This is a genomic window from Micromonospora sp. NPDC093244 (genome assembly GCF_040683695.1).
Lineage (GTDB): Bacteria > Actinomycetota > Actinomycetes > Mycobacteriales > Micromonosporaceae > Micromonospora.
The window spans coordinates 1,106,539-1,164,209 of record NZ_JBFBEO010000001.1; the positions used below are offsets into that span (position 1 = coordinate 1,106,539).

Below are 57,671 nucleotides of genomic sequence, written 5' to 3' on the forward strand. Positions count from 1 at the left end.
AACCTCGCCCAGGTGTTCGCACTCGGAGTCGACCTGGCGTAGCTCCAGGTCGCCGCTGAGCTGGTCGAGCACGCCGGGAGCGTGCTCGAGCAGGAACATCTCCCGGCACCGCCCCTGCCAACGCTCGTAGTAGACGTCGTAGACACTGCCGACGAGGTTCGTCTCCTCGAAGCCGACGACGTGCCGGTACTCGTAGTACTGCTTCCTCACTGGCCGCCTCCGTCCGAGTCGTTCCTGCGGGTCTCGGCTCGCCGCAGGTTTCCTGCCACTGACCTGTGATCACGATGCGGGACTGAGGTACGCCGCTCCATCTCGGATCTTGCTCACGCAAACAGCAATCTGCGATCACTGGGAGTTGCGGCATACCGCCGGCCCCTATGGCAGCCAGCCCGAGTCGTAGGCCAACTTGACCGCCTCGACGCGGTTGCGGGCGTGCAGCTTGGTCACGACGGTCGTGAGGTAGTTGCGGACGGTCCCGACCGACAGGTGCAGCGCCGAGGCGATCTCGCCGGGATCGGCGCCCCCGGCGGTCAGCCGCAGCACCTCGTGCTCCCGGGCGGACAGCGGGTTCTGGCCGCAGTCCCACGCGGACAGGGCCAGCTGCGGGTCGATCACCCGGCGGCCCCCGGCGACGGCGCGGATCGCGTTCGCCAGGTCCTCCGGTGGGGAGTCCTTGAGCAGGAAGCCGGACACCCGGGCGGCGAGCGCCCGGCTGACCGTCCCGGACCGCCCCAGGTTCGTGAGGATGAGGGTACGACAACACGGCAGCGTGGTCCGGAGCTGCGCCGCCGCCGACAGGCCGTCCAGGCCCGGGAGGTCGACGTCGAGGACCGCGACGTCGGGTCGGTAGCTCAGCGCCGTGGAGACGATGTCCGTGCCGTTGTCGACGGCCGCCACCACCCGTAGGTCCTCCTCCAGTTCGATGAGGGCGATCAGCGCCCCGCGGACCATGGCGACATCCTCGGCGAGCAGGATCCGCAACATGCGCAACTCCCCTCAATGGACATCGTCGGCGTACGCCCGACGGACGACGAGGTGCGATCGATCCGGGGTGACCGGGCGCCGACGACCGCGTCAGCGTCGACGGCGATCTCCGCGAGCACGTGGAACCGCCCGTCGTCCCCTACCGATGCGCTCAACGTGCCGCCGACCGCCTGGAGGCGGAAGGCGAGATTCTCCAGCCCGCCGCCGTCGCGGTAGGTGGACGCGGTCCGTGGCACTCCGTCGTTGACCACGGACAGCGTGATGTGCTGGTCGGTCTGGTCGACGGCGATCCAGCAGTTCCGCGCGCTGCTGTGCCGCAGGATGTTCGTGGTCAGTTCGCGCAGGAGCATGGCCAGCACGGAGTCGACCTTGTCCGGCAGGACCGCGCAGTTCACCTCGACCTGGGCTCTCACGTTGGCGCTGGCGAACAGTGAGGCGACGGCCGCCACCTCCCGGGCCAGCGAGATGTTGCGGTAGCCGTCGGCCACCTGCCGTACCTCGGCGACAGCCTGCCGTGCCATGGCGGCAACGTCCCGCAGTTCGCCGCCCGCCGTGACCGGGTCGCTCTTCATGAGCCGCCCGGCCAACTCGGCCCGCAGCGTGATCGCGGCCAGGCTGTAGCCGAGCAGGTCGTGCAGGTCCCTGGCGAAACGCATCCTTTCTCTGATCACGGCGAGCTGTATCGCCTCGGTGTGCATGCCCTGCACGTGCCGGACCATGCGGGTGAGGCGACACGTGGCGAACATGGTCAGGCCGATGGCCAGGCTGGCGATCGTGGTGTTCTCGGCGAGCCAGAATCCCGACCCGGCAGTCATCGCGACCGCGAAAACGCTCACGATGACCGCGGTGAACAGCGCCCATGCTGCGCGCCCGGGGACCACGAGCAGCACCGACGCCGCGAGGAATCCCCCCGCTCCGGGCCAGGCCGCGCCGACGGTGAGCATCGGCAGGTAGGTGGCGAGACCCTCGACCGCCAGCATGCCCAGTCGCAGCCACGGCGGGCTCGGCGCGGTCACCGCGAGGTGACGGGCCTGGAGTACGGCAAGGACGGCGACCGCGCCCAGGCTGACGGCCACCCGCTGCGGCGGCATGGGCACTGCCAGGATGGCACTGATCTGCACCGCGAGCAGGACGCCCAGGATCACCAGCCGTAGGCGCGCCACTCCCGGCGCCACTTCTTCGCGTTGAGCCTCCTCGGCCGACGGTATGGAAATGATCGGCTTCATGGCATCTGTGATGTCATTCGGAAACCCCCGAAACCAGGTCTTCGTGGAAGGTCAGCGGCCCTTTCTGCAATTCCTTGACGACCCGCTGTTCGGCCGGCAACCTACCCGGCCGAACAGCTCGATCCGTCGTGGTGAAGGCGCTGCGGGCGTACGACGAGGTGCCCGGACCGGTGGCGTACCGGACCGGCGCCCCGGGTGCCGGAGGAGGTCGCGTCGCCGCGGCGCGCTCCGGGTGCCCCTCGGCCCTTCCGGAACGGCGGACGTGACGGCAGGGCCGTCACGCGCGCGCGGGCAGGCGCCTCGTTCCGTCGGAGCCCGACAGTCGAGTGCGTCGCCGTCAGCAGACGATGCGCGTCCACCCCAGGTCGTCGGGGATGCGGCCGTACTGGATACCGAGCAGCTCGTCACGGAGGCGCAGCGTCACCGGCCCGGGTCGACCGTCGCCGATCGTCCACTCGTCGTTCGCCCCGCGAACGTGCCCGACCGGCGCGATGACCGCCGCCGTACCGCAGGCGAAGACCTCGGTGATCACACCGGCCTCGCACTGCTTGCGCCACTGCTCGACGTTGATGCGCCCCTCGCTGCGGCCCAGGCCGAGCCGCCCGGCCAGCTGGAGCAGCGAGTCCCGGGTCACCCCCGGCAGGAGCGTGCCGGTCAGCTCGGGCGTCATGAGGGTCGGGGATCCGCCGTCGGTCGACTGTTGGACGAAGCAGAGGTTCATCCCGCCCATCTCCTCGACCCAGCTGTGCTCGACCGCGTCCAGCCAGACCACCTGGTCGCAGCCCTGCTCCACAGCCTCCCGCTGGGCGAGGAAGGCGGCGGCGTAGTTGCCGCCGGCCTTCGCGGCGCCGGTCCCCCCGGGCGCGGCGCGGGCGTACTCCTCGGACAGCCACACGGTCAGTGCCGGCGGGCCGGTGCGGGTGCTGAAGTAGGCGGATGCCGGGCAGGCGATCACGCCGAACAGGTAGCTGCGCGACGGGAGCGTGAACCCCAGCGTGGGCTCCGTCGCGATCATGAACGGGCGAAGGTACAGGCTGGTGCCGTCACCGCCGGGTACCCAGTGTCGTTCCTGCTGGACGAGCAGCTCGACGGCGCGTACGAAGGTCTCCACCGGGAGCTCCGGCATCGCCAGCCGTCGGGCGGAGGCGTTGAACCGGGCGGCGTTGCGCTCGGGACGGAAGAGCGCGATCGACCCGCCCCGCTGGCGGTACGCCTTCATGCCCTCGAAGATCTCCTGCCCGTAGTGGAAGACGGACGCGGACGGCGGCAGGGCGATGTCGTGGAAAGCCTCGAGTCGCCCATCGTGCCACCCCTGCTCTGCGTCCCATCGCAGGGTGATCATGTGGTCGGTGAACACCTTGCCGAAGACCGGTGCGGCGAGTATCGCCCTTCGGTCCACTTCGGACACGGGATTACTGCTTGGACGCACGTCAAAATCTATTATGGCTACTGCCCTCCCCCTCAGACCATATGTTGCGTGCGACCGGCGGCTCTCGTGGAAGCGACCGGTCACCAATAATTTATTCTGCGCAAATAGTTCCTGTCGTTCAGGAAACCGAAGGTTGGCTGGCAAACCAGCGCTGAACCTGACAATTTTCCTTCGGTTGGTTGGCTACGTATGGTGACGCACATTGCGACCGGATGGTCCGTTTTACACTGATCGCCTCCCTTTCTGGCCCCCCGGGTCGTATCGAACTCTCTCTACATCCATCCTAGATCGAGTGGCGTTCTTGCGTCGAGTCCCCGTGATCACCTTCCGGCCGGCCTCCACCTCCTGATCCTAGGGAAAAGGCCAGGTCAGAGCGGCGACAAGATTTTCTTGGGATCACCTCGGTGGGCGATCGACGACCGGTTCGGCGCGGAGCCGTTTCGGCGTCGCCGCAGGCCAGGGCCCCGCCCGCAGGCTTGAAACGTACGCTGACTTCCCCCATTGGCCGCCGTGTGGCGGTGTCGGGAAAATGTGGCGTCAAATAGGCACCTGTCGCTACTGTTGTGCCCATTTCTGGTCCTCTCGATATCATCGATCGGGGCCGCATCAATCCCCGCTGCCGTCCCGGCGAAGGCGTGCATCCGGTGCCGAGGTTCCCCCGATTGCCGGGTATTCGCAAAGATTCGGCAGGGCGGCGGTGAGGCCGAAAGAGGCCGCAATGGCCGGCCGTTCCGATCGTCGTCCCGGTTCGTCTCGGGCAGCTTTGTGCTCCGGTCCGACCACGATGGATCGAACGGCCCCTCTCCGGACGGCGGGGATGTCGTCAGGCCTCGCCGCCGCGGTGCGATCAGTCGGTATTTGATCACTGGATGGATGTGTTCTTCGAGGAAGCGGGTGGCTGTGGGCTCCGTGCGTGTGACGTCGCTGGACGACCCCGCTGCGGGTCGACGTCAACGCGTTGGGAAAGCTCACGACGGGTCAGGTTGTGGTGATGGTTGAGGGACCATACGGATGGCGGACACGCGTTCGGTCCGCGCGTTAGCGGGACGGTCGGAAGCCGTTGTCGCGATCGCGGCCCGCCACGCTGTGATAGCGCCAAGTGGTGACCGGTGTACCGACATAGCTGCCTGTGCCGCGCGATGAGCGCTGGGTAATGCGAGTCGGTGGCGCAGGCAGGTGATGGCGAAACGGGGCACATGGCCGACGCCAGTTGCAGGTAATGTCTACTCAGTCCGCTGACCGCCGGCACCTTCGTCGTTGCGGCCGGTGGGTCCGGCTGCCGAAGCCCTCCCCCCAGGGCTGCGGCGTCAGCCAGGCGCGGATCGTGGCCGTGCCTGGCGTTTGAGCACTGTGGACGCTGGGTCGTGACCTTCGCGCACCTCAGGCGGATGCTGCCGCGACGGGTCGGCGCGACGGCCCACCCGGGTCGTGTCCGGCGGTCGGGAGGCCCCGCCCGGCGTCCAGGCGCACGACCTGTTCGCTTCGCGGGTCGGCACCGACGTCGCCGACCACGCCGGTCACGGCGGGCGGTGGCCGTGAACCGCGTCGCGACCTGGCCTACGTGGCCACCTCGGGCCGTGCGGGTGCATGGTGGGCACGTGCGAGCCGGGCACCTCGGCGGCGACCGAATGCCTCCCTCAATCACGGCGACGCCGTCATGAAAGTTGCTGACGGATCGTTCGGGTCTTTTGGCGAAGGTCTTCAGCGGATGGGTTCCGGATAAGCTCGCCGGCAGCTCCGCCAGTCGCATCTCGCGGCGCCGTGACGATCTCGCGGGTCGGCGTGCCGGTGGTGCCCGCGACGCCGTACCAGCCGGCCATCTCGCTACTGTCTCAGGCCGTCGAGTCGGATGAGATCTCGCGCGAGAGCGACGACGTTCGTCGCCGTGTCCGAAACACACACCGGTACGACGCCGTGACCGAACTTGACCAACGCTAATGAGGCAGCGGAGAGCGTGCTCGGCCGGACTGCGAACGGCGGATCGCCGCCTGTCGCCGGTGCCGGGCAGTCATGTTCGAACAGGAACTTCCACGAGAGCATTTCACGTCCTGCACTGTCGCGGGTCGGCTCCCAATCAGGAGCGAACGACCCCGGGGATTGCCGATCCGTGCAGCAGAGTTGATCTGTTCCGACGATGACCGTCACCCATGCGATGTCCAGGGCGGCGACTTCCACCATCGGGACACGACGACCGTTTGCCACAGCGCGGGTTCGTCATGTGGCGTTCCGTAGAGGAATGGACGCGCCGGGCACCGGACGCGGTGGCGACTGACCCCATCGCGTACCTGGTGGTGGCGTCGACGGCGCTCGGCGCGGTGAGCCAGCGGGCCGCTCAGCGCAGTGCCTCCGCCACGAGGCGCGCGACGGTGGGATCGGCGAGCAGCGTCGCGCGCGGCACCCGGAGACGATGGTCCGCGACGCCGAACCCGGCGGGCAGGTCGTGGCGTTCGGACACGATGACCGTCTCCGCGCCACCCCGGGCCGCGCCCGCGCGTCCGGCGGTGACCAGGTAGCCGAGGAACGCGGAGAACCGCTCCGAAAACTCCCGGCCCACCTCGTCGTCGGCGTCCAACATCCTGCACACGGTGTGGACGACCTCGTCGTACACGGCCTGGAGGCCGCGCATCGCCTCGGCCAGCGCCGTGGGCGACTGCCTGCCGATGTCCGGCCCGAGGGTGCCGGTGAAACCCTCGGCGGCGGCGAGGGCGTCCCGGATCTCGTCGTCCGACAGCAGACCCGCGTAACCCTCCACGGACGTGGCGAAGAGGTCCTGGATCAGTGCGCCGTCGACGTCGTTGGGATCGAGCAGCACGACCGGAGGCTCGGGCAGACCGCGCGTACGCAGCAGGCCGGCCGCTTGGCGGGCCAACGTGCCGCCGGCGCAGTAGCCGAGCACCCCGCTCACCTCCAGCCCGGCGTCGGCGACGTCGTCGAGCCAGCGGTTCAGGCAGCGGTCGGGATCCGTGCCGGCGACCAGGTCACCGGTCTGCGCGGCGAACACCGTCTCCCACACCACGGGTTCCGGTGCGAGGTTGGCGACCAGGTCGCCGAAACCGGCCTCGCGTCGTCCCGGGCCGAAGTCCACGGCGAGGAGCACGCGATCGCTGGGTCCCGGGGCGAGAACCCGCCACGTGGTGTTCATCGTCATCTCGATCCGTTCGTCCGGGCAGCGGGCACGCGGGGCCCGGCGGGCACCACGTAGGCCAGCAGTTGGGTGTTACCGGACCCGTCGTCGCGGGTCACGACCACGGCGTCCTTCACGCGGGGGTGCCGGCGCAGCAGGCTGGCGATCTCGTCCACCTCGATCCGGTGACCCCGGATCTTGACCTGCGAGTCGGCCCGACCGAGGAACTCGAAGTCGCCGTCGGGGCGCAGGCGCACCAGGTCGCCGGTCCGGTAGAGGCGTTCGGCGCCGGTCTCCGGCGGTCCCTCGACGAAGCGCTGGTCCGTCAGCCCCGGACGGCCCCGGTAGCCGAGCGCCACGCCACTCCCGCCCAGGTGCAGCTCACCCACCACACCTGCCGGCAGCACCGCGCCGTCGGCGTTGAGCACCCACGCGGAGGTGTTCTGGATCGGGCGGCCGATCGGCACGACCTCGTCCTCGGGCCCCGGACGTACCCGGGCGATCAGCGACCACACAGTCGTCTCCGTCGGGCCGTACATGTTCCACACCTCGTCGGCGACCGCGCAGAGCCGGTTGGCCAGCGGGCGGGTGAGCGCCTCGCCGCCGCAGAGCGCCAGGCGCAGGCGCAGGTCCGAAGGGGCCAGCGCCAGGACGGCGTCCCAGGTCACCGGCGTCGCCTGTGCCACTGTCACCCGTTCCTCGGTGAGCAGGTCCAGCAGGCGTTGCGGGTCGCGCGCGTCGTCGGTCGACGCGAGCGCGATCCGAGCGCCGACCGTCAGGGGCAGGAACAGCTCCAACACGGAGATGTCGAAGGACGGGCTGGTCAGGGCGAGCATCACGTCGTCCTCGGTCAGGCCCGGCCGGCGCGCCATCGAGGTCAGGAAGTTCACCACCGCGCGATGCGGCACGTTGACGCCCTTGGGCTGCCCGGTGGAACCGGAGGTGTAGATGACGTACGCCGGGTCCTCGCCGTCACCCGCCGCCGGGACGCCCAGCGGCGGAGCGTCGGCGGCGTCGCCGTCGACCTCGTCCACCACGACGACTCGCGCGCCGAGGGCGGAGAAGGTGTCCGGCGCGGTCGCCGGACCGGTGACGATCACCTGCGCCTTCGCGTCGCGCAGGATGAACTCGATCCGGCGCCGGGGGTACGTCGGGTCCACCGGCAGGTACGCCGCTCCGAGCTGCCAGCTCGCCAGCATCGCGAGCAGGGCCTCCACGGACCGGTCGAGATGGACGGCGACCACGTCACCACGGGTCACCCCCTGCCGCGCCAACCGGTCGGCGAGCCGACTGACGTGCCGCCCCAGCTCGGCGTAGGTGAACCGGCGGCTCCCGCTGTGGATCGCCGGCGCGTCGGGCCGCCTGTCGATCGAGGCGCGCACCAGCTCCAGGACGCTGCGCACGTCGGGCAGGGGAGTGGACGGCGGCGCGCAGAGACGCAGCAGGTCCCCGCGCTGCTCCTCGTTCATCAGGCTGAGCCGCTCCACCGGGGTGTCCGGCGCGGCCATCCCGTCGCGGAGCAGGTTGACCACGTGGTCCAGCAGAAGGGCGGGCATGTTCTCCGCGTACAGGTCCGCGCTGACCTCCAGCTTGAGGTGCGTGCGCTGGTCGGCCCCGGGCGCCACGACCAACTCGAGATCGGTCTGGATCGTCCCGGAGTCCAGCGGCAACCGTCGACAAACCAGCTCGGGTACGTCGTCGAACGCCTCCGCCGGCCGCGAGGCGTTGTTGAACAGGACCTGGTAGACCGGGTTGTACGCCAGGCTCCGCTCGGCGCCGAGTTCGGCCACCACCGCGGTGAACGGTGGTCGACGGTGCATCATGGCGGTCAGCGTCTCGTCGCGTACCCGGGTGACCAGGTCGGCGAAGCTCGTGCCGGTGGGCAGTTGCACCCGCAGTGTCACCACGTCCATGAAGAGACCGATCAGGCCGCGCAGCTCGGCGCGGTCACGACCGGACACCGAGGTGCCGATCAGGATGTCCCGCTCCCCGCTGTGCCGGCTCAGCGTGGCCACCCACGCGGCCGACAGGACCATCGCCGGCGACACCCGCTGCCGGCGGGCGAACTCCCGCACCGCGGCGGCGTCCTCGTCGGTGAGCGACGCCTGTGCCTTGTGCGACGACAGCGTCGGACGGCTCGGGCGTGGGGCGGCCCCCGGCATGGTGAAAATGGCGGGGGCGTCGTGCAGGCGCTCCCGCCAGTAGGCGAGGTCCTCGGCCCAGGAGCCGTCCGCCGCGGTGGCTCGCTGCTCCTCGACGTGCCGCTGGTAGGTGGTCGGCAGCTCCGCCGGCCGCCACGGTTCGCCGTCGCGCAGGGCGACGTAGGCGTCGGAGAGCTCGTCGAGGAGCACGCCCAGACTCGCACCGTCCGCGACGATGTGGTGCAAAACGATCAGGAGGACGTGGTGGTCCTCAGCGATCCGGAACACGGTCATCCGCAGCAACGGCAGTTCGGAGATGTCGAACCTCGCCCCGATCTCCGCCTCGGCGAGGTCCGCCCACTCGTCGAAGGACGCCACAGGCACCACACGCAGCACGGGTGGCGCGGTGTCGTGCACGGTCACGAAGGGACGGCCGTCGCGATCGTGGAAGGTGGTACGCAGCGCCGCATGTCGCCGCACCACGGCATCGGCGGCGCGGCCGAGCACCGCCGGATCGAGCGGCCCCCGGATCTCGTACGCGAGGGTGAGGTGGTGCATCAACGTGTCCGGCAGCAGCTGCTCCAGGAGCCAGATCCGCTCCTGGCCGAACGACGGCTCGGAGGTCGACGTCACGAGTCCTGCCCTTCCGCGCCGGCCGGTCCCACGGCCGACGCCTCCCTCACCCGTGCGGCGAGCGCCGCCACGGTCGGCTGCTCGAACAGGTAGCTGGCCGGCACACCGACCCCGTACGTCCGGCGCACGTGCGCGATCACCCGCATCACCTGCAGAGAGTTGCCCCCGATCCGGAAGAAGTCGTTGTGCACGCCCACCTGGTCCCGCTTGAGCAGCTGCGCCCACAGGCCGGTCAGGTCCCGCTCCAGGTCGTCGCGGGGCGAGCCGTCGGCCCGCGTCTCGACAGTGACCGCCGGCAGGGCGTTGAGGTCCACCTTGTGGTTGGGCGTCTGCGGCAGGGCGTCAAGCGTGACGACAGCCGACGGCACCATGTAGTCGGGCAGCAGTTGACGGAGATAGTCGACCAGCTCTTCTTCCAGCACCTACATGTCCCTTTCGGCGCGAGGATCGGTGGGTTCCGGGCCGGCGGTGCCGGCGGCCGGGTCGACAGCCACGACGCGCACCTCCGCCGTGTAGCCGGCGCCGTCGGCGTCGGTCAGCCAGGTCTGGTCGAGGTCCGGCAGCATCTCCGAGACGGTGAACGTGGTCTGCCGCGCCTCCGCGGTCCGCCGTACCGCCTTGGCGAACAGGTTCACCAGCACCAGGCTTGTGAAGTCGACGAAGACCGGCTTGTCCTCGACCGGCACCTTGTAGAACGCCCGCTCCGGCAGGCCGAGTTCGGCGCGCCAGGCGCGGGCCGCCAGGAACCGGTCCGGCTCCTTCTTGATGGACGCCCAGCGCAGGTCGGCGGCGTCCACCGTCCACGACTCACGCGCGAGTACCAGCCGGTCGATCGCGATCCTGGGTCGGTGCGCGGCAGGTGGCAGCGGTTTGAACCCGTTCACGATGGCGGCGGAGAGTAGTTCGCCCACCACCTCGAGCAGGTCGAAGTGCCGGGCGCCGTCACGGGTCCGCACCTCGAGCCGGCCATCGGTGGCCCGCCGCACCACGAGGCGCGCCGCCGGCAGCGGCTCCGCCGGGGTGCCGCCGGCGTCGGGGTGCAGCGACCAGTACGTGTAGCGGGGCGACAGCAGCGCCGACGGCGGGTACGTGCGGGAGTTCACCGCCTGCCAGTGCTTGGGTGAGGACAGGTACACCCTGCGGTCGCGGTGGTCCGCCTCGTCCGCCCGGAACAGCCAGGACGGGTCCTCGTGCTGCTCGACGAAGAGGCGGCTCTCGACGGTGTTCGACGCCAGGTGCAGTTCGCCGAGGACGAGCAGGAACTCGCCGCGGGCGATCGCCTCGGGGCCGTCGGCGGCGATCATCAGGTCCGGGGCGTGGTGCACGGCTGCCGCCCAGGCGGGCTCCGGCGCGGCGAAGAGTTCGGCGACCCGCTCCGCGATGTCCTCGGCACGCACCTGGTGCGAACGCGTCTGCGGGGAGGGCGCCAGGATCTCCTGCCACCGTCGCTGGAGTCCACTGACGGCCCTCGCCACCGGTGGCGGCAGCTCACGCAGGGAGAAGAACAGCTGCGGGGTGGCCGCCGCCACGACCGCCGCCAGGGACGGTGGGGCGTCGCCGGAGCGCGCGCGTGCCAGCTCGTACGCCTGGTCGAACACCGCCCGGTACTCGCGGGTCGCCTCGGCGACGAACCAGCGGGCGCTCTGCAACAGCAGCGCCAGCGGCGGGGCCAGGGCGTCCATCACCTGGGTGCCGAAGCGGACGTCCACGTCGCGCACGGTGTCCTCGTAGAGGATGGTGCGTCCGGCGTAGGTCTGCCCCGGCCGTCGGGCCGCCTGCACGCCCGCGGACTCCTCGAACACCGCGGCGGCCTGCTCCAGCGCGACCACGAGCTTCGCCTCGTCCCCGGCCGCGGCGGCGACCGCGTCCCGGGCGTGCAGGAGGCGACCCACGCGGGACAGCACCTCCTCGCGGACCACCGGGTCGCCCACCCGTTCGAGTCGTTCGATCAACTCCCGTTCGGGGCGGGCGGAGATCGCGACCTCCAGGCCGAGGTGCAGGAGCCCTCGCTCCCGCAGCGCCACGAGCTGGTCGAGGACGTCCTGCTCGGTGTCGAGGTCTGGGTGGCCCGACCAGAGGACCTCCTCGGCCACCTCCCGGGCGGTCCTGGTGCCGTCGCTGAGGCCGACGAGTTCGGCCTCCGTCTCGGTCAGCAGGACCGGCGGTCGGCTGCTGCGGTGCAGGGTCCGGCCGACCAGGTCGAACGAGTTGACCCGGCGGGGCGGCAGCCACGGCAGCAGCTTCGGGTCCTGCTCCAACGCCCGGGCCACCGCGTCCACAGCCCACACCTCGAAGTACGTCGTACGCCGGGCGAGCAGGTCGCGGCCGGGCCGGACTCGCGTCGCGGCGTCGTCGGTGGACCAGTGCGCCCACCCCACCGGACCGAAGAAGCCGATGGTGTCGTTCTTGACGCAGTAGCGCTGCCAGTAACTGGCGATCGCCGACTCGTGGTTGCGGCCCCGGACGTTGCGCGGCTCCCCGGCGGCGGCCTTGTCGACACAGTCGGCGATGAGTGCCCTGTTCTGCCAGGCCACCGCCTCGCGGAACGCCGGGTCACGGGCGATCCGCCGGATCTGCTCCGACAGGTCGGTCGTCGCGAGGTCGTACGCGGCCTGGTAGTCGTCCCGGCTGCCCTCGCCCGACGCCAACCGGTCGGCCGCCGCCGCCAGCTCGCCACTGCTGAGGCGGCCGACCTCGGCTGCGGGGAAGCCGGCGCTGCGGAGCACCGACTGTCTCCAGATCGACCAGTCGCTGCCGCCGAGGCGGAGCAGGTGTTCGGCGGTCATCGTCCCGCCCCCAACCGGCGCAGCTCCTCCGTGAAGCTGCCGAGAGTGGAGTAGTCGAAGATGGCGCCGATGCTCAGGTCCACGCCGAAGCGGTCCCGGACCTGCGACATCAGCTCCACGGCGATCAGCGAGTCACCGCCCAGGGCGAAGAAGTCCTGGTCGTCGCTGAGGTCGACGACGCCGGTCGCCGCCGTCCACAGTTCACGTACCTGGTCGGCCAGCTCGCCGGCCGGCGGAATCGGCTCCGCGGTGGCCGGTGCCGGCGTCGGCTCGGCGGCGGGCATCTGTGGGGGCGCCGGGACGGCGGGCGCCGCCAGCGTCGACGGTTCGTGCTTGCCGTTCGCCGACCCGGGGGGCCGGGGCGCCGACACCGGCCGGGGGACCGACACCGGCCGCGGCGCTGGCACCACCTGCCGTACCCGCGTCGTGTCCGCGTCGGGCGACGACGGCTCGGGACGACCGCCGCGGAACCGGCGGACCGCCACCTGCCGGGGGGTACGCGCCGCCAGCAGGGCCATCAGCAGGTCCACACCGACCTCGGGCGGGATACCGACGCTCCCGGCGGCGGCCTCGTCCGAGCCGCGCGGTGACACCAGGGCGGCCGGGTCGGCGGCGCGGCGCATCGTGAAGCCCCGCACCTCGACCAGGACGGCGCCGTCCTCGTCGAGGACGTCGAGGTCCGCCACGATGCTGTTGGCCGGGGCGTCCGGCCGGCGGCGGATGTGACTGAAGACGCGACCCGGCAGCCGGCCGTGCACCACCGCCGAGCGGTACATGAAGGGGACGTGGATGTCGTCCCGGTCCAGGTCACGAACCGAGGTGGTGGCGGCGTCCATGAGCGTCGGGTGCACGGCGTGCTGGCGGGCCTCGTCCTGGTAGTCCTCGGGCAACGCCAGCACGAGCAGTTGGTTGTCACCGGCCGGGTCGGTCTGGACCTGGTGGTAGGTGCGCCAGCGGGGGCCCAGCGTGAACGCCTGCCGGTCGCTGCCGAACGGTGGGAGTGGGCGGTGCTCGGTCAGGGTGGCGCGCAGCGCGGCCAGGTCCACCCGGCGCGGCGCCGGGGCGTCCGGGTCGGGACGCCACGCGGCGATCCGTCCCCGTACGTGAGTCTGCACGTCGGTGGGGGAGGAGGTGGTCGGCGGCGCCGAGGAGACCGAGAACGCCCAGCTCTCACCCTCGGGGTTGAAGGCCACCTCCACCCGGCGCGGCGAGGTCAGCTCCAGCATCCGCTGGAACACGACGTCGGTCAGCTGGACCGGCTCCTCGGCCCCGTCCAGGATCTCGGCCCGGAACGCCTCGACCACCAGGTCGAGGTGTCGGGTGCCGGGCACCACAGGCACGGTGCCCAGCCGATGCTCGTCGGTCACCGGGTCGTTCTCCGCGCTCAGCACCGTCTGCCAGCTGCGGGCCGGCGTCCGGCCGGCGGAGCGGAGCATCCCGCCCGCCGCCATGCCCACGCCGTGCCAGGCAGGCCAGTCGATGCTCAGCAGGCGGTCGGCGGCGAGGGGCGTGTCGCGGACGAAGGTGTCCAGGTAGGCGTTGGCCGCGGCGTAGTCCGCGCCGCCCGGCTGGCCCTCCAGCGCGGCGCGGCTGGAGAAGCAGACGAGGAAGTCCAGCCGTGGGCGGCCGTGGAAGACCTTCTCGATGCTCAGCGCACCTGCCATCTTGGGTGCGAATGTCGCTTCGCTGTCCGCCGCGTCGGTGAACTGGACCGTGCCGGAGCCGATCCGGCCGGCCAGGTGCAGGACCCCGTTGACCGGACCCCACCGCCGGGTCACCTCGTCGACGACGCGGCCCAGTGCTTGCGTGTCGGCGATGTCGCAGCCGTGGACCTGCACCGTCGCACCGAGCGCGCCGAGTTCGTCGACCACGTCGTCCGACACCGACCCGGTCCGACCCACCAGGACGAGAGTCGGCTGCTGGCCGGTTCTCGCGAGGCCGCGGGCCACCTCGATGCCGAGTCCTCCACCGCCGCCGGTGATCAGGTACACCCCGTTGCGGCGGACGGTGGGCGACGACCCGGAGACCACCTCCAGCCGCCGTTCGGCGGGCACCCACCGCCTGTCGCCGCGCAGGGCGACGACAGGCGAGCCGTCCTGGTCCGCCAACTCCCCGGCGAGGTCGTCGTCGGTCACCCGCCCACCGAGGTCGATCAGGCGTACGGTCAGCCGGCTGTCCTCGTCGGCGATCGTCCTGACCAGCGGCGGCAACAGGGCGTGCTCCGGGCGTACCCCCTCGGCGCCGCTGATGTCGACGGCCTCGCGGGTCAGCACGACGATGCGGGCGCCGTCCGCCACCCCGGGTGCCCGGGACACCAGCCGCGCCACCTCGTGCAGCTCCCGGAAGGGCTGTTGCAGCGCGGCCGGGTCGGCGCGGTCGGCCACCTCGTCCGACAGACCCCACGCGTGCACCAGCATGAGCGGCTGCCGGCCCGCCGCCGCGACGTCCCGCAGCAGGTCCGCCAGTTCGCCCCGACGTCGTACGGGCAGGTGGAAGGAGCGCTCGGCGGAGCCGGATCCGCGATCGGCCGGAACCGGCACCACCCTGATTCCGGCCCGTTGCAGGGCGACGGTCAGCTCGCGGGCCCGGTCCTCCTCGGCCAGCAGCAGCGCGTGCGGCGCCGCGTCGTGGCCACGGTCCGCCTGGCGGGGCGCCTGCACCCAGCAGGGCACCGAGAACGGGGACTCGTCCACTGGGGTGTCGGCGGTCAACTGCTCCTCCGTCGGGTCGACTGTCGGTGGTGCCACTTCGGCGCGTTCGGTAGGGGGCGCCTCGGGCGTGGGCGAGATCGGTGCGGCGGTGGCGGCGGGCGGGTCCGCCCAGAACCGCTCCCGCTGGTACGGGTAGGCCGGCAGCGGCGTACGGATGACCTGCCGCCCCTGCCCGACCGCGTGCCAGTCCACGTCGTGTCCGTCGGTCCAGACGGCGGCGAGGGAGCGCAGGAGCGCGATCTGGTCCTCGCCGGAGTTCGGACGCCGGGCCGGCAGCGACGCCACGGCCGTGTGCCCGCCCTCGGCCAGGGCGCGGTGCGACCGGCTCAACGAGGTGAGGGTCTGGCCCGGCCCCACCTCGATCAGCAGCTGCGGCCCCTGGTCGAGCAGATGTTCCAGCGCGGGTCCGAAGAGCACGGGTTCGACGAGCTGGTCGGCCCAGAACGTCGGGTCCGTCGCCTGCCGCGCGGTCATCGTCGCGCCGGTGGCGGCCGAGACGATCGGGATTCGCGGCGGGCGCAGCGTGATGTCGGCGAAGGCGGCGCGGAACTCGTCGGCCGCCGCGCGCATGGCCTCGGTGTGGAAGGCGTGCGCGGTGCGGATCGGGCGACTGCGCAGGCCGCGTTCCCGCAGCGGGGCGGCCAGCTCCGCCAGCGCGTCGTGCGGACCGGCAAGTACGGTCTGCCGGGGCCCGTTCACCGCCGCGATCCCGACCCGCGCCGACAGCAGGCCGGCCAGCTCGTCCGCGGGCGCGGCGACGGCGAGCATCCCACCGGCCTGCATCCGCTCCATGGCCCGGGCGCGGGCCGCGACCAGCGTGACGGCGTCGGAGAGGCCGACCACCTCGGCGACGGCGGCAGCGGTGAGCTCGCCGACACTGTGGCCCAGGAGGCGGTGCGGTACGACTCCCCACGAGCGCCACAGCCGCGCCAGCGCGTACTCCACGGCGAACAGCAGTGGTTGCGCGACGGAGGTGCTCGCCAGGCGGGTGTCGTCACCCGTACGCCAGGCCTGTGCGACGTCCGCGCCGGCGGCCGAGAAGAGGTGCAGTGTCTCGTCGAGGGCCTCGGCGAAGCGTGGCTCCTGCTGGTACAGGTCCCGCACCATACCGGCGTGCTGCGCGCCCTGGCCGGGGAAGAGGAAGGCCAGTTCCCGCCGCTCTCCGGCGCCCCGGATGATCGCGTTCGGGGCGTCCGGGCCGAGCCCGGTGACCGCCTCGGCGGCGCTCTCGGCGACCAGGGCGGCCCGGTGCGGGTAGGCACGGCGGCCGTGCTGCAGGGTCGAGACGGTCGCCGCGAACGTCTTCTCGCCGTGGTCGGCCAGATGGGTCCTGATCCGCTCCTGGTAGGTGTCCCGGGCGGCGGTCGTCGCCGCCGACCAGACCAGCAGGCGGGGTCGGGTGACGGCCGGCTCGGCCACCCGCAGGGGCGCTTCCTGAAGCACCGCGTGGGCGTTGGTGCCGCCGATGCCGAGGGAGCTGACCGCGGCCAGCCGGGGCTGGTCGGGACGGCGGGGCCAGGCTGTGGGTTCGGTGGGCAGGTGGAAGGGCGAGCCGTCCAGCTCCAGCTTGGAGTTGACGGCGCTCACGTTGATGGTGGGCGCGATCTTCTCCCGCTCCAGACTGAGCACGGCACGGATGAAGGAGGTGACACCTGCCGCGTGGCCCAGGTGACCGACGTTTGCCTTGACGGAGCTGAGGGCCACCGTGCCGTCGCCCGGGTGCCCCAGCCGGCGGTACGCGGCCAGCAGGGCGGCCACCTCGATCGGGTCGCCCAGCATCGTCCCGGTGGCGTGCGCCTCGACCAGCCCGACGTGGCGTACGTCCGCCTCGGCCATCATCATGGCCTCCAGCACCACGTTGGTCTGGCCGGTGACCCCGGGGGCGGTGAAGCCGACCTTCCGGGCGCCGTCGTTGTTGACGGCTGTGGCCCGGACGACTGCCCGCACCGCGTCACCGTCGGCGAGTGCCCGGGAGAGCTTCTTGAGCACCACGACACCCACGCCGCTGCCGAAGATCGTGCCGCTGGCCGCCGCGTCGAAGGGCCGGCAGTGCCCGTCCCGGCTGAACGGTCCGTCCATCGCCCACCGGTGCCCGTGGGTCAGCGGCAGCTCGACCTCGACGCCGCCGGCCAGGGCGAGTTCGCACTCCCCGTTGCGGATGGCGGACACCGCCTGGTGGATGGCGACAAGTGAGCTGGAGCAGGCCGTCTGGACACTCATGGCCGGCCCGGTGAAGTCCAACTTGTACGACACCATGGTGGCAAGTGAGCCGAGGTTGTTCCAGGTGCCGACCGCGAGGCCGGTGATGCCGGTGGCCGCCGTCGGGTCCGGGCGCAGATACAGGTCGACGTACCGGTTGGTGCCCGCGGCGCCGAAGACCCCGACGTCGGTCACCGAGTCCGGGTCGTAGCCCGCGTTCTCCACCGCGGCGTGCGCCGTCTCCAGGAACAGCCGCAACTGCGGGTCGCTGGTGCGCGCCTCCCGAGCGGACATCCCGAACAGCGCGGCGTCGAACATGTCGAGGTGCGCGGCTTCGGCGACCGCCCGCACGTACGCGGGGTCGTCGAGGGTGGAGCGGGGAACTCCGGCGGCCAGCAGTTCGTCCTCGGACAGGAACCGGATCGACTCCCGACCCGCGCTGATGTTGCGCCAGAACTGCTCCACGTCGTCGGCGCCCGGGAACCGCCCGGCCATGCCGATCACCGCGATGGGCTCGAGTTCATCGTCCATGGCCCGACTGTCCCTTCCGCTCCTGGTTCAACTGGGTCCGGACGGCCCGGCGTCGGTCGCCGGCGCCCTGCGGTCCCGTCTCGCGCCGCAGGGGCGCCGCCGGTCCGGTGGTCGCGGACACTCCGGCGAGCAGCGTGGTGATCTGGCGAACTGTCGGATGGGCGAAGAACGCCGTCGCCGGAGGTGGATCGGGCATGGCGTCGGACAGCAGCGCGTGCACCTGAAGCAGGCGCATCGAGGTGAGCCCGGCTTCGAAGAAGTGCTCGTCGAGACCGATCCGCCGGCCGATGACCCCGGCGATCAGGTCGACCAGCCAGCGCTGGGTGTCGGTGGCCGGGGCGTCGCGCCGGGCCGACTCGTCGGTGTCAGTGGGTGCGAGGTCGGCGGGGTGGAACACCACCTTGTGGTTGGCGCTGGTGGCGAGGCGTTTGCGGACGTCGATCCGGGCCGGCACGGCGTACCCCGGCAGCTGTGACAGCAGGTACGACCGCAGCGCGAGTGGGTCGACAGTGGTGTCGGGCCGGGGGACGACCTGGAGGGCCAGGACGGGGCCGGCGGCGGTGGTGACGGTCCCGGCGACGGCCTGCGCCACCGGGCCGGCACGGCGGGCGGCGGCCTCCACCTCGGCCAGGTCCAGGCGGTGACCGTCGACGTCGATCTGACGGTCGCGCCGGCCGACGAACTGGACCCCGCCGTCCGGGTCGACACGACCGATGTCACCGGTCCGGAAGGTCCGCCGACCGTCGGGGCCGGTGGCGAAGCGCTCCGCCGGTCCACTGTCGTCCAGGTAACCCTCGGCGAGCAGGGGACCGGTCACCACGATCTCGCCCGGCTCGCCCGCACCGGCGTCCCGGTCGTCGTCGGTCAGGACGAGCAGTTCGGTGCCCGCGACGCCCCGCCCGTGCGGCAGCACCTCGTCGTCGGCCCACCCGGACAGCGCCTCATCGGCGGACACGCCGTGCCCCAGGACCTGGTGACAGGCGGCCAGCTGCGGGGTCTCGGTGGTGCCGTAGCCGTTGACCACGGCGGCGGGGGTGAGCTGCCGCAGGCGACGGACCAGTCCGGCGGTGAGGGGCGCGCCGCCACTGAGCACGAACCGCAGCGAGTCCAACCGGATCCCGGGCGTCGAGTGGTGCGCGGCGACGAGCAGCTCCAGCAGGCCGGGGGTGGCGTGCAGCACGGTTACCCGCTGGTCGGCGAGGAAGCGCAGCAGCGCGGCCGGGTCGGTGAGCACCGCCTCGGGAGGCACCGCGACGCTCGCCCCGACGTGCAGCGCGACGAGCAGATCGCGGAGCACCGGATCGTGACCGATCCCGCCGACCAGCGCGAACCGGTCGGCGGCGGTCGGCCGGACCGTCGCCTCGTACCAGGCGAGGGCCGCGCTCAGCAGCCGCGGACCGACCACCACTCCGGCGGGGATTCCGCCGCTGCCCGACGTGAACAGGACATGACTCGCGCCGGGCAGCGTCCGGGGTCGCGCGACGCCGCCGCGCAGCGTCGGCGGCGCGAGCGCCTGCGCGGGTACGTCGATCACGGCCGCCGGCTGGAGCTGTCCGTGCTGCTGGGCCAGGCGCGCCTCGGGCAGCGCCGCGTCGACCAGAGCGATCACCGCTCCCGCGCGCCAACCGGCGAGCAGCGCCGTCACCAGGGCGGCGCTTCGCCGGCCACGGATCTCCACCACCTGCCCCGGCGTCACGCCGGCGGCGGTCAACCGGGCACGAAGGTCCTCGACCGCGGCGTCGAGCGCGCCGTACGCCAGGGGACCCTCGACGGTGTGCAGCGCGGTGTCATCAGCCCCGCCACCCAGGGCGCGCGCGGGGGACCAGGCGTCGGCCCCGGCGTCGAACGGTGGCGGGTCCGCCAGCGGCGAACGCTCCCGCCGCGCGGCGGTGACCAGGGAGACCGCCCGTGGAGACACGTGGGCGTCGGTCAGCATCTGGTCGAGGACGAGCAGGCACTGGTCGAGAATCTCCCGGGCCAGAGCGGGCCGGACCCGGTCCGCGGCGTGGATCAGCTCGACGCGGAACCCGTCGACGCCGTCGCGGTGCAGGTACAGGTTGAGGTCGAACAGCGCGCCGTCGCCCGCCACCGGCTGCGCCCGCACCTCCAGCTCCGGGAAGCGGGGCAGCGCGGCGCTCTGCGTGAGGTCGTTGAACCAGACCTGGAACAACGGATTGCCGAGCGGACGCGCGGGCAGGTCCAGCTCGGCGAGCACGGCGTCGAAGGTCGGTGTCGCATGGGTGATGGCGCCGACGTGACGATCCCGGACATGGTGCAGCACATCGAGCAGGTCGGCGCGGCGGCCGATGTCCAGCAGCACCGGGACGGTCTCGATCAGGAAGCCGACCAGCTCATGCTCGCCCGCGGAGCGGCGGCGGCTGGCCGGCATGCCGACCACCACTTGTTCGGTGCCGCTCCAGCGGGTCAGGACGACGGCCAGGCAACCCAGCAGGAGCACCGCCGGGGTGAATCCGTGGGTACGCAGGAACCGGTCCACCCGGCCCGTACGCTCGGCGCCCAGCGCCGCCTGCTGGTGCGCGCCGCGCAGGGAGGGGACCATCGACTGGGCGACAGGCAGCTTCGGGCTCTCCCGCACCTCGGCGAGCAGGTCCCGCCAGTACCGCAGGTCGGCCTGCCAGGCGGTGCCGCCCACCAGTCGGGTCTCGGCCTCGGCGTACTCGGCGAAGCTGGGGGCGGGGGCGAAGTCGGGGGCCGCACCCGCCGAACGGGCGGCGTACGCGGTAGCGAGATCGGCCACGACGATGTCCACTGTGGCCTGGTCGGAGATGATGTGGTGCATCGAGAGCACCAGGCACGCGTCGTCGGCGTCGGCCGCGCGCAGCAGCCCGGCGCGCAGCATGGGCGCCTGGTCCATCGGGATCGTGACAGCCGACACCCGCCTGACGAACTCCTCGATCGTCGAGGGGGTCAGCGGACCGTCGGCGTCCTCGACCGTCAGCTCCGGCCGGGCGTCCTCGTCGTACCGCAGATCCGGCTCGTCGGTCACCCACGCGCGCAGCGCGTCGTGGCGCCGCACCACGTCGCGCAGGGCGGCGCGCAGCGCGGCGACCCGCACGCTGCCGCCCAGGCGGAGCGCCGTCACCACGTTGTAGGCGGCGGACTCGGGATGCAGTCGGCTGAGCACCCACAGCCGGCGCTGACTGGGGGCCAGCGGCGAGCGGTAGGGGGTTTCGTGCCGGGGCGCGGTGGACGGCGCCGGTACGGGCGAGGCCGCCGGCACGGACTGCGCCCGTGCGCGAATGTCGGTGAGGGAGGCGTTGTCGCGCATCAGCAGCGCCAGCGGGACCTCCAGGCCCAGCCGTTCCCGGGCCGCCGCCACGAACCGGAGGGCGGCGAGGGACTGCCCACCCAGCGTGAGGAAGCCCTCGGCCTCGTCCTCCTCGCTCTCCGGTGGCCCGGCCGCCTCCCACCAGAGATCGTCGAGTGACACGCCGCCAGGCGATCCATGCGGGCGGTCCGCCATCGGTAGTGCTCCGTCCGTTGAAAGCGGGTACGAGGACGCGCGGTGTCGTCGCCAGGGTGAGGTCCGTCGGCATTCCGCCGCCCTCGAATGGTGCTGACTCCCGGGAATGCGTGGCTTCTCGCCAATTGCCGCAGGGGCGAATTCCGTGCTACCGCGTCGTCGTGCCTCTTGGTCTGGCGCTGGTGTGGGCAGCAACCATGAGCAAGCGCCCCCGCAATTCCCGCGCCATCATGGACCGACGCCAACCGGTTCCGGCATCTTTCTGTCTGCGCATGGGAAAAGTCGACCGGCGCGCACTCACGCAGTTGACTGCTTTGGGTCGGGAGTGACCATGGGCATGAAATTCAGCATCTTTTATTTCGCCGATGGAGCCGAGGCGCGCGACGAGGGTCTCTACCGGCTACTCATCGACGGTGCTCGTTTCGCCGACGAGAACGGGTTCGAGGCGGTCTGGACGCCGGAGCGGCACTTCCACGCCTTCGGAGGGCCCTACGCGAACCCGTCGGTGACCGGCGCCGCCATCGCCGCGGTCACCACCCGGGTGCGGATCCGCGCCGGCAGCGTGGTGGCGCCACTGCACCATCCGCTGCGGATAGCGGAGGAGTGGTCGATGGTCGACAACCTGTCCGGCGGGCGGGTGGGGATCGCCTTCGCCCCCGGATGGAATCCTGTCGACTTCGCCTTCAGCCCCCAGGCGTACGACACCCGGGCCCGGGTGGTGGCGGAGACCGTCGAGCAGGTGCGGTCGTTCTGGGCCGGCGAGCCCGCCGCGGTGGTGGACGGCAAGGGGCAGACCCGTCAGGTGCTGCTGCATCCGCGGCCGGTGCAGAAGGAACTGCCGATCTGGCTCACGTCCGGTGGCAGTCGACAGACCTTCGAGTCCGCCGGACGGCTCGGTACGGGTCTCCTGACCCACCTGTTCGACCAGGACATCGACGAGCTGGCGGAGAAGATCGCCCTCTACCGTCGGGCGGCAAAGGAGTCGTCCGCCGAGCCGAACGTGGTGGTCATGCTGCACACCCTGCTGGGCACCTCCCGCGCGGAGGTGCGCTCGCTGGTGCGGGCGCCGATGAAGGAGTACCTGCGCAGCTCGTTGGACCTCATGTCGCGTACGTCGCTGGTGGACGAGGACCTCGATCCCGCCCTGCTCGAAGAGCTGATGGACGAGGTGCTCGAGCGGGCCTTCGAACGCTACTTCGCGCACGGCGCCCTGTTCGGGACGGTGGAGGACGGGCGGCAGCGCATCGAGGAGCTACGTGCGGCAGGTGTGGACGAGGTCGCGTGCCTCATCGACTTCGGTCTGCCCGACTCGACGGTCCTGCACGGCCTGCGTCATCTGCGGGATCTGAAGCAGTCATGCGACGAATGACGAACGCCGGGCGTGGCGGCCGTCGACGATGTGGACCTTGACGTGCACCTTGCAAAACGTTACGTTCGTTCTGCGGGGGGAGCTGATAGTCAATGAATGCCATCCATTGTTATTGTCGTCGTGACGTGGCAGAAATTGCTCCGACCAGGCCCATTGCGCATCGCGGGATCCGCGCTCTTTCGGTTATTTCGACGGAATACGAGAATCGCGTGTTAATGGCGGCGGTGGGCTCGCCGCGACGGGCATGAGGGCGGATTAGGTTGCGCCTGCCAACGACGGGGGTCCGCACGGCGCGGCCCCTTCGCCTCGTCATAGCCGCACAGGCCTCGTCCACCTACGGCAGTTTCCTCAACATGGTGGCGCTGGGGCTGTTCACACTGGACCTCACGGGATCCACAGTGCAGACCGGGCTGTTCATGGCCGTGCGTCTGGCTGCCGGGGTCGTCATGGCGCCGATCGCCGGAGTTCTCGTCGGCCGGTACACCCGGACCGGCCTGATGGTCACCGCGGACGTGGTGTCGGCCGCCATGCTCGTGCTGTTGGTCGTGGTCCCGGTGGGAGCGAAACTGGCGGTGCTCTACGGGCTCGCCGTCGTGCTCGGCGCCGGCCAGGCCCTGTGGGGTGTCGCGCTGCGCAGCGGGCTGCCCGACCTGGTCGGGCCCGAAGGGCTGGCCCGCGCCAACGCGCACCTCGTCACGGGCCGTTCGACGGCCATGCTGCTCGGCTTCGGGACCTCGGGCCTGCTGGTCACACTGCTCGGCTACCACGCCGCGTTCCTTGTCGACGCGGCCTCCTTCGCCGTGTCCGCGCTCCTGCTGACCAGGGTGGGGAGCTGGCGCCCGGCGGCCGCGCCGGCGCGCGGGCGACAGGCCGGCCACCGACCCGGCCCGCGCCTCTCGCGGGCGCTGTCCGGGCTCGCCCCGGTGGTGCTGGCGATGATCGCGGTCCGGGCCGCCGACGCCTTCGGCTCCGCGTCGCACAACGTGGGGCTACCCGTGTACGCGAGTCTGACCCACCCCGACGCGCCCGCGTCGTTCGCGGCCCTGTTCACCACGGCATGGGCGGTCGGCAGCCTCGTCGTCGGCCGCTGGTTCGCCCGCGCGTCCGGGCACCGCGACGCCGGGCGGGCCTCCCCGACGGCGTTCGGGATCGCCACCTGCGCGATGTCGACGCTGTTCATCCTCGCCTTCACCGGCCCACCGTTGTGGCTCCTGGCCGTCGTGGTGCTCATGGCCGGGATGGCGGACGGCTACGCCGAGATCGCCTACACCACCCGCCTGCAACAGGTCGATCCGTCCCGCCGGGCCCAGCTGTTCGGCCTCGCCGGCGCCGCGCAGAACGCCGGGTTCGGCCTCGGGATGGTCGTCGGCGCGTTCGCCCTCGACCAACTTCCCCCGCTCCCGGTGGTCGCCGCCGCGCACGGGCTGGCGCTCGTCGCCGCAGTCGTGTTCGTCATCGCCCACGCCCGCCCCCGGCCGCACCGACCCGCTGTACAGAAAGTCGAGGTTGCCCCGTGAACCCAGCACCGTCCGTCCGACCTCCCGCGATCAGCTCCGGCCCGGCCGTGCCGGACGATGCCGCCCACCCCCGCACCCTGGGGGAGGCGCTCGTCCGGGCGGCCCGGGACTTCCCCGGCAGCGGCATCCAGGTGGTGGACGCGGACGGACGCGAGGAGTTCCTCGACTACCCGAGCCTGCTGGCCAGGGCAGAGACGTCGTTGGCCGGTCTGCGGGCACACGGGGCGCGGGCGGGCTCGTCGGTCATCCTGCGGATCACGTCCGGCGCCGAGTACTGGCCCGTCTTCGCCGGCTGCGTGCTGGGGGGCATGATCCCGCTGACCGTGGGTGCCCTCGGCGGTTACGACGCCGACGCCCCGGGTGTGGGCGCCCTCCTGCACGCCTGGCGCCGGCTCGGGGAGCCGCTCGTCGTGGGCGGCACGGACGACCGCGAGGTGCTCGCCCGCCTGGCGGTGCGGGACCGGGTGGTGGCGGCGTCCGAGCTGACTGCCGGGGGTGACCGCCGGCAGGGGCCGTCCCTCGGCGAGGCGGGCCGGATCGAACCGGTCGACGACCCGGAGGCGGTGGCGCTGCTGCAGCTCTCCTCCGGCAGCACGGGCACCCCCAAGATCATGCCCCTGACCCACCGGGCGCTCGCCGAGAACGCCGTCGGCGCCCGGGAGATGCTCGAGATCGGCCCGAGCGACATCCTGCTCAACTGGCTGCCGTTGGACCACTCCGCGGGCCTGCTGCTCTACCACGTCGCCGGGATCTTTCTCGGGGCCAGCACCGTGCACGTCGCCACCGAGGTGGTGCTCGCCGACCCGCCGCGCTGGCTGGAGCTGATGCGGCGGCACCGGGTGACGCACAGCTGGGCACCGAACTTCGGGCTACGGCTGGTGGCCGACGCGGTCGCGCGTACGCCGGACCGGCAGTGGGACCTTCGCGACGTGCGATGCCTGGTCAGCGGCGGGGAACAGTGCCTGTCAGAGACGATCGAGGCGTTCCTGGCGGTCAGCGGGATTCCGGTGACGGCGGTGCGTCCCGCCTGGGGCATGTCGGAGACCACCACAGGCATCATCTACGCCCGCTACGCGGCGCCCGGCGCCCGGCACCGCCTCCGTACCTCGAGTCTGGACGGTGACCTGGAGTGGGCCACCGAGGACGACGCCCCGGAGACCGTCACCGAGTACCTGTCCGTCGGACGCCCCGCCCCGGGAACCACAGTGCGGATCGTCGACCACGACGGCACGGTCCTCCCCGAGGGTCGCATCGGCCGCCTCCAGATCACCTCGGCCCGGGTCACGCGCGGATACCTGGACGATCCGGAGGCGTCCCGGCTCGCGTTCCCGGGCGGAGACGACTGGCTCGACACGGGCGACCTCGCGTTCATGCGGGACGGGGAGGTCGCGATCACCGGACGCGCCAAGGATCTGATCATCCTCAACGGACAGAACCTCCCCAGCCACGAGGTCGAACGGGTGGTGGGCGAGGTGCCCGGCGTACGCGCCGGTCTGGCCGCCGCCGTGGGCGTGTCGAATCCCCGCACCGGGACCGAGGCGCTCGTGGTCTTCTACGTCCCCGACGACGACGTGCCTGTCGAACGGGTGATCCGGGGCGTCACGTCCGTGGTGGCCCGGCGTTGGCAGGTAACGCCTGAGGCGGTCGTCGCGGTGCCGGCTGACGAGTTCCCGCGTACCTCGGGCGGGAAGATCCAGCGCGCGGCGCTGCGCCGCCGCTACGTGGCCGGGGAGTTCCCCACGCCGGGCCGCGATGGCGCGGACGCCGCCGTCGCCGGCGCGCTGCCCGCCGCGCCCGGCCACGCGGAGGTACGGGCCCTGGTGGCCGACATCCTCGCCGACCTGACCGGCGCTGCGGTGGACCCCGGTGTGCCGTTCTACGAGCTGGGCGTCGGATCGGTCGAGATGGTTCGGCTCCGGTCCCGCCTGGAGCAGGCGCTGGGCCGCCGGATCTCCGCGCCCACGCTCTTCGCCCACCCCACGGTCCACGCGCTCAGCGCCCATCTCGCCGCCACGCCCGCCGCGCCGTCACCGGCGCCGATCGAGACGAAGACACGGGACCGGCGCGTCGCGGTGATCGGCATGGCCGCGCGGTTCCCCGGTGCGGACACCGTCGAGCGGTACTGGGCCAACCTGCTCGCCGGGGTGGAGAGCATCCGCTTCTTCACCCCTGACGAACTGGTGGCGGCCGGAGTTCCGCCGGAGACGGCTGCCGCTCCCGACTTCGTCGCCGCGAGCGGCACCCTCGATGACATCACAGGCTTCGACGCGGGATTCTTCGGCATCTCCGCGCGGGAGGCCGAGATGCTGGACCCGCAGCACCGACTGTTCCTCGAGACGTGCCACCACGCGTTGGAGGACGCGGGGCACCCGGGCGACGGCCCCGGTCTTCGCACCGCCGTCTACGCGGGCAGCGGGATGAACCTGTACCCGCACCACAACTACCTGCGGCACCAGCTCGGGGAGTTCACCGGGTCGGCCGATCCGGTGGCGTCGATCGGGGCGGCGCTCGGCAACCAGCCCGACTTCCTGGCCACCCGGATCTCCTACCGCCTCGGGCTGACCGGGCCGGCGATCAACGTGCAGACCGCCTGCTCGACCTCCCTGGTGGCGGTGCACCTGGCGGTGCGGTCCCTGCTCGACGGGGAGGCGGATCTGGCCGTCGCCGGCGCCGTCGCGCTGCACGTGCCGCAGGTGACCGGTTACCGGGCCACTCCCGGGTCCATCCTGTCGTCCCGCGGGCGCTGCCGGCCGTTCGACGCCGACGCCGACGGTACGGTCGGGGGCAACGGTGTCGCCGCGGTGGTCCTCAAACCGCTCGACCGCGCCCTCGCCGACGGGGACCGCATCCACGCGGTGCTCCTCGGCTCGGCTGTCAACAACGACGGCGCCAGCAAGGTCGGCTTCATCGCCCCCGGCGTGTCCGGCCAGGTCGACGTCGCCCGACGGGCGCTGGATGTCGCGGCGGTGCCGGCCGGGTCGATCGGCTACGTCGAGGCGCACGGCACCGGCACCGCCCTCGGCGATCCGGTGGAACACCACGCCCTGGCCGAGGTGTACGGCGACGCCCGACCGATCCTCGGCTCGGTCAAGGCCAACATCGGCCACCTGGACAGCTGCGCCGGCATGGCCGGTCTGATCAAGGCGGTCCTGACCGTCCGCGACGGCCGGATTCCCCCACAGATCAACTTCACCCGGCCGAACCCGGCGATCGAGCTGTCCGACGGCCCGTTCACGATCGTCACCGACCGCACCGACTGGCCGCAGGCCTCCCACCCGCGCCGGGCGGCGGTGAGCGCGCTCGGGGTGGGCGGCACGAACGCCCACCTGCTCGTCGAGCAGCCGCCGGCGCCCCGCCCGGTCGGTGGGTCCCCGGGCCAACCGGCGCCGGGACTGCTGCCCCTCTCCGCCGCCGACCCGAGCGCGCTGCGGGAACTCGCCGCCCGATACCGCGACCGGCTGCGTTCCCAGCCGGAACTGCCGATGGCGGACGTGGTCTCGACCGCCGCCCGGGCCCGCCGCCATCTGCGACACCGCCTGGTCGCCCGCGCCAACTCCACCGCCGCGCTGGCCGACGCCCTGGACGGTTACCTGAGCGGCGTCGACGACAGCAGGGTGCGGGTCGGGCAGGCCGTCGCGGAGACGCCCGGCTCGGTCGCGCTGGCCTTCCCGGGCCAGGGGGATCTCCGTGGGGTCGTCCTCGACCTCGCCGAGCGCTTCGCTGTGGTCCGACAGGTGCTCGACGAGGGGGCCGAGGCGTACCGGCGGGCGGTCGGCGGCGACCTGGTCGCCCGACTGCGCGAGCGGCCGGGCGCCGGCACCCGTCCGACCGACGTGGCGCAGCCGGCCCTCGTCGTCACAGGCGTGGCGCTCGCCGAACTGTGGCGGTCCTGGGGGCTGAACCCCGGCTGCCTCGTGGGGCACAGCGTGGGGGAGTACGCCGCACTCGTCGCCGCGGGCGCCCTGTCGCTTGCCGACGCGGTCACGCTCACCGCCCATCGTGGCCGGCTCATGCAGCAGGACATGCCGCCCGGCGCGATGCTCGCGGTGCTCGCGGACGCGGACGTCGTACGGGAGCTGGTCGCCGGAAGCGAGGTGGAGGTCGCCGCCCACAACGGTCCGAAGCAGTACGTGGTTTCCGGGCCGCCCGAGGCGGTGCGGGCGTTGGCCGTCCGCGCCGAACGGCTCGCTGCGGTGACCCGCCCGCTGTCGGTCGACCGGGCGTTCCACTCGGCGGCAGTGGAGCCGGTGCTCGACAGGTTCCGGCGCGTGGTCGAGGGGGTCACGGTACGGCCGACCCGGGTGCCGGTGGTCAGCACCGTGGACGGTCAGGTGCGGCGGGCGGGCTGGCTGCCCGACGTCGACTACCTGTGTCGCCAGGCCCGCCAGCCGGTCCTGTTCGACGCCGCGGTGCGGACCCTGCACGAGCAGGGCGTCGCGACGGTGGTGGAGGCGGGACCGGACGGTGTGCTGAGCGGGATCGCCAGGGGCGCCGGGTCGGAGCTGCGGTGGGTGCCGTCGCAGCGCAGGGAGCTGGCACCCGTCGACGGGGTCTGGCAGGCCGTCGCGGAGTTGCACGTCGGCGGAGTCGGGGTGGACTGGGCGGCGCTCACCGCCGACTGCGGCGGCCGGCGGACGTCGTTGCCGGCCTACCCCTTCCAGCGGCGGCGGTTCTGGGCCGAGAAACGAGGACCTGTGGAGCAGACCCCGCCGTCGGCGGCTGGCGTACCGGCGGAGGCCGTCGCGGCAACTCCGCCGGTCGCGCCCGACCGGGAGCGGCAGCCCGCCCCGGCGGTGGACGCGGCGCTCACGCGGGTGCTGGCCCTGACCGCCGAGCGGCTCGGCGTGGACGCCACCGAGATCGACCCGGACGAGACGTTCCTCCAGTCCGGCGCGGATTCGCTGCTCCTGATGACCATGTCCCGGGAAATCAACAACACGTTCGGCGTGCGGATGCCGGTACGCGACCTGTTCGGCGCGGTCGGCACCCCCCGCCGTCTCGCCGAGGCGGTGGTCGGCGGTGCCTCACCGGCGACGAACCCCGCCGACCCGGCGCGTCCGCCCGTCCCGTCGACCGCGCCCGTCCCGTCGACCGCGCCCGTCCCGTCGACCGCGCCGGTCCCGTCAACCGTGCCCGTCCCGTCGATCGCGCCCTCGCCGGGGCTGGTGGCAGCGGACCCGGCGACCGCGCGCGCGAACGGCACGCCCCCACCGGCGAGCGCAGGGCCACCGGCGGACGCGGCCACGCCGCTGCCCGGCCGCCCCGGGGAGGTGTCGGCCGACCTGGTCGCCGTCGTGAACCGTCAGCTCGATCTCATGCGGGACCAGCTCGCACTGCTCGGGGGAGGGGCACCGGCCCCGCCGGCCCAACCGCTGCCACCGGCGCAGCCCGCGCCCATCCCGCAGCCCGCGCCGCTCCCGCAGCCCCTGGTCGCCCCGCAGCCCGTGGTCGCTCCGCGGCCGGCGATCGCCCCGCAACCGGCGCCGGCCGACACTGTCGACTTCAGCCTCTACTTCTTCGGCGACTACGCCGAGCAGGGCCGGGACGACTCGTACGAGGTGATCCTGGACGCCGCCGAGTTCGCCGACGCGCACGACTTCCACGCCGTGTGGTTGCCGGAGCGGCACTTCCACTCGTTCGGCGGGATCTTCCCCAACCCGTCGGTGCTCGCCGCCGCCCTGGCGGTACGGACCCGCCGGTTGCGGCTCAACGCCGGGTCGGTGGTGCTGCCGCTGCACCATCCCATCCGGGTCGCCGAGGAGTGGTCCATGGTGGACCGTCTCTCCGGTGGCCGGGTCGGTCTCGGCTGCGCGCCCGGTTGGCACGCCAACGACTTCGTCTTCTACCCGGACAACTTCCGCCGCCACAAGCAGGTGATGTACGAGAACCTGGACACCGTCCGGCGGCTGTGGCGTGGCGAGGCCGTCCAGGCCCGCTCCGGCACCGGCGAGGACATCGACGTCCGGCTCTTCCCCCGTCCGGTGCAGGCCGAGCCGCCGATCTTCACGGCCATCGTCGGCAACCCGGACAGCTACCGCGAGGCCGCCCGCCGGGGCCTGGGCGTGGTGACCAACCTGATGACGCAGGACGTCGCGCGGCTGGCGGAGAACATCGCCCTGTACCGCCGCACCCGCGCCGAGCACGGGCTCGACCCCGACGCCGGACGGGTCGTGGTGCTGATGCACACGTACCTCGACGAGGACGCCGAGCGGGCCCGCGCGACGGCCTTCGAGCCGTTCTGCGCGTACCTGCGCTCGTCGTTCAGCCTGCTCGGGCAGGTGGTCAACAGTCTCGGGATGAACATCGACCTGGCCGACACCCCCGACGACGACGTCCGGTTCGTGCTCTCCCGCGCGTACGAGCGGTACTGCGACGAGCGGGCCCTCATCGGGTCGCCGGAGAGCTGCCGGCCGGTCCTGGACCAGATCCTCGCGGCGGGCGCGGACGAGATCGCCTGCTTCGTCGACTTCGGCCTGCCGGCGCAGGCGGTCCGGGACGGGCTGCCGGTCATCGACACGCTGCGCCGGGCCACCCGCCGCCGGGAGTCCCGACCCACCGCCGAGGTGGTCGACACGGCACCGTTGTCCCCGGGGCAGCGGCGGCTGTGGCTTGCCGAGCAGACCCATCCGGGCACCCCCGCGTACACCGAGGGCGCCGCGGTGCGGCTGCACGGCACGCTCGACGCGGTCGCGTTCCGCGACGCGGTGCAGGACGTCGTGGACCGGCACGCCCCGCTGCGGACCACCTACCGCGAGATCGACGGGGAGCCCCGCCAGATCGTCCACCCGCGACTGGAGGTCGCCATTCCGGTACGCGACCACGCGGGAGCCGACGAGGAGACAGTCGTACGGGAGGCGATGGCCTCGGTGAGCGGGCGTCTGTTCGACCTCGTCGAGGGCCCGTTGTTCACCTTCGAGCTGCTGCGTCTCTCCCCGACGCGGCACGTGCTGGTGATGGCGTTCCACCACCTGGCCACCGACGGCGGCTCGTACGCCGTGCTGACCCGGGAGGTGTCGGCGTGCTACCAGGCCCGGGTCGCCGGCCGTACGCCGGACCTGCCCCCGCTGCCGGTGAGCTATCCGGAACTCACGCGGGCCCGTGCCGCCGCCGACGAGCCCGACAAGCACCTCGACTACTGGCTGAACCAGCTCGACCCGCCGCCGCCGACCCTGGTCCTGCCGTCTGACCGGCAGCGGCCGGCCGTCCCGTCGGCCGCCGGTGAGAGCCTCTTCGTGGACTTCCCGGCCGACCTGGACGAGCGGATCCGACGGTTCAGCCGGGCCGAGGGGGTGACCCCGTTCAGCACGCTGCTCAGCGCGTTCGGGGTGATGCTGTTCCGGTACAGCGGCCAGCCCGACCTGGTGGTGGGCACCGGCACCAGTGGACGGGACGAGAACTCGCAGGACCTGATCGGGTTCTTCGTCAACACGGTGCCGCTGCGACTGGACCTCACCGGCGACCCCACCTTCCGGGACCTTGTCGCGCGGATCCAGGCCAGCGCGGTCGACGGGTACGACCACGTCGTCCCGTTCGACGTCCTGGTCCACGCGCTCGCCATGGACCGGCAGGTCGGACACCATCCGCTCTTCGACGTCGTCGTCGAGTACGAGAACGGCGACGAACTCTTCACGTTCGACCTGCCCGGGGTGACGGCGACGCCCCTGCGGGTCGGTCTGGACAAGGCGCCCGTCGACCTCATCGTCTACCTGTCCCACCGGGACACCGTGCACTGCCACGTCGAGTACCGGACCGAGGTGTTCGACCGCACCACCGTGCGGCGGTTCCTCGACGACGTCCAGCGGGTGCTCGACCAGGCGACCCGGCAGCCCGGTGATCCGCTGTCCCGCCTGGCGACACGCCTCGACGCGCCGGCCGGGCAGCTCAGTGGGCCGCGCACCGAACCGCTCGCCGAACGGCTGCACGACCCGTTCGTCAGGCAGGCGTCCCGCACGCCCGACGCCGTCGCGGTGGTCTGCGGCCAGACCCGGTGGACGTACCGGGAGCTGCACCGGCGGGCCGAGCTGTTGGCCCGCCGGATCGCAGCGGCCGGGGTGGGACCGGACGACGTCGTGGCGGTGCTCCTGCCCCGACGGCCCGAACTCGTCGCCGCGCAGCTCGCCGTCCTGATGGCCGGCGCCGGGTTCCTCCCCCTCGATCCGGCGCTACCGGCCGCGCGCGTCGGTGCCCTGCTGGCCGACAGCGACGCGCGGCTGCTGCTCACCACCGCCGAGGTCGACCACCCGAGGGAGGTGGCGTACGTCCTCGTGGAGGAGCCGGTGGACCCGCACCTGCCGCCGCCCTCGCGGGTGCCCGACCCCGAGCACCTCGCCTGGTGCGTGTACACCTCGGGTTCCACCGGCCGACCCAAGGGGGTCCTGGTGCCGCACCGGGCTGCCGTGGACACGGTGTCCTGGCATGTGCGGGCGCTCGCGCTCACCCCTGCCGACACGGTGGCGCACGGCCTGGGGTTGGGCTTCGACGCGAACCTCGCCGAGATCCACCCGGCTCTCGCCGCCGGCGCCACCGTCCACCTCGTCCCGGCGGAGGTCCGGTCGGACCCGGCCGCCCTGGTCGACTGGTGGTCCCGGCACGGCGTCACGGTGGCGCTGCTGCCGGCGCCCCTGGCCGAGCTGGTCTTCGCGCTACCGGATGCCGCGCCCGCCACTCTCCGGACGCTCGTCGTCGGGGGCAGCCAGCTGCGGCGTCGCCCGCCCGCCGGCTTCCCCGCGGAGGTGATCAACGCCTACGGGCCGACCGAGTGCAGCATCGTCACCACTGCCGGCCCGGTGTCGCCGGCCGGCGACGGACCCGTCGACATCGGCACCGCCGTGGACAACAGGCGGCTGCATCTGCTGGACCCCGCGGGCCTTCCGGTGCCACCGGGCGCGGTGGGGGAGTTGTACGTGAGCGGCGCCGGTGTGGCCCGCGGCTACCTGGGGCGACCCGCCGACACCGCCGCGGCGTTCGTGCCGGACCGGCACCAGCCCGGCGAGCGGATGTACCGCACCGGCGATCTCGTCAGGCTGCGCGGAGACGGCACCCTCGAGTTCGTCGGCCGGTGGGACGACCAGGTCAAGATCTCCGGGCACCGGGTGGAGCCGGGCGAGGCCGCCGCCGAACTGGCACTGTTGCCAGGTGTACGGCAGGCGGCGGTGATCGCCCGCCACGACCGGGGCGACGACCCCTACCTGGCCGCGTACGTGGTGACCGACGAGACCGACGGGCCGGCCGGCGCCCGGACCGCGCGGCTCGCCTCGCTGCTGGCCGATCGGCTCCCCGCGCATCTGATGCCGGCGGCCTGGGTGCTGCTTGACGCGCTGCCCACCACCGACACCGGCAAGGTGGACACCGCCCGCCTGCCGGCGCCGGCCGCCGCGCCCGCCGACGAGCCGCCCCGCACGAGTCAGGAACGGTTCGTCCACGATGCGTGGTGCGCTGAGCTGGGAGTGTCCCGGTTGTCGGTGGACGTCCCCTTCACCGCGGCCGGTGGCCACTCTCTCGCCGCCGTCCGTCTGGCCAACCGCCTGAGCGCGCTCGGCGAGGTCACGGTGAGCGTGCACGAGGTGCTGCGCAGCCGTGGCATCCGGGACATGGCGGCGGCCCTGTCGCCGAAGGGTGGCGACGCGGTCGTGGACCGGGCGCCGACGACGTACCAGCAGGAGCTGATGTGGCGCCGCCAGCGTCAGGCGCCCAATCCGCCGGCCGTGCACATGGCGGTGCGGATGGACCTCACCGGCCGACCCGACCTGCCCGCTCTCGGACGCGCGGTGGACGGGCTCGTCGCGAGGCACGAGGCGCTGCGGACCCGCCTGGTGGAGCGCGACGGTGAGCTGATCCAGGAGGTCCTGCCGGCGGACGGGGTGGGCCTGCCCGTGGTCGACCTCCGCGCGGACCAGGTCGACGAGTGGTGCCTACGCGTCGGACGGGAGACCTTCCCCGACGATGCCGGCCCCTGGCTCCGGACCCGACTGGCCCGGGTCGACGACGAGACCCTGGTGCTGATGCTCGTCGTGCACCACCTGAACGGCGACGGATGGTCGATGCTGCAGCTCCTCGACGAACTGGGGCGCGGGTACGCCGCCGAGCGCGGGGACGCGACGATCCCACCATCACCCCCGACCACCTACCTGGAGTACGCGCGCCGGCAGCGCGCCACGCCTGTGGCGCCTGACGTGCTCGCGTATTGGCGACGTCAGCTCGACGGCGCTCCCCGCTCGGTGGCGCTACCCACGGACCGGCCGCGGCCGGCGCGGTTGTCAGGTCACGGCGAGGAGTTCACCTTCGACGTCCCGGCCGAGTTGACCGCGCGTGTGACGCGCTTCGCCGCCCGCAGTGGCAGCACGATCTTTCCCGTGCTGGCGGCGGCCTACGCGTGCCTGATGCGCGAGCTGACCGGCAGCGGCGACATCGTGCTCGCCTGTCCCTACGCCCACCGCGACGACCGGGCCTTCGAGTCGGTGGTCGGTCTGTTCACCAGTCCTCTGCTGCTGCGGCCACCGCTTGCCGCCGCGACGTCCTTCACCGAGCTGGTGGCCGGCACCGAGCGGGCGTTCCTCGACGCGATCCGGCACCAGCCGGCGCCCCTGCCCGCGATCTACGCAGCGGTGGATCCCGAGTGGCACGCCGGTACGCCGCCGGTGGCCACCCTGCTGTTCGGGATGAATCCGGGCGTACCCGAGGTCGAGCTGCCCGGCCTGACGGTGCAGGTGACGGACCAGGGGCTCGGCTGCGCCCGCCGGGACTTCTCCATGGTCGTCACGCCGTTCGCCGACGGCCTGCGTGGCGTGGTCGAGTACTCCACCGACCTGTTCGACCGCTCGACGGTGGAGGCCTGGTGTGGGAGGTTCCTGGACCTCCTGCGCGAGAACCTCGTCGACGCCGGGCGGCAGGTGGGCCCGCAGAGCTGACCGCAGGCTGGCTGCCGCAACCCCGCCGACCTCTGATCGTTGGGCGACGAGGGGTGGGACGGAGGCGGTCGATGGCGGCGGAGCGCGGTGCCGCACTGCTGCGTCCTCCCGAGAGTTCGGGCCGGGCCACGTTCCTGGAGCTCTTCTTCGATCTGGCGTTCGTGGTGGCCCTCACCCGGGTCTCGCAACGATTCGCCGGCCTGGGCGACGACACCGGCTGGGCGCTCGCCGAGGGGTTCGCTCGTACGCTGCTGCTCTTTCTGGCGCTCTGGCTGATCTGGTCGCACACCGCCTGGATCACCAGCCGTTACGAGCCGGAGCAGCCGGTCGTCCAGGCGGTAGTGGTCGGCACCATGTTCGCCGGTCTGGTGATGGCGGTGACGTTGCCACGCGCCATGGAGGAGCGGGCGGTGCCGTTCGTGGCCGCGTACCTGGTGGTGATGGTGGTGCGGCCGCTTGTGGTCGCCGCCGCGCTGGGTGGCCATCCGCGACGGAGGGTGCCGTTGCGGCTTGCCGTGTGGGCTGCCGCGACCATGCCGCTGTGGCTGGTCGGCGCGTTGGGACCGGACCGGTTCCGACTGTCGCTGTGGGCCGTGGCCCTCGCTGTCGACTACATCGCCTGGACCCTGGGTTGGCCGCTGCCCCGGCTCGGCGCTTCGAGGATCGGCCGCTGGCGGATCGCCGGGACGCATCTGGCCGACAGGTACCAGCAGATGGTTCTCATCGCCCTGGGTGAGTCGATTCTGGTCCTCGGCACGGTTTGCGGCGGCGCCGACTACTCCGGCCTGCGGGCGGCCGCCTTCGCCCTCGCGTTCATGACAAGCGCGCTGATCTGGCGGATCTACTTCTACCGCGCCGGTCTGCTGCTGACCGAGGCCCTGGCTCGTTCGGGTACGCCCGGCCGGCTGGGCGCGATGTCGGAACGGACGCATCTGTTGATCGTCCTCAGCGTGCTTGTCACGTCGGTCGGCTACGAGTTGGTGATCGACGACCCGTTCGGACCGCCCCGGCCCAGTTGGCTCCTGTTCGTGGTCGGCGGTCCGATGCTCTTCCTCGTCGCCCGCGCGCGGCTGGAGCACGAGATCTTCGGCCGGGTCACCCGATCCCGGTTGGTCGGCCTGGCGGCGCTGCTGCTGGTCACGCCGGCGTTGGCCCGCTGGGTGCCGATGGTCGGGCTGAGCGTGGTGGCAGGCGTGCTGGCCCTGGTCGCGCTCCTGGACGCGCGGCGGAGTCGGGGACGGCCGGCGGAGGTCCCCGCCTCACCGGTCGCGGGGGAGACACCAGGGGATCGCGACTCGGAGGCCTGACCCCGTTGTCGTCACGAGCGGGTGGAGTCGCTCGCTCGGCGCTCGGTGTTGATTCGCAGCAGTCCTTCGACCCCCGACAGGAAGGTGTCGGACACCAGGGCCGGGTCGAAGAGGCATCCGGCTGCCATGGCGCCGTCGCGGAGCATGACGAAATGGCGCGCGGCGGGATCCGCCGTCTCCGGGTGGACCTGGGCCATCAGCGTGGTGAGCGTGTCCAGGAACCACCGCCGGTGGGCGATGATCTCCTGGCGTACGGGATTGTCGGCGTCCGGGTATTCCGCCGCGGCGTTGAGGAAGGCGCATCCACGGAACCCGGGGGACTGGATGTGCTGAGCGATGGAGCCGGCGATCTGCAGGAGGGGGTCGACCGCCGACTGGTTCGCGGCGATGGTCGCCTCGACCCTGCCGCGTTCCATCTCGTGGACCTCACGCAGGTAGGCGAGGATGAGGTCTTCCTTGCTCGGAAAGTGCCTGTAGAAGGTGGCCCGGGTCACCTTCGCCTCGGCGATGATCCGGTCGACGCCCACGGAGTGGATGCCCTCGGCGTAGAAGATCCGGGTCGCCGTGGACAGGAGCCGCTGTCGCGCCTCGGAGGGCCGGGTGTCGGTGTCGCCGCGTGCCATGCCACCACTTTAGCGGAAAGAACGTTCGGTCTGATGCGTCTCGCGGATGGCCGTCCGCGCTGTGCCGCAGGTCACTCAGGGAGATAGAACGGTCGGTCTTGCACAATGGCATCGGCATGGCCATGCTTGACCACGACAGAACGTTCGGTCTCCTAGGTATCCGGAAGGGTCATCGTGACCACCATTGCTTCTTCGACGGGCATGTCCCAGACCGCTGCCGCGCTGCGCCGGCTGTACTTCGTCCGCTTCGCGTTCGCCATCGTGTGGGCACTCGTGACGATCGCGACCGCCACGGAGATCAGCCCCCTCACGGTGGTGCTGTTCGTGCTCTACCCGCTGTTCGACGTGGGCGCCGCCATCTACGACCTCCGCTCGTCGCGCACCACAGGCACGCCGGCCCTGCTGTACGTGAACATCGCGGTCAGTCTGATCGCCGCCGTCGGCGTGGGTATCGCCGCCGCGTCAGGCATCCCTGCGATGCTGAGCGTGTGGGGCGCCTGGGCGGTCGTGGCCGGTCTGGTCCAGCTCGCCGTGGGCGTCACCCGTCGCCGGATGGGCGGACAATGGCCGATGATCATTAGCGGCGGCATCTCGGTGCTGGCCGGCGGGTCCTTCATCGTCGCTGCTTCCGCGGACAACCCGTCGCTGACCAACGCGGCAGGCTACGCCATCCCCGGCGCCATCTTCTTCCTCATCGCCGCCCTGCGCCTCGGCCGCGGCGCGAAGGGCAACTGACATGACCACCACCATCGAGTACGACGTCGTCGTGATCGGCGCCGGCCCGGTCGGGGAGAACGTCGCCGACCGGGTCGTGCGGGGCGGCCTGACCGCTGCCGTCGTCGAGCGGGAACTGGTGGGCGGCGAGTGCTCGTACTGGGCGTGCATGCCGACCAAGGCGTTGCTGCGCAGCGCGTCCGTCCTGCGGGCGGCGCGGCAGGTGCCGGGTGCCCGCGAGGCGGTGACGGGTGACCTGGACGTGCCGGCGGTTCTGGGTCGCCGGGACTCCTTCGCGTCGCACTGGAAGGACGACGGACAGGTGTCCTGGCTGGAGTCCGCCGGGATCGCGCTGCACCGCGGCCAGGGGCGGATCGCTTCCGCCCGGCTCGTCGAGGTGACCGGCGCCGACGGTGTCACGACGAGGTTGGCCGCGCGACACGCGGTGGTCGTCGCGACCGGGAGCAGCGCTCTCCTGCCGGATGTCCCAGGCCTTCGGGAGGCGGCGCCGTGGACCAGTCGGGAGGCGGCCTCTGCCGGGTCGGTTCCCCGCCGGCTCGCCATCATCGGTGGTGGCGTGGTGGCGGCCGAGATGGCCACCGCGTTCTCCGCCCTGGGATCCTCGGTGACGGTGCTGGCCCGCGACGGTGTGTTGCCGTCGGTGGAGCCGTTCGCGGGTGAGCTGGTCACCGAGTCGTTGCGCGCGGCAGGTGTGTCGGTACGCGTCGGCGCGGAGGCCGTCTCCGTCCACCGGAACGACAGCGGAACGGTCGACATCACCACCGCCGACGGCGGTCGGGTGGAGGCCGACGAGGTTCTCGTGGCGATCGGTCGTACGCCGAACACCCGGGACATCGGCCTGGAGAGCATCGGGCTGGAGCCGGGTGCCTGGCTGGCGGTCGACGACACATTACGCGTCGTCGGCGGCGGGGAGTGGCTGTACGCCGCGGGTGATGTGAACCGGCGGGTGCTGCTCACGCACCAGGGCAAGTACCAGGCACGCGCGGTGGGCGACGTGATCGTGGCCCGGGCGAAGGGCCAGGAGGTCCAGGACGGCAGGTGGGGCCGGCACGCGGCCACGGCCGATGAGCGTGCGGTGCCGCAGGTGATCTTCACCGACCCGGAGATCGCGTCGGTGGGACTGACCGCCGCCGCGGCCGAGGCGGCCGGACTGCGGACCCGGGTCGTGGACTACGACCTGGGCGCCGTCGCCGGATCCTCCCTGCACGCCGATGGCTACCGGGGCCACGCGCGCATGATCGTCGACGAGGACCGGAAGGTGATCGTCGGCTTCACCCTCGCCGGCCCGGACGTCGCGGAACTGATCCACGCCGCCACGATCGCCGTCGTCGGCGAGGTCCCGCTGGACCGGCTGTGGCACGCGGTCCCCGCGTACCCGACCGTCAGCGAGGTCTGGCTGCGGCTGCTGGAGACATACGGCCGTTGACGGAGGGCCATGTGCCTGCCGCCGGCTTTGCGGATCTCGCTGACAGAGAGTCAGACCGGCCTTGATACTGATGCTGCCGCGCGGCCCCCACTGCCGAAAGTGGGGGCCGGTACGCGGCCGTCAGCGAGACGCCGTCGAACACCGTCGTCCGGTCCGCGCCACCGCATTCAGCGGGCAGCCTGGGCCCCTCGAAAGGAATGCCAGATGAACGCCGCTTCTGACATGCCCACGATTGTTCTCGTACACGGCGCATTCGCCGACTCGTCGAGCTGGAACGGGGTGATCGCCCACCTCAAACGCCGGGGTTACCCGGTCATTGCCGTCGCGAACCCGCTGCGGGGCGTGCAGAAGGACGCCGCGTACGTCCGGTCTGTTGTGGACACCATATCCGGGCCGGTCGTGATGGCCGCCCATTCGTACGGCGGATCAGTGATCACCGAAGCCGCGGATGGCGCCCCCAACGTCAAGGCTCTGGTGTACATCGCGAGCATCAGCCCCGAGGTCGGGGAGAGCGTCTTCGATCTGATCGCCAAGTACCCCGGAAGTCAGCTCGGCACCTCCATCAAGATGCTGCCGATCCCCGTCGACGGCGGTGGCACGGCGATGGAGCAGTACATCGATCAAGACAAGTACCCGGCGGTGTTCGCGGCCGACGTCGACCCGGACACCGCCGCGCTGATGGCGGTGACCCAGCGACCGCCCACCGACGAGGCCCAGCAGGAGAGCGTGACAAAGACCGCCTGGAAGACGATCCCCTCCTGGACCCTGGTCACCACCCAGGACCTGGGCGTTCCGCCGGACCTGCAACGCTTCATGGCTGATCGGGCCGGGTCGACGACTGTCGAGATCGACGCGTCCCACGCTGTGGCGGTCTCGCAGCCCGGCCCGGTCGCGGACCTCATCGACACGGCCGCCCGGGCCGCCGCCCGCTGAGGCCTGTTCCCGAAGTCACCGGTGGCCGGTGAAGGCCCCGGAACGTGCCGAGGCGCCGTCAGCAGGGGCTGGCCCGGAGGGTGGGACGACTTGTCCTAGGCAACGCAGCCCCGGGCAGGAGGGACCTGGAACGGCGCCTCCCCGGACAAGCAGACCTCTTTTGCTCCGTGTGGAACCGCGATGTGGTAGAGCGACTCCACACGGAAGGATCGCAATGACGATCAACGTTCGCCACGACCACGTCGGCATCACCGTCGCGCCTGAGCACCTCGACACCACGATCGCCTGGTATGCAGAGAAGCTCGACTTCACTGTGACCCAACAGTTCCATGCCCACGGGTCGACCTTCACCTTCATGACCAACGGCGACACCAGAATCGAAATCATCTCGGCCGGGGCGGAGACGCGCAACCGCGTCCCGACGAACCTGCCGGCAAGTCATGACGTGGAGCGGCTCCACCACTTCTGCGTGGCCGTCGAAAATCTCGATGACGTCTTGGCCCAACTACTGAAGCGCGACGTGACGCCCATCGCAGGTCCGATGCATATCGATCGAATCGGCAGACGGATCGCCTTCGTCACCGACAACGTAGGCACGATCATCGAGCTGACCACCCAGGCGTGAGCTGCTCACGGTGACGCGCGGACAGCGGCGCGCAGCAGGTCCAGGGCGCCGGCGGAGGGTGAACCAGGTTCCGCCCAGTACATGTGGATCCAGTGTTCACCCGAGAGTTGGGCCACCTCGTGCAGGAGGGTCAGTTCACCAGCGACCGGATGTCGGTACCGCTTCGCCCCGGAAGACGGATCCTCGACGTCGTTCTCTTTCCACAACGCCAGAAACTCCTTGCTCGACTCGGACAGTTCGTCGACCAGTGCCCGCAGCCGCCGGTCGTGGGGAAACCGCGTCACTGAGGATCGCAGCACTCCGACGGTTTCGCGAGCAGAGCGAGCCCAATCGAGCAGGATCGTCTGAGCCGTTGGGTCCAGGAACAGCCAATGGGCGTAGAAGCGCTGCTCGAATGGCTGTTTCGAAAAGTCGGTCGTCAGTGCGCGGTGCAGCGGGTTCGAAGCGATCACGCGCGTTCCGCGGCCGACGACGATCGCCGGGATGTCCACAGCAACGAGGAGCTTCAAAACCGTCGGACGGACCGGCTCCTCGGCCAGCGACGTTTCGCGTCCGGCACCGTCTCGCACGAGCGCGTACAACTGTGACCGCTGCGCCGGGGTGAGGCGCAGAACCCGGGCTATCGAGTCGAGCACGGAATCAGACGGAGAAATGTCCCGTCCCTGCTCCAAGCGGGTGTAATAGTCGACGCTGACGCCAGCCAGCATCGCTACCTCTTCTCGGCGCAGCCCGGCGACGCGCCGCTGGCCCCCCTCGGGCAGGCCCGCCGCCGCCGGCTGCACAGCGCTGCGCCGTGCCCGCAAAAAGTCCCGCAATGCCAATTTCCGCGTCATGGCCACGACACCTCACAACATCTCGACGCAGGGCAGTTCGAGATACAAATCGCGCAAAGTCTAGTACGGCAACCGCCGCTCGGGATCTTGGCTGAGGCGCTTCGCCGGAACGGGCAGACGCCTCGGTTATCGACAAGGGCTTCCCCGATGTCGGCGGAGTTGTGGTCAGGTCCGATCCGTGCCTCCAAGCGGTCCAACTGACCATCCGCGCCGCCCGGTGACATTGCCCCGCTGGGGCAGCTCCCGATAGCAGTCACCAGTTCCGGAACACGGCCGGCGGACGGGCGACCGTCAGGGGATGAGTCGGTCGAGCAGGTCGAACCGCTCGTACGGCTGGTCGTAGTCGCCGAAATGCCCGTCGTCGCGCACGATCTGGGTGCCGCCGAGCCGCTCGAACATGGCGCGTCCCTGCCGCTCGTCGCAGCCGTACGGATCCTCGCGGGAGTTGATGAAGAAGATGTCCCGTACGTGCGACCGGATCGCGGCCCAGTCGTAGCTCTCCTGCAGGACCGGTTCTTCGCTGGCGTTGGGCCGGGTGCAGTAGCCGGCGACCAGGATCGCCTGCGCGACAGTGACATCCACCTGCTCCAGGAGCGCCAGGAGGAGCGCCGCGCCGCCGGAGTGACCCACCAGGACCGTGTCCTCGTCGAAGGTGTGCCCCGCCAGCACCTTCGGCAGGAACGTGGCGATCGGCTCGGCGTTGATGCCGGGATAGTGCGGGACCTCGACGGCGTAGCCTCGGGCCTCCAGCCGCCCCGCCAGCCAGCGGTACCAGCAAACGTCCGGATTGCCGCCGGTCCCGTGAAAAATGATCGCCCTACGCGCCATCATGCCCTCCACATCAACGTTGCCGATCCAACCACGTGATCTCCGGTGCCCATGTCACAGCGGGACCGCTGGCGTCGTCAGCGCAGGTAGGAGGTCAGCCGGTCGGCGAGCCGCCTCGGGTGGCTGAGCGGCACCGCGTGGCCTCCGTCGATCTCGTCAGGGGTGACCTGAAGCCGGTCGGCGGCCACCCGGCGCTGGAAGTCCGGGAGGAAGAACCTGTCCGTACGGCCGATGAGGACCTTCGTCGGTACGTCCGGCCAGGCGTCCAGAGGCCACGGCTCGTCGCCTTCGGCACTGACCTGGTCCCGGTTGTGCGCCGCTGCCTCCGCGACGATCTCGGCCGGCACGCCGTTGTAGAACTGCTGCTCCTCGCTGAGCCCTTCGGTGCCCTGGTAACCGGTGTTGTCCCACCAGTCTCCGGGCCTCTCGCCGGGCCTGGGAATCATCGGCGTGAGCAGGACGATCAGCCGCACCGGCAACTCGTCGGCGATCAGGGGTGCGGTGAACGCGCCGTACGAGTGGCCGACGACGACAAGGTCGCTCCGTTCGCCGATCGCGTCCACGACCGTTTCGCGGAACTCGCCGAACCCCGCCGACGGGTCCTCGATCGGCAGTTCCGGAACCACCACGTCGTGGCCGCGGTCGGTCAGCTCGGGCACCAGAAGATGCCAGTCCCACGCGCTGCCGCCACCACCGTGGATCAGAACGAATGTCGCCATGGCCGAGAGCCTCGCAGCCGGGTACGACAGCCGGCCTCGCCCGGTTCGTCGCTCCGGGCCGGTTGCCGGCCGGGACCGCTCCCGTCAGCGGCGGCCGGCGGCCAGGGCGACGAGGTACTGCCCGCCACCGGCGTCGACGCTTGCGGTCACGGGCAGGCCCGGTACCAGCCGGGAGAACCGGTCGACCAGCCAGTCCGCCGTCTCCTGGGCGTCCTTTCTGCTCGGACAGCGGGCGACCAGCTCGCGACCGCCCTTGCGTTCGAGCCGCTCGGCGACGGTGATCAGCGGTGCGGGCTCCACCACGTGCAGGCGGTCCGGCCAGGCGATGACCACCTTGACCGCTCCCTTGCGCGAGTTGCAGGCACGGTGCGCGAGCCGCTCGGTGACCTTGGCCTTCCTGTCGGCCGTACGGCTGTCGACGCTGGGACCACGCGGATCGTTCACCGAGATGTCGGCGTCGACCGGCTCGTCGCACACCCAGCAACGCCAACCGTCACGCTTGCCCACGTCATCGAGGAGACTCATCCGAGCAAACTAGCCTGTTCGGGGAGGGCGGTCCGGGATAGCCTGTGGCGCATATGGCTACCTACCGCAGCGCCTCAGTGCTTCTCGCCTCCGACGGCACCCGGACCCCCGGCACCGCCGCTCTCTTCGCCGAGCCCGCCCGCAGGGGTGGGGTCCCGCCCTGGGCAGGTGACTTCCGACCCGCCAACAACGCCGGCAACGGTCCCAAGAACGCGGTGGGCAAGACCTTCACCCTGGAGCTGCCCGACGGCAGCACCGGCAGGGTCGTGGTCCAGGGCCTCAAGAGCGGCAAGGGAGGCGTCGTGCTGGCGTTGATGGGCGAGGACGCGCCCCCCTTCTGACGCCGACGCGTGACGACCTAAAGCTGCCTCCGCCCTGGTCGAGCTGCTCAGTGGGCCGGATTCGGCGTGTGGGGCCGGCGGCCCAGCTGGTGCCAGTCGGTCTCCACGACGTCGACGCCGTAGTGCGCGGCGGCGGCGAGGATGTTCTGGAACGCCAGATCGCGCTCCTCGTCGTCGACGCCCTGCACCTGGTCGAACCGGGCGACGGCGTTGCGGACGTGAGCGGCGTCGGTAAGCGGTTCCTTGCGCTTGTCGGGAAACGCGAAGACACTCGCCGGCAGCTCGCGCTTCTCCTTCTCGGACAGGGTTCCGTGTTCCTCGTGGGGCTTCCAGGTGGACTTCATCGCCTACCGATACCCACTCGTCACCCGACAGCACCCCGTCGACCGAAAATTCCGCCGCCGCCGTCGGTGATGAGTTGTCGCGCCGGCGCCCGTCATACCTACGACAGGACGTGACGAGGCGGAAGGATGACGTGATGAGCGCGGACACACGGCTGGGAAAGCTGGGCGAGGTCGACGAGTCGGCGTTCTCGGGGCTGGCGCAGCGGCACCGGCGGGAGCTGCACGTGCACTGCTACCGGATGCTCGGGTCGTTCGAGGACGCCGAGGACACCGTGCAGGAGACGTTCCTGCGGGCGTGGCGGCGGCGGGAGACCTTCGCGGGTCGCTCGACGTTCCGGGCCTGGCTGTACCGGATCGCCACAAACGCCTGCCTGGACCTGCTCGCCAAACGCCGGCCCGAGCCCGCCACAGGCGGGGAGGTGCTGTGGCTTCAGCCGTACCCGGACCGGCTGCTCGACGAACTGGCGACGGGTGACGCGGACGAGCCGGAGGCGGTCGCCGTCGCGCGGGAGACGATCGAGCTGGCGTACCTGGTCGCCGTCCAGCACCTCGCGCCGCGCCCCCGGGCCGTGCTCATCCTGCGGGACGTGCTCGGCTGGCCGGCGAAGGAGGTCGCGGAGCTGCTCGGAGATTCGGTCAACTCCGTGAACAGCGCGTTGCAGCGGGCCCGCGCCGGGATGCGGGAGCACCTGCCCACCGAGCGGCAGGACTGGACCGGCGGCGAGGAGGACGCGGGGACGCGTGAGCTGGTACGTCGCTTCACCGACGCCAGCGTGGCAACGGACATCCCCACGCTGACCACCATGCTGCGGGACGACGTCCGCTGCTCGATGCCGCCCACCCCGGGCCTGCACGTCGGCCGCGACGCCGTGGTGAGGGACTGGACCGAGGGCGGCTTCGGGGAGATGACGGGACTGCGTGCCGTCCCCACCTCGGTCAACAGGCAACCCGCCGTCGCCTTCTACCACTGGCGCGAGCGGGAGGGGGCGTACCTGCCGCTGACCATCGACGTCCTGCGCATCACCGGCGGTGCGATCACCGAGATCACCATCTTCCACGGCGACCAGTTCCCGCGGCTCGGGCTGCCGGAGAGCCTGCCGGCACACGACACCGAGTAGTCCCCGGTGTGGACGGTCACGCTGCGCTGTGGCGCACGTGTCGCGCGGCCGAGGTGCGCGTGGCCGTCCCCTCCGGCACCACCCCTGTGCCAGATACCGAACGATGGAGGATCGACATGGACAGCACGAATGACACCGGGCTCGTCGCAGCCCCGGCGGCGGGCCGGACCGGCCACACCCGCGTCCGTGGGCTCGTCGGCGTCGGCCTCGCCGCCGCGCTCGCCGCGGTGGTGGCCACCACCCTCGCCGCCGCGCTCGCCCGGGCGGTCGGCGTCGACTTCGAGATCCCGGACGGCGGCGAGACGATCCCGCTGTCCGGCTTCGCCGTGGTGACCGGCTTCTTCTCGGTCGTCGGCATCCTCATCGCCGTCGCTCTGCTCCGGTGGAGCGCGCGCCCCGCGCAACGGTTCGTCTGGACGGCCGGCACGCTGACCGCGATCTCGCTGGTCCCGCCGGTGCTCTCCGGGGGTGACGCCGCCACCGTCACGGCCCTCGTCGCGCTGCACCTCGTGCCGGCGGCGGTGATGATCCCCGCCCTGGCGCGGGGTCTGCGCTCCCGGGCCGGTTGACGACCCCGGCCCGCGGGACCACGCGGCGCGGGCCGCCAGGTCGGTGGCCGCCGGCCAGGGTAGTTTCCAGTCATGAGTGACGACACCTTCCGCTCGGTGGAGATCGAGCGCACCAGCGTGGGGAACTACGTCGCGCGGAACGTCCGCGGCGGATCGATGTCGCTGGGCACCGGCGAGGACGCCAGCTTCACGCCCGTGGAACTCCTTCTGGCAGCCATCGGCGGCTGCACCGCGATAGACGTGGACCACATCACCAGCCGCCGGGCCGAGCCGACGCGGTTCTCCGTCGACGTCACCGGCGACAAGGTACGCGACGAGGCCGGCGGCAACCGGATGCAGAACCTCCGGGTGGAGTTCACAGTGACGTTTCCGGCGGGTCCGGACGGCGACAAGGCCCGCGAGGCGCTGCCCCGGTCGCTACAGCAGTCCCACGACCGGCTGTGCACCGTCTCCCGTACCGTCGAACTGGGCACTTCCGTCTCGATCGTCGAAGCGGGCGACGCCCCTGAGGCGTGACCGGCCGCCCCGCCCAGCGCGGGCGACGGGAGCTGGCTTGCCGTAGGTTGGTAGCGCTCGACAACACGGCCGGCCACCGTCACCGGCCGGTGAATCATCGACCACGCCACGCGTCTGCGGATGAGGGACAGGCCACGACATGACGGCGGTATCACGCCAACAGCCGACTGCTCCTGGTCCGGAGGTCGCCCGGCAGGGAGCAGAAGAGGACCTGCGGGCGCTGTTCGGGCAGTCCACGGCCCTGTTCGCGTCACTTGCCGGGCCGACGCACCTGGTGGAGTCGGCCAACCCGACGTTCTTCGCCAGCATCGGCGAGGAACGGGCACGCACTGGCGTCGCGCTCGCGGACCTGATGCCCGAACTGGCCGGCCAGGACTTCGTCGCCCTGCTGGACCAGGTCTACCGCACGGGGGAGCCGGACACCGGCCGTGACGTCCGGGTCGTCCTGGGCAGCGGGCCGTACACGCGGGAGACGTTCTTCGACGTCACCTGCGAGCCACGCCGGGACGCCGCCGGCAACGTGATCGGTGTTCGCCTGCTCGGCGTGGAGACCACCCAGGTCAAGCACGCCCAACGCCTGATGGTCAAACACCGCGCCCTGCTGGAGCAGATCGCCCGCCAGGCGCCCCTGGCCGAGGTGCTCGACGGGATGGCCCGCTGCATCGAGAACCTCGCGCCGCAGGAGGTGTTCGTCTCCGTACTCCTCGCCGATCCCGACGGCCGGCACCTCCGGCACGGCGCCGCGCCGAGCCTGCCCGACTTCTACAACAAGGCCATCGACGGGATCGCCACCGGCGAGGGTGTCGGCTCCTGCGGCACCGCCGCGCACCGGCGGGAGCCGGTCATCGTCACCGACATCGCCACCGATCCCTTCTGGAACGACTTTCGCGACCTCGCCGGCCGGGCCGGACTGGGCGCCTGCTGGTCCACGCCGATCCTGGCCCGCGACGGTGGCCTGCTGGGCACCTTCGCCATGTACCACCGCACCCCGCGCGTCCCGCAGGACGCCGATCTCGCGCTCACCCGCGTCTTCGCAGGCACCGCCGCCCTGGCCATCGAGCGGCACCACATCGAGCAGGCGAAGGCGTCGGCCGAGGCCCGCGCCAAGTCCGCCCACGACGACCTGGCCAGGGCGGTACGCGCGGAACGGGAACTGCGTGCCGAGGCCGAGCAACGCGCCGCCGCCGCAGCGGACCTCGCCGCCCGGGTACGCGCCGCCGCCGCCGCGCAGGCCGCCGCGCCGCACCCCGAGCGCTGCCAGCTCGGCGGTCCCGCCGGTTGCCTCGCTCCGGCCGAGATCAAGATCGCCGACTCGTGGGGCGACTCGGCGTGGGGCTGCCCCACCCACGTCGAGGAGGCCATCCTCAACGTGCGGTCGGTGTTCATCGCCAGCGAGGAACTCGGCGGCCTGGCGGCCTACCTCAACCGTTGACGTCTGACGGTCGCGGCTTGGGGGTGTCGGGTGCCGTCAGCCCGGCAGGCGGCCGCGCGTGGAGACGAAGTGGTACGACATGACGGCGAACGCGGGGTCACGCACCAGTCGCCGGAAGGCGTTCAGCTGGTTGGGTGACAGCCCCGCGGCGAGCAGGTCCGGCTCCAACTGGCGGGAGTTCGTCTCGTAGAGCGACGTGCCTGTCGAACCGCCGGTCCAGCTCTGCGAGTGGGTGATGGTGTCCAGGTCGGTCAGGCCGGCGAGGGCCATCTCGGTGTGCACGTCCTGCGCCCACCCCAGGTCGGCGCCGTGGTCCTCCAGGACGCCCATCATCGCGTCCATGACCTGCGCGAAAAGCTTCGCGGCGTCGTCCGTCGGTGCGGTCAGCACCCGCAGCGGCCCGGTGCAGTCGAACTCCTCCACCACGAGCCACCCGCCGGGAGCCAACGCGCGGGTGAGCGTACGCAGGACCCGTCGTCGGTCGGGGAGGTGCAGCAGCACCAGCCGGGCGTGGATCAGGTCGAACGCGTCACCGGGCGGCGGTTCGGTGCGGACGTCGTGCCTGCGTACGCGCAGGTTGCCGTCGGCCACGAGATGGGTGGGGTCGATGTCCGTGGCGAGCACCTCGCCGTCGTCGCCTACCGCGCGGGCGATCCGTCGGGCCATCGAGCCGCCGCCCGCGCCGACCTCCCAGCAGGTCGCCCCCGCACGGAGCACCGGGCGGGCGAGACGGCGCGTGGTGATCGGGTCCAGGAAGGATTCCAGTGCGTGCATCTGCGCGACGGCGTCCGGTGCGCCGTTGTCGAACGTGTACGTGTCGTCGTTGGTGTCGCTGGTCATGGGTGTCTACCTCTCGCGGAAGGTCTGGATGACTACGGGGTGTCGGCCCAGAGCCGGGGGGCGGGCCGGTTGGTCGGGGGCGCGACGGCGGTGGTGACGCTCAACATCGCGGCCACCGGGCTCGGATCGACGCGGGCCTCGGCCGTCGGTCGGTCGTAGACCACCCGGCCGTACTCCAGGACCGCCACCCGGTCCGCGACCTCGATCGCGTGCTGGAGCTGCTGCTCCACGAGCAGCACGGTCAGGCCGTCGGCGGCGAGGGCGCCGATGAGCTCGCGGACCCGGGCCGCGAGGTCGGGGGAGAGACCCTCACACGGTTCGTCGAGCAGCAGCACCCGAGGTTGGCCCAGGAGTGCGCGCGCTATCGCCAGCATCTGCTGCTCGCCGCCGGACAGCTCGCAGCCGCGGTGCCGCAGCCGTTCGGCCAGTCTCGGCAGCAGTTCCAGGATCCGGGCCACCGTCCAGCCCTCGCCGCCCGGGGTGGCGGCCCGCCACGGCGCGGCCGCCAGGACCAGGTGTTCGGCGACGGTCAACCGCGAGAAGACCCGCCTGCCCTGTGGCACGAGACCCACGCCGGACTGGGCGATGCGGTGCGGTTGCCGGCCCGCAACGTGTACGCCGCCGATCTCGATGCGACCACTTGAGGCGCGCACCAGCCCGGCGATCGTGTGCACGAGCGTGCTCTTGCCCGCGCCGTTGCGTCCCACCACGGCCTGGATGCTGCCGGGGCGTACCCGCAGGCTGACCTCGTGCAACACGGTCCCCCCGGCGTAGCCGGCGCACAGACGCTCCACACTCAGCATCAGGCCACCCCGTCGGCGTAGGCCTGCCGCACCAGCGGCGAGGTACGGATCTCGTCAGGTGTACCGGCGGCCAACCGCTGACCGTCGCGGAGCACGGTGACCGTGTCGGCGAGGGCGTACACCAGGTCCAGTCGGTGTTCGACAAGCAGTACGGCGACGGCGCGGGGCAGCGCCCGGAGCAGCTCGACCAGCCGGCCGACCTCGGTGGCGGACAGTCCGGCCGCCGGTTCGTCGAGCAGCAGCAGGCGGGGGCGACCGGCAAGGGCCATGGCGATCTCCAACTGGCGTCGTTGCCCGTGTGCGAGGTGCCCGGCAGGCACCGATGCGACGTCGGCGAGGCCCATCCGCTCCAGCAGCGGACCCGCCCGGTGTTGCGCGGCGTGCCGGCGTCCGCCGGGCCACCACCTGCGCCGCGGGATGACCCGCGGCAGCGCGGCCACCACGACGTTCTCCGTCGCGGTGAGCGTCGAGAAGACAGCCGGTCGCTGGTGTATCCGGTTGATGCCCCGTCGGGCCCGTGCCGCTGGGCCGAGCCGGCCGACGTCCCGTCCGAGGAACACCACAGCGCCGTGCTGCGGCCTGGTGGCGCCCGCGATCACGTTGAGAAGGGTCGTCTTGCCGGCTCCGTTGGGGCCGATCAGCGCGTGCCGCTGGCCGTCGTGGATGGTCAGGTCGACGCCGGCGAGCGCGGCGAGCGAGCCGTACCGCACCTGGACGTCCCGGGCGTCGAGCAGCGGCGTCATGTCCGTGGCTCCGGTGCTGCCCCGGCGTGCTCGCGGACGGTCGGCCGGTCCGGTTGGCCCGGCGGGACGTCCGTCGGGCGCGGTCTGAGCCGTGCCCGGTCGACGCCGGAGGGCAGCAGGTAGACGGTCGCCACGAACAGCGCCCCCAGCACCAGCGGCGCGTGGCCGGGCAGTACCCCGAACAGCCAGTCCCGGGCGGCGATGACGAGCGCCGCGCCCACCAGGGCGCCGCCGACCGAGGCGGTGCCCCCGATGACGACCCCGAGCAGCAGGAGCGCGGACGTGTCGAAGCCGAAGTCGGCGGGGGAGATGTACTGCTGGGCGACGACGAGCAGCGAGCCGGCGGCACCGGCGACCGCTCCGGCGGCGACGTGCGCGCCGGACACCAGCAGGGGCACCCGGTGCCCGCTGGCCCGCAGCCGCCTCTCGTCGTCGCGGCAGGCGCGCAGCAGCAGCCCGACCCTGGTGCGCAGCAGCAACAGCACCGCGCCGACAAGAGTGGCCGCGACGACAAGCGTGTACAGGTAACGCGCCTGGTCGCTGGCGAGCACCGGCAGGCCCCAGAACGGGCGGACGGCGGGTATGCCGGCCAGCCCGTCCGTGCCACCGGTCACCGCCCGCCACCGGCCGAGGACAGTCACGACGAGTTCACCGACCGCCAACGTGATCATCAGGACGATCACCCCACGGGCGCGGACGACGAGCGGCACGGTCAGCGCGGCCAGCGCCGCCCCGGCACCCGCCGCGACCGCCACCTGCACGACGCCGACGTCCGAGACCCGGCTACCGAGCACCGCGCAGGCGTAGGCGCCCGCCGCGTACGGCGCGGTCTGGCCGAGGGTCGGCATGCCCGCGACGCCGGTGAGCAGTGCCACGCTGACCCCGACCACTGCCAGCGCCAGCGTCCGGGCCAGGATCGCCGTGGTGTAGTCGTCGACCACCAGGGGCGCCACGACCAGGCCAACCAGGACGAGCACCGCGACGCCACCGCGACCCCACCGGATCACCTCGTCCCTCACGTCGTCCCCCACCTGGCGGCCAGGCCACGCGCCCGCACGGCAAGCACGGCCGCCATGGCGGCGAACAGCAGGAACGGCGCGGCGGACGGCAGCAACGCCACCCCCAACGTCTGGATCTCGCCGATCGCGAGGGCGGCCAGCAGCGTGCCCGCCGTCGACCCGAGACCACCGAGGACCACGACCACCAGGGACAGCAGGAGCACGGTGTCGGCGGTGTCCGTGCCGGGGCCGATGATCGGCGCGCCCAGGACCCCTGCAGCGCCGGCCAACGCGCCGCCGGCGGCGAGTACACCGGCACGGATCCGGGTGGGACTCACGCCCATGCAGGCGACCATCTCCGGGTCGTCGACGGCCGCCCGGACGAGCATCCCGGCCCGGGTACGCCGCACCACGAGGTAGAGCGCGGCGGAGATCACCGCCGCGACCACGATGAAGACGAGCCGGTACGCGGCGTACCGGTGGCCGGCGACCATCACCGACCCGTCCAGGGCGGCCGGCACCCGGACCCGCGGATCGTCGGGTCCGAAGCCGGCGACGAGCAGGCTGCCGCCGGCCAGAGCCACGCCGAAGGTCAGCAGCGCCTGGGTGAGGTGGTTGCCGGCGGCTACAGGTGTGAGCAGTCCGGCCAGCAGCACGCCCGTAGCGGCGGCGGCGAGCACACCGACCGCCAATGCCAGCGCCAGGCTCGTCCAGCCGCCGTCGAGCAGCGCCGCCGCCGTGTACCCACCGATCGCGTAGAGCATCCCGTGCGCCAGATTGAGGATGTTGGCGACGCCGAAGCAGAAGACCAGACCCGAGGCGGCGACGAAGACGAGCAGCCCGTAGGCGACCCCGTCCAGCGCCGGGATCAGGTACGGGTCGATCCGGTTCGGGCCGGACACCACCAGGATCACCGGCCGACGGTCGCGAGGTCACCCACGACGGTGTTGGACAGCGCCCGCCCGTCCTGACGGACCTGGCGCAGGTACCACTTCTGCACGGGTGAGTGCGTGGTGGTGGAGAACTGCCAGGTACCGCGCGGGCTGGCGATCTGACCGAGCTGAGCGATGGCCGCGTTGATGGCCTCCGGAGTCGGGTCGTCGCCGGCTGCGCCGATCGCCCGGTCCAGCACCGCCGCCGCGTCGTACGAGGCGAGCGCGTACGTGGTCGGCGAACCGTCGTGCTTGGCCTTCCACGCCGCCACGAAGGCGCGGTTCTCCGCGTTGTCCAGGTCGGGCGAGTAGTTGAGCACCGAGTAGATGTCCCGGGCCGCCTCGCCCTGCGCGTTGAGCACACCGCCCTCGGTGAGGAACCCTGCCGCGTACAGCGGGACGTCCTTGATCTCGGACTGCGCGTACTGCTTGACGAAGTCGACGGCGGCGCTGCCGGCGTAGAACGTGTAGACGGCGGCGGCGCCCGATGCCTTGATCCGGGCGAAGTACGGGGTGAAGTTCGTGGTGGCCGGGAACGGGGTGAAGGTGGTCTTGCCGTCCGCGTTGGCGAGCTTCCCGCCGATCTTGCTGAACGCGTCGGTGAAGCCGCGCAGCTCGTCCCAGCCGCCCTGGTAGTCCGGCCCGATGGCGTACACGGAACCCTTCACGTTGTCCCGGACGTGCTGGGCGATGGCTGCCCCAGGTTCGTCGGAGAGGTACGAGGTGTGCCAGACCCGGGACACGTCCTTGAGTTCCGGCCGGCCGTTGGAGCCGACGAGGGGCACCTTGGTTTCGTTGAGCAGGGGGGTGACCCCGGCCACGGAGCCACCGCCGACGATGCCGGTGAGCGCGGACACCCGGTCCTGCTTGAGCAGCTTGGTCGCCGCCGGCACGGCGGTCTGTGCGCCGTTGCCCTCGTCCGCGACGACGAGGTCGACCTGTCGACCGCCGAGCTTGCCGTCGTGGGTGTCCAGGTAGAGCTGGAAGCCGTCGCGGATCTCCGTACCGACTGCCTGGTACGTCCCGGACAGCGACGCGAGCAGTCCGATCTTTATCGATCCGCCGGCGCTCGTGCCGGGCGCGTCGTCACCGCAGGCCGAGCTGGCGGTCAGCACGGTCGCGAGCAGCGCGGCGGTGAGGGCACGGCTGCGCCAAGGGGTGGTGAAAGGCATGTCCTACTCCAGGGGAAGGGGAAGTGTGTCCGGCGTGGGGCGCCGGGGTGGTCAGCGGCTGCGGGCGAGGGCCGCGCGGGCTGCGGGGGTCAGGGCATCGCCGATGCGGTTGGCCAGCTCGGTCATCTCGTACGACACCTTGCCCACGTCGCACTCGGGCGCGGCGAGCACCAGCAACGAGGCCCCGTCGTTGAACGCCATCGAGAACATGAAGCCGCCCTCGAGCTGCGTGACGTTGGAGATCACCGCGCCGGCGTCGAAGAACGCCGCGGCGCCGCGCAGCAGGCTGACCAGACCGCTGCCGGTCGCGGCGAGCTGGTCGGCCCGGTCCGGTGGCAGGTCGCGGGTGGCGGCGACCATCAGGCCGTCGCTGGAGATCGCGATCGCATGGCTGACCTCGGTCGCGCGGGCGGCGAAGTTGTCCAGCAGCCAGCCGAGATCCTGTTGATCGGTCACGTGCTCTCCTGTCGCGTCAGTTGTTGCCGAGGTTGATCGGGGTGCGCCGTCGGGCCGCCACGCCCCGGGCGTACGCGGCCATCGCCGTGGCCACCTGGGCCGGGTCGCGGTACTCCGACCGTTGCTGTTGCTGCGGCACCGTCACGCCACCGGGCACGAGATGCCGCTGTGGTTGCCGCTTGGGCAGGCCGGACGTGGTGGTCGTGGCGACCTCCGGGGCGTGCGCGCGGGCCGCGGTGCGCCAGGCGTCGTCGGCCGGGCTGGCCCATTCCCGCCCGTCCTGCCCGTCGATGACGTCGGCGTGGAACCAGTGGTTGACCTGTTCGAAGATGAGCAGCTCCTCGGTGGGCGCGTCCCCCCGGTCCGGGGGCGGGGGAGCCGGTCGGAACACCGGCGCCGAGGGCACTGTCCGTTCGGCTGGTGGGCGTCCGGCGATGGGTTCGGGGCGCGGCTGGTACGGCGGTGGGGGGCCGGCGGTCCGGGCCGCACGCCGGGACAGGCGACCGGGGGCGAGCAGGTACTCCTCCGGTGGCAGTGACCGGATCATCGCGGCGGGCAGTGTCGCCTCGGCGAGGACGCCCCGCCGGGGGCCGCGCCGCAGTTGGACGGTGGCGCCCAGCCGGGCCGCGAGGTGACCGACGACGACGAGCCCCATCGCCCGTACGGCGGCGACGTCGATGGCAGGTGGGTGGGCCAGCAGTTCGTTGAGCTGGTCCATCCGCTGCGGGGAAAGCCCGACACCCTCGTCGCTGATCTGGATGATGACGCGGTCGCCCAGGCTCCGGCCGCTCACCCAGGTCTCGCTGCCCGGCGGCGAGTACGTCGTGGCGTTGTCCATGAGTTCGGCGAGCAGGTGTACGACCTCGTCGACGGTCTTGGCCGCCACGGCGACGTCGCCGTCGATCATGCCGAGCCGGATCCGGGCGTAGTGCTCGATCTGTGACAGCGCCGCCTGGAGCACCTGTTGCAGGGGGACGTCGTGCTGTCGTACGCGGCCGACACCGACACCGCCGAGCACCAGCAGGCTGGCGTTGATCCGTCCCATCCGGGTCGCCAGGTTGTCCAGTGTGTACAGCTGGTGTAGCCGGTCGGGGTCGGTCTCGTCCCGTTCGACCAGGTCGACCTGGGCCAGGACGGCGTCGACGAGTCGCTGTTCGCGGCGGCTCAGGTGGATGAAGATGTCTGCGGTGTTGGCGCGCATCACCGCCTGCCCGGCGGCGGTCCGGACGGCGGCCCGGTGCACGGCGCTGAACGCCTGGCCCAACTCGCCGATCTCGTCGTCGCTCGACGCGTCGAGTGCGACTGTGGACTGCTGGCGGGCCAGCTCGTCCGGGTCGACGGCGGCGCTTCCCGGCTGTTGGAGCTGGGCCACCACGGCGGGCAGCTGTTGGAATGCGACGGCGTTCGCGGCGTCCCGCAGGCGGCGCAGTCGCCGGGTGATCTGCCGGGCGACGGCCCAGGTCACCACTGCGGTGAGCACCAGTGCCAGCAGGACGCCCACCGCTTCGGCCACGGCCCGGCGGCGCTGGTCGGCGTGCGCGGCCCGGACGTCGTCGAGCACCGCGGCGTCGACGCGTGCCCGCAGGTCGGACAGGCGGGCGGCACGGGCCTGCGTGGTGGACACCCAGGCCTCGGTCGCCAGCCGCAGCGGTGTCCCGGGCTGTGCTCGGGACACGTCGTCCTGCATCCGTTGCAGCGCGAGCGCCTCCTTGCCGGTGCCGGCCTGCTCCCACCAGGTGTTCCAGTCCGGTGGGGCGAGGGCCAGGAACGACAGGCTCGACTCGGTGTAGCTCGTCCGGGCCGCGGTGATGTCCTGCTGCATGGCGGGCGTGAGTTCGCCCGCCACGACCGCGCGGAGCACGGCGACCTGCTGCTGGCCGATCGCCTCGGCCGTCTTCGACAGCGCCGCCGAGGCCCGGATCCCGTCGGCGAGCTGGGCGTTGACCACGCCGTGCGAGACGTTTTCCCGGAGGTTGATCAGGTCGGCGATGGCGATGCGGTAGCTGAAGGTCATCGCCGACACCGAGGCGTGCGCCGCGGTGCGGACCTGGGTGCGCAGCGGGGCGAGCCCGTCCAGGGCGGCGTCGATGCGGCGCAGTAGTGACTGGTTGGCGTTGGCGTCGGCGGGCAGCAGGTCACGTTGCCGGCGGTAGCGGGCGGTGGCGTCGTCGGTGGCTGCCATCTCCACACCGAACGCGTCCTGCTGCTCCGGAGCGGCGTAGGTGAGCAGGTCGGCCGCGGCGATGCGCTCGCGTTGCAGACGGTAGGCCAGGTCACCGGCCTCGGCGCCGACCTGTGCCAGGATCCGCAGGTCGTCGGCGCGGCCTGTCTGGCGCGCGCTCTCGGTGAGCGCGAGGCTGGCGAAGCCGATCACGGCGACGAGCGGTGCCGCGACGATGAGGCGCATCCGACCGGCAATCTTCCAGCCGCGCCGACGGGTCGGGTAGGGTCGGGCCTCGTGGGACCTCGTGCTCGACGCCAAGATTGACTCCCACGACTCGTCGATGACGGTCTATCCGCACCTTGCCAAATGCAAGTCCCATTCGGCCGGAACTGGCGCTCGTAGGCCAGACCTGACCGTGGTACAAACTGCCCGTACCAGCATCTGTACCCAGCGTCAGCGGGCGGTGACAGTGCGCGGCGTCACGGGATTGCGAGGTCAGCGCCGGTCGCCCCGGGGCCCTGTCGAAGCGTCGCGCTCGCGGTCGTCCGGTTCGGGTTGACCGTTGAGGACCTGGCCGATCAGCTCGCGCAGCTCGTCGATGGCGTCCACCACGGCACCGGGGTCGCTGGCGTCACGCCGACCGCGCTGACGTGGGACAGGCGGGTCCGAGCGTGCGGGTTCCGAGGATCGCGGACCGCGGCGACCGTCGGCCGCCAGCTGTTCGGCGGCGACCTGCGGCCACAGCGCCGCCAGCAGGCCGTCGGTGTCGAGTACGTCGTCGCAGCGCACCGCGAACTCGTGGCTGCCGAACCGGCGACCCGACTCCACCGCCGCGACCGTCTCCCGGCTGAACCGCACCCGATCGGCCAGCGCCCGCTGGGTCAGGCCACGTCGGAGGCGGCAGTTGCGCAGCTCCCACCGGAACCGCTCGCTGGCCGCGGGTTGAGCGGAGCTCGACGGCGATGTGTGCTCCATGCGCTCACCTTCGTGGCAACGGGGAATCGGCAGCGGACAGATCAAACCGTGTCGCTGCGCCGGGCATTCGTAGAGAGCAATTCTTAACCCAGGACGTGATGGGTGTGAAGACGTTGACCGACATGGATCGCACGGCAAAGCGTGAAAGGCGTGGGTCGGACCCCGTGCGGGCGTCGGGTCGGGGCGGGCGGAAGCAGCCGTACGACGTCTGTCCACGCCCGCGTCCGGATGCGCGACGGCACCTCCCGGTGCGTGCTCACTGTCCGCCGATGTACACCTCGGCGCTGGCCGCCTCTCGTGTCGCCGGCACGTCCGCTGGTGTCACGATGTCGATTGTCGCGCTCAACCCCTGATGGGCGCGAAACGCGACATTCGGTTTGTAGGAACGGCTGTGGCCGGGTGTCAGTCGTAGGCCGGGAATGGCCGCGGCGAGTCGGGTGAGGGCGGCCCGGGCCTCAAGTCGTGCCAGTCCCGCGCCTATGCAGAAATGTGCTCCATGGCCGAACGACAGGTGATCCCCGGCATCGGATCGGTGCGGGTCGAACCGGTCCGGATGGGCGAACACGGCGGGGTCCCGGTTGGCCGCACCGATCAGCAGCAGGCACCGCGCTCCAGCGGGAATGGTGACCTCTCCCAGCGTGACCTCCCGGCGCGTCACGCGGAGCCAGCCGTC

At 71.8% G+C, this 57,671-nt stretch carries 40 protein-coding genes (2 of these 40 only partly in view); 13 read left to right on the forward strand and 27 right to left on the reverse strand.

Features of this window, described 5'->3' with window-relative positions:
- From AB0N27_RS04915 to AB0N27_RS04965, 11 genes are all read right to left on the reverse strand, one after another.
- A protein-coding gene (locus AB0N27_RS04915; RefSeq protein WP_364363228.1) for an acyl-CoA thioesterase crosses the window boundary here: on the reverse strand, nt 1-210 show its beginning. It extends 264 nt beyond the left edge of the window; the window shows 210 of its 474 coding nt (coding positions 1-210); its start codon is at nt 208-210; its stop codon lies beyond the left edge, outside the window.
- 165 nt (nt 211-375) lie between these two features.
- Complete coding sequence (locus AB0N27_RS04920; protein WP_364363231.1) at nt 376-984, reverse strand: response regulator transcription factor; 609 nt, start codon at nt 982-984, stop codon at nt 376-378.
- On the reverse strand, nt 933-2,147 hold the full coding sequence (locus AB0N27_RS04925) for a histidine kinase (RefSeq protein WP_364363234.1): 1,215 nt from the start codon (nt 2,145-2,147) through the stop codon (nt 933-935). The genes AB0N27_RS04920 and AB0N27_RS04925 overlap by 52 nt, the downstream gene beginning before the upstream one ends.
- A 400-nt stretch (nt 2,148-2,547) precedes the next feature.
- Nucleotides 2,548-3,654 (reverse strand): branched-chain amino acid aminotransferase, encoded by a 1,107-nt coding sequence (locus tag AB0N27_RS04930; protein ID WP_364366071.1) that lies wholly within the window; start codon nt 3,652-3,654, stop codon nt 2,548-2,550.
- A gap of 1,809 nt (nt 3,655-5,463) precedes the next feature.
- Nucleotides 5,464-5,817 carry a hypothetical protein gene (locus tag AB0N27_RS04935; protein ID WP_364363237.1) on the reverse strand — a complete coding sequence of 118 codons (354 nt, stop codon included), beginning with the start codon at nt 5,815-5,817 and terminating at the stop codon, nt 5,464-5,466.
- A 154-nt stretch (nt 5,818-5,971) separates the two neighbouring features.
- Nucleotides 5,972-6,787, reverse strand: a complete 816-nt coding sequence (locus AB0N27_RS04940; protein WP_364363240.1) for a hypothetical protein — start codon at nt 6,785-6,787, stop codon at nt 5,972-5,974.
- The gene (locus AB0N27_RS04945; protein WP_364363243.1) at nt 6,784-9,537 is read right to left on the reverse strand and encodes an amino acid adenylation domain-containing protein; all 2,754 of its coding nucleotides are present in this window, start codon (nt 9,535-9,537) and stop codon (nt 6,784-6,786) included. Before AB0N27_RS04945 ends, AB0N27_RS04940 begins: the two co-directional genes overlap by 4 nt.
- The gene (locus AB0N27_RS04950; protein ID WP_364363246.1) at nt 9,534-9,959 is read right to left on the reverse strand and encodes a phosphopantetheine-binding protein; all 426 of its coding nucleotides are present in this window, start codon (nt 9,957-9,959) and stop codon (nt 9,534-9,536) included. The genes AB0N27_RS04945 and AB0N27_RS04950 overlap by 4 nt, the downstream gene beginning before the upstream one ends.
- Nucleotides 9,960-12,323: a lantibiotic dehydratase gene (locus AB0N27_RS04955; protein ID WP_364363249.1), complete on the reverse strand. Its 2,364-nt coding sequence runs from the start codon at nt 12,321-12,323 to the stop codon at nt 9,960-9,962. It abuts the gene before it with no gap.
- Complete coding sequence (locus AB0N27_RS04960) at nt 12,320-17,764, reverse strand: SDR family NAD(P)-dependent oxidoreductase (RefSeq protein WP_364363252.1); 5,445 nt, start codon at nt 17,762-17,764, stop codon at nt 12,320-12,322. Before AB0N27_RS04960 ends, AB0N27_RS04955 begins: the two co-directional genes overlap by 4 nt.
- Nucleotides 17,754-21,215: a condensation domain-containing protein gene (locus AB0N27_RS04965; RefSeq protein WP_364363255.1), complete on the reverse strand. Its 3,462-nt coding sequence runs from the start codon at nt 21,213-21,215 to the stop codon at nt 17,754-17,756. Before AB0N27_RS04965 ends, AB0N27_RS04960 begins: the two co-directional genes overlap by 11 nt.
- Before the next feature lie 364 nt (nt 21,216-21,579).
- On the opposite strand from AB0N27_RS04965, the gene AB0N27_RS04970 reads away from it, so the two are divergent.
- The 4 genes from AB0N27_RS04970 (at nt 21,580) to AB0N27_RS04985 (ending at nt 36,348) form a co-directional block, all read left to right on the forward strand.
- Nucleotides 21,580-22,617 carry a MupA/Atu3671 family FMN-dependent luciferase-like monooxygenase gene (locus tag AB0N27_RS04970; protein ID WP_364363258.1) on the forward strand — a complete coding sequence of 346 codons (1,038 nt, stop codon included), beginning with the start codon at nt 21,580-21,582 and terminating at the stop codon, nt 22,615-22,617.
- Between the two features lie 260 nt (nt 22,618-22,877).
- Nucleotides 22,878-24,134 (forward strand): MFS transporter, encoded by a 1,257-nt coding sequence (locus AB0N27_RS04975; RefSeq protein ID WP_364363261.1) that lies wholly within the window; start codon nt 22,878-22,880, stop codon nt 24,132-24,134.
- Nucleotides 24,131-35,041 (forward strand): amino acid adenylation domain-containing protein, encoded by a 10,911-nt coding sequence (locus AB0N27_RS04980; protein WP_364363264.1) that lies wholly within the window; start codon nt 24,131-24,133, stop codon nt 35,039-35,041. Before AB0N27_RS04975 ends, AB0N27_RS04980 begins: the two co-directional genes overlap by 4 nt.
- Nucleotides 35,042-35,112: 71 nt before the next feature.
- The gene (locus AB0N27_RS04985) at nt 35,113-36,348 is read left to right on the forward strand and encodes a low temperature requirement protein A (RefSeq protein WP_364363267.1); all 1,236 of its coding nucleotides are present in this window, start codon (nt 35,113-35,115) and stop codon (nt 36,346-36,348) included.
- Nucleotides 36,349-36,359: 11 nt separating this feature from the next.
- Here the strand turns inward: AB0N27_RS04985 and AB0N27_RS04990 are convergent, their stop codons facing one another.
- Complete coding sequence (locus tag AB0N27_RS04990) at nt 36,360-36,971, reverse strand: TetR/AcrR family transcriptional regulator (protein WP_364363270.1); 612 nt, start codon at nt 36,969-36,971, stop codon at nt 36,360-36,362.
- Nucleotides 36,972-37,145: 174 nt separating this feature from the next.
- Here AB0N27_RS04990 and AB0N27_RS04995 point away from each other — a divergent pair, with 174 nt between their 5' ends.
- From AB0N27_RS04995 to AB0N27_RS05010, 4 genes are all read left to right on the forward strand, one after another.
- The gene (locus tag AB0N27_RS04995) at nt 37,146-37,706 is read left to right on the forward strand and encodes a hypothetical protein (protein ID WP_364363272.1); all 561 of its coding nucleotides are present in this window, start codon (nt 37,146-37,148) and stop codon (nt 37,704-37,706) included.
- A gap of 1 nt (nt 37,707) precedes the next feature.
- Nucleotides 37,708-39,132 carry an NAD(P)/FAD-dependent oxidoreductase gene (locus tag AB0N27_RS05000; protein WP_364363275.1) on the forward strand — a complete coding sequence of 475 codons (1,425 nt, stop codon included), beginning with the start codon at nt 37,708-37,710 and terminating at the stop codon, nt 39,130-39,132.
- A gap of 204 nt (nt 39,133-39,336) precedes the next feature.
- Entirely contained in the window at nt 39,337-40,065 is a 729-nt protein-coding gene (locus AB0N27_RS05005; protein WP_364363278.1) for an alpha/beta hydrolase, read from the forward strand.
- Between the two features lie 214 nt (nt 40,066-40,279).
- The gene (locus AB0N27_RS05010) at nt 40,280-40,690 is read left to right on the forward strand and encodes a VOC family protein (RefSeq protein WP_364363281.1); all 411 of its coding nucleotides are present in this window, start codon (nt 40,280-40,282) and stop codon (nt 40,688-40,690) included.
- A 5-nt stretch (nt 40,691-40,695) separates the two neighbouring features.
- On the opposite strand, the gene AB0N27_RS05015 is transcribed toward AB0N27_RS05010, so the two are convergent.
- The 4 genes from AB0N27_RS05015 to AB0N27_RS05030 all read right to left on the reverse strand — a co-directional run bounded on the left by AB0N27_RS05015 (nt 40,696) and on the right by AB0N27_RS05030 (nt 43,595).
- Nucleotides 40,696-41,523 carry a helix-turn-helix transcriptional regulator gene (locus AB0N27_RS05015; RefSeq protein ID WP_364363284.1) on the reverse strand — a complete coding sequence of 276 codons (828 nt, stop codon included), beginning with the start codon at nt 41,521-41,523 and terminating at the stop codon, nt 40,696-40,698.
- Nucleotides 41,524-41,814: 291 nt separating this feature from the next.
- Nucleotides 41,815-42,351: an alpha/beta hydrolase gene (locus tag AB0N27_RS05020; protein ID WP_364363287.1), complete on the reverse strand. Its 537-nt coding sequence runs from the start codon at nt 42,349-42,351 to the stop codon at nt 41,815-41,817.
- A gap of 77 nt (nt 42,352-42,428) precedes the next feature.
- A complete protein-coding gene (locus AB0N27_RS05025; RefSeq protein ID WP_364363289.1) occupies nt 42,429-43,070 on the reverse strand; it encodes an alpha/beta hydrolase in 642 nt (213 codons plus the stop codon).
- 84 nt (nt 43,071-43,154) lie between these two features.
- Nucleotides 43,155-43,595, reverse strand: coding sequence for a hypothetical protein (locus tag AB0N27_RS05030; RefSeq protein ID WP_364363292.1), 441 nt, complete (start codon nt 43,593-43,595; stop codon nt 43,155-43,157).
- A 53-nt stretch (nt 43,596-43,648) separates the two neighbouring features.
- Here AB0N27_RS05030 and AB0N27_RS05035 point away from each other — a divergent pair, with 53 nt between their 5' ends.
- Nucleotides 43,649-43,936, forward strand: coding sequence for a hypothetical protein (locus AB0N27_RS05035; RefSeq protein ID WP_364363295.1), 288 nt, complete (start codon nt 43,649-43,651; stop codon nt 43,934-43,936).
- A gap of 47 nt (nt 43,937-43,983) precedes the next feature.
- Here the strand turns inward: AB0N27_RS05035 and AB0N27_RS05040 are convergent, their stop codons facing one another.
- On the reverse strand, nt 43,984-44,280 hold the full coding sequence (locus AB0N27_RS05040) for a DUF6582 domain-containing protein (RefSeq protein WP_357980946.1): 297 nt from the start codon (nt 44,278-44,280) through the stop codon (nt 43,984-43,986).
- Between the two features lie 134 nt (nt 44,281-44,414).
- Here AB0N27_RS05040 and AB0N27_RS05045 point away from each other — a divergent pair, with 134 nt between their 5' ends.
- The 4 genes from AB0N27_RS05045 to AB0N27_RS05060 all read left to right on the forward strand — a co-directional run bounded on the left by AB0N27_RS05045 (nt 44,415) and on the right by AB0N27_RS05060 (nt 47,915).
- The gene (locus AB0N27_RS05045; protein WP_364363299.1) at nt 44,415-45,398 is read left to right on the forward strand and encodes an RNA polymerase subunit sigma-70; all 984 of its coding nucleotides are present in this window, start codon (nt 44,415-44,417) and stop codon (nt 45,396-45,398) included.
- 116 nt (nt 45,399-45,514) lie between these two features.
- Nucleotides 45,515-45,967: a DUF6069 family protein gene (locus AB0N27_RS05050; protein WP_364363302.1), complete on the forward strand. Its 453-nt coding sequence runs from the start codon at nt 45,515-45,517 to the stop codon at nt 45,965-45,967.
- Nucleotides 45,968-46,039: 72 nt separating this feature from the next.
- The gene (locus AB0N27_RS05055; protein ID WP_364363305.1) at nt 46,040-46,483 is read left to right on the forward strand and encodes an OsmC family protein; all 444 of its coding nucleotides are present in this window, start codon (nt 46,040-46,042) and stop codon (nt 46,481-46,483) included.
- Nucleotides 46,484-46,622: 139 nt separating this feature from the next.
- Nucleotides 46,623-47,915 (forward strand): GAF domain-containing protein, encoded by a 1,293-nt coding sequence (locus AB0N27_RS05060; RefSeq protein WP_364363308.1) that lies wholly within the window; start codon nt 46,623-46,625, stop codon nt 47,913-47,915.
- 36 nt (nt 47,916-47,951) lie between these two features.
- On the opposite strand, the gene AB0N27_RS05065 is transcribed toward AB0N27_RS05060, so the two are convergent.
- The 10 genes from AB0N27_RS05065 to AB0N27_RS05110 form a co-directional block, all read right to left on the reverse strand.
- Nucleotides 47,952-48,755 carry a methyltransferase domain-containing protein gene (locus tag AB0N27_RS05065; RefSeq protein ID WP_364363311.1) on the reverse strand — a complete coding sequence of 268 codons (804 nt, stop codon included), beginning with the start codon at nt 48,753-48,755 and terminating at the stop codon, nt 47,952-47,954.
- Between the two features lie 32 nt (nt 48,756-48,787).
- Nucleotides 48,788-49,558 carry an ABC transporter ATP-binding protein gene (locus AB0N27_RS05070; RefSeq protein WP_364363314.1) on the reverse strand — a complete coding sequence of 257 codons (771 nt, stop codon included), beginning with the start codon at nt 49,556-49,558 and terminating at the stop codon, nt 48,788-48,790.
- Nucleotides 49,558-50,301, reverse strand: a complete 744-nt coding sequence (locus tag AB0N27_RS05075; protein WP_364363317.1) for an ABC transporter ATP-binding protein — start codon at nt 50,299-50,301, stop codon at nt 49,558-49,560. Before AB0N27_RS05075 ends, AB0N27_RS05070 begins: the two co-directional genes overlap by 1 nt.
- Nucleotides 50,298-51,320, reverse strand: coding sequence for a branched-chain amino acid ABC transporter permease (locus tag AB0N27_RS05080; RefSeq protein WP_364363320.1), 1,023 nt, complete (start codon nt 51,318-51,320; stop codon nt 50,298-50,300). Before AB0N27_RS05080 ends, AB0N27_RS05075 begins: the two co-directional genes overlap by 4 nt.
- The gene (locus AB0N27_RS05085; RefSeq protein ID WP_364363323.1) at nt 51,317-52,213 is read right to left on the reverse strand and encodes a branched-chain amino acid ABC transporter permease; all 897 of its coding nucleotides are present in this window, start codon (nt 52,211-52,213) and stop codon (nt 51,317-51,319) included. The genes AB0N27_RS05080 and AB0N27_RS05085 overlap by 4 nt, the downstream gene beginning before the upstream one ends.
- Nucleotides 52,210-53,403 (reverse strand): ABC transporter substrate-binding protein, encoded by a 1,194-nt coding sequence (locus AB0N27_RS05090; RefSeq protein ID WP_364363325.1) that lies wholly within the window; start codon nt 53,401-53,403, stop codon nt 52,210-52,212. Before AB0N27_RS05090 ends, AB0N27_RS05085 begins: the two co-directional genes overlap by 4 nt.
- Nucleotides 53,404-53,454: 51 nt before the next feature.
- Nucleotides 53,455-53,859 carry a roadblock/LC7 domain-containing protein gene (locus tag AB0N27_RS05095; protein ID WP_030490280.1) on the reverse strand — a complete coding sequence of 135 codons (405 nt, stop codon included), beginning with the start codon at nt 53,857-53,859 and terminating at the stop codon, nt 53,455-53,457.
- Between the two features lie 16 nt (nt 53,860-53,875).
- Complete coding sequence (locus tag AB0N27_RS05100) at nt 53,876-56,266, reverse strand: nitrate- and nitrite sensing domain-containing protein (protein ID WP_364363330.1); 2,391 nt, start codon at nt 56,264-56,266, stop codon at nt 53,876-53,878.
- A 252-nt stretch (nt 56,267-56,518) separates the two neighbouring features.
- Entirely contained in the window at nt 56,519-56,998 is a 480-nt protein-coding gene (locus AB0N27_RS05105; protein WP_364363333.1) for a helix-turn-helix transcriptional regulator, read from the reverse strand.
- Between the two features lie 256 nt (nt 56,999-57,254).
- Nucleotides 57,255-57,671: the end of a cytochrome P450 gene (locus tag AB0N27_RS05110; RefSeq protein WP_364363336.1), read on the reverse strand. The gene runs 882 nt beyond the window's last position; only the last 417 of its 1,299 coding nucleotides appear in the window; its start codon lies beyond the right edge, outside the window; its stop codon occupies nt 57,255-57,257.

Excerpts from the sequence above, each read along its gene's own strand:
- AB0N27_RS04935 (WP_364363237.1), bottom strand. The coding sequence starts at position 5,817 with ATGGTGGAAGTCGCCGCCCTGGACATCGCATGGGTGACGGTCATCGTC.
- AB0N27_RS05105 (WP_364363333.1), bottom strand. The coding sequence starts at position 56,998 with ATGGAGCACACATCGCCGTCGAGCTCCGCTCAACCCGCGGCCAGCGAG.
- AB0N27_RS05055 (WP_364363305.1), top strand. The coding sequence starts at position 46,040 with ATGAGTGACGACACCTTCCGCTCGGTGGAGATCGAGCGCACCAGCGTG.
- AB0N27_RS05020 (WP_364363287.1), bottom strand. The coding sequence starts at position 42,351 with ATGGCGCGTAGGGCGATCATTTTTCACGGGACCGGCGGCAATCCGGAC.
- AB0N27_RS04920 (WP_364363231.1), bottom strand. The coding sequence starts at position 984 with ATGTTGCGGATCCTGCTCGCCGAGGATGTCGCCATGGTCCGCGGGGCG.
- AB0N27_RS05035 (WP_364363295.1), top strand. The coding sequence starts at position 43,649 with ATGGCTACCTACCGCAGCGCCTCAGTGCTTCTCGCCTCCGACGGCACC.
- AB0N27_RS05025 (WP_364363289.1), bottom strand. The coding sequence starts at position 43,070 with ATGGCGACATTCGTTCTGATCCACGGTGGTGGCGGCAGCGCGTGGGAC.
- AB0N27_RS05015 (WP_364363284.1), bottom strand. The coding sequence starts at position 41,523 with ATGACGCGGAAATTGGCATTGCGGGACTTTTTGCGGGCACGGCGCAGC.
- AB0N27_RS05010 (WP_364363281.1), top strand. The coding sequence starts at position 40,280 with ATGACGATCAACGTTCGCCACGACCACGTCGGCATCACCGTCGCGCCT.
- AB0N27_RS04955 (WP_364363249.1), bottom strand. The coding sequence starts at position 12,323 with ATGACCGCCGAACACCTGCTCCGCCTCGGCGGCAGCGACTGGTCGATC.
- AB0N27_RS05100 (WP_364363330.1), bottom strand. The coding sequence starts at position 56,266 with ATGCGCCTCATCGTCGCGGCACCGCTCGTCGCCGTGATCGGCTTCGCC.
- AB0N27_RS05030 (WP_364363292.1), bottom strand. The coding sequence starts at position 43,595 with ATGAGTCTCCTCGATGACGTGGGCAAGCGTGACGGTTGGCGTTGCTGG.
- AB0N27_RS05075 (WP_364363317.1), bottom strand. The coding sequence starts at position 50,301 with ATGACGCCGCTGCTCGACGCCCGGGACGTCCAGGTGCGGTACGGCTCG.
- AB0N27_RS05060 (WP_364363308.1), top strand. The coding sequence starts at position 46,623 with ATGACGGCGGTATCACGCCAACAGCCGACTGCTCCTGGTCCGGAGGTC.
- AB0N27_RS05045 (WP_364363299.1), top strand. The coding sequence starts at position 44,415 with ATGAGCGCGGACACACGGCTGGGAAAGCTGGGCGAGGTCGACGAGTCG.
- AB0N27_RS05050 (WP_364363302.1), top strand. The coding sequence starts at position 45,515 with ATGGACAGCACGAATGACACCGGGCTCGTCGCAGCCCCGGCGGCGGGC.
- AB0N27_RS05000 (WP_364363275.1), top strand. The coding sequence starts at position 37,708 with ATGACCACCACCATCGAGTACGACGTCGTCGTGATCGGCGCCGGCCCG.
- AB0N27_RS04990 (WP_364363270.1), bottom strand. The coding sequence starts at position 36,971 with ATGGCACGCGGCGACACCGACACCCGGCCCTCCGAGGCGCGACAGCGG.
- AB0N27_RS04985 (WP_364363267.1), top strand. The coding sequence starts at position 35,113 with ATGGCGGCGGAGCGCGGTGCCGCACTGCTGCGTCCTCCCGAGAGTTCG.
- AB0N27_RS05090 (WP_364363325.1), bottom strand. The coding sequence starts at position 53,403 with ATGCCTTTCACCACCCCTTGGCGCAGCCGTGCCCTCACCGCCGCGCTG.
- AB0N27_RS04960 (WP_364363252.1), bottom strand. The coding sequence starts at position 17,764 with ATGGACGATGAACTCGAGCCCATCGCGGTGATCGGCATGGCCGGGCGG.
- AB0N27_RS05040 (WP_357980946.1), bottom strand. The coding sequence starts at position 44,280 with ATGAAGTCCACCTGGAAGCCCCACGAGGAACACGGAACCCTGTCCGAG.
- AB0N27_RS04970 (WP_364363258.1), top strand. The coding sequence starts at position 21,580 with ATGGGCATGAAATTCAGCATCTTTTATTTCGCCGATGGAGCCGAGGCG.
- AB0N27_RS05005 (WP_364363278.1), top strand. The coding sequence starts at position 39,337 with ATGAACGCCGCTTCTGACATGCCCACGATTGTTCTCGTACACGGCGCA.
- AB0N27_RS04940 (WP_364363240.1), bottom strand. The coding sequence starts at position 6,787 with ATGACGATGAACACCACGTGGCGGGTTCTCGCCCCGGGACCCAGCGAT.
- AB0N27_RS05070 (WP_364363314.1), bottom strand. The coding sequence starts at position 49,558 with ATGCTGAGTGTGGAGCGTCTGTGCGCCGGCTACGCCGGGGGGACCGTG.
- AB0N27_RS05065 (WP_364363311.1), bottom strand. The coding sequence starts at position 48,755 with ATGACCAGCGACACCAACGACGACACGTACACGTTCGACAACGGCGCA.